The sequence below is a fragment of the Bacillus atrophaeus genome (genome assembly GCF_001584335.1).
In the GTDB taxonomy this organism is placed as follows: Bacteria; Bacillota; Bacilli; order Bacillales; family Bacillaceae; genus Bacillus; species Bacillus atrophaeus.
Map to the genome: position 1 here is coordinate 170,910 of NZ_LSBB01000018.1, position 57,671 is coordinate 228,580.

Here is a 57,671-nt window from a genome sequence, read left to right on the forward strand (position 1 = left end):
CGAATCTATTTGAGGAAACTGATTGATGATATATTGCTTGAAGTTTTCAGTGACAGGTGATAGATACTTCCCTTCAATCCAGGAAATACCAACTATGCGCTCGAACCTTGGCCAACTAATGCGAACCTTTGCGATATTTGTTTGGTCTAAGCCTTTAAAATCAGGAAGAATTGAAACCCCAAGACCCGCTGCAACAAAACCTGCGATTGTAGCAGCTTCTTCGCCTTCAAATACAATGTTTGGGGTAATATTAACCTGTTCAAATATATGATCTATGGTTACTCGAAGAGCAAAACCTTCTTTCATTAAAACAAAAGGCTCAGTAGCAATTTCGTTTAAGGTAATATCCTTACGAGTAGCTAACACATGTTTTTTGGGCAAAAATAAAAAGAGCTCCTCCTTCCATAAGGGCTTCCACATTATATTTGATTCGACTGGAAAAGAAGCAAGCAGGCAGAGATCTAGTTCACCTGATTTTAGTTTATCTAAAAGCTGATTAGAGTGAGACTGGTTTAATTGGAAATGAACATTTGGGTATTGATCTTTAAATGCTCCAATTAAATTTGGAACGATCGTTGTACCCAGAGTGTGTAAAAAGCCTAAAGACACTTCACCTTGATCTGGTTGTAAAAGGGATTGAATTTCTTCCTTTCCTTCAGTAAATTCTTTAATGATGGAATCGACCCTCTCGAGGAATCTTTCCCCATATTTATTTAATGTAATGGATCGGCCTTGTCTATCAAAAAGCGGAACCCCTAAGTAATTTTCTAATCTAACAATAGACCGAGAAAGTGCTGGCTGTGTTATTGATAACGTTTCAGCAGCTTTAGTTACATGCTGTATACGAGCAAGAGTTTGAAAGTACTCTAATTGTTCCCATTCCATTAAAACATCCACCTTTTTATAAATCATTACATAAATGAATTAAAATCATATTTATTATGCATTATACATCATAATTTATTAGTGTTATGATAAATTTATCGAAAAAATATATGAATTTTTATATGAATTTTAAACTAATTGTGTATTCAGAAGGAGGATTATTTTAATGAACTATCGAATTGAAAAAGATACTTTTGGAGAAATAAAGGTGCCTGCTGATAAGTTTTGGGGAGCGCAAACACAACGTAGTAAAGAGAACTTCAAGATAGGTTCTGAAAAAATGCCTATCCGTATTGTTAAAGCTTTTGCTATATTGAAGCGCAGTACAGCTATTGCTAATAATCGTCTAGGTAATTTGGATAACGAAAAAACAGAGGTTATTACAGCAGTTTGTGATGAGATTCTTGAAGGCAAATATGATGACAATTTTCCACTCGTTGTTTGGCAGACGGGAAGCGGTACACAAAGCAATATGAATGTTAACGAAGTGATAGCAAACCTTTCAACAGCTTTATTTAAAGAAAAAGGCTCTATACAAACCATACATCCAAATGATGATGTCAACCGCAGTCAAAGTTCGAATGACACTTTCCCAACAGCGATGCATGTTGCAGGTGTATTAGCCATCTATGAACAATTAGTTCCTGCACTTGATCAACTTCGGAACACATTAGATGAAAAAGCAAAAAAATTCAAAGACATTGTAAAAATAGGTCGTACACATCTTCAAGATGCTACACCTTTAACCCTTGGACAAGAAATTAGCGGTTGGGTGTATATGATTGATCGTTCGAAAGAAATGATATTGGAAGCAACTGAAAAAATGCGTGAACTTGCTATCGGGGGTACGGCAGTAGGGACAGGTATTAATGCACATCCACAGTTTGGAGAAGTTGTCTCAGAGGAAATCTCGAAGTTTACAGGCCAACAGTTTAAAAGTTCACCTAATAAGTTTCATGCCTTAACCAGTCATGATGAAATAACGTATGTACATGGTGCTATGAAGGCATTAGCTGCTGACTTAATGAAAATTGCGAACGATGTTAGATGGCTTGCAAGCGGTCCTCGCTGTGGTATCGGGGAAATTTCAATCCCGGAAAATGAGCCTGGCAGCTCCATTATGCCCGGTAAAGTTAACCCTACTCAATGTGAAGCCCTTACCATGATTGCGGCTCAAATTATGGGGAATGACGCAACTATTGGATTTGCTTCAAGTCAAGGCAACTTTGAACTAAATGTATTTAAACCAGTTATTATCTATAACTTCCTCCAATCCGTGCAATTACTGAGTGATGGAATAAAATCTTTCCATGATCATTGTGCGGTTGGTATTGAACCTAATAAAAAAACCATTAAGGAAAATCTCTCCGGATCTTTAATGCTTGTCACAGCATTGAATCCTTATATCGGATATGAAAAAGCTGCGAAAATTGCTAAGTTTGCTCATAAAGAAGGCTTAACGTTAAAAGAGGCTGCTGTGCAACTCGAATTATTAACGGAAGAGCAATTTGATGAAATGGTTAAGCCAGAAGATATGGTGAAACCAAACATTTAAAACGTTTTAAGAAAAAAACTAGTTATTAACCAGTAACTAGTTTTTTCTTTCAATTTTGATGAAACCATGAAGGGTTCTTACTTCACATAAGGTTTTAATCAATGAAAAGAAGCTTGTATGTTACTATGATCGTTAAATAAATTATTTCTTTATTGAGGGCCTAGTGTGAGGGAAAACCGAGGGTATATACTATCGGTTTTTTTACTGCTTTTTTATACTCATTGAAAATCATCTCATTAGGACAAACAGTTACCCAAGGGGTGATGCATTTTATGAAGGGATAATCTTCGAGGGACCGCAAGCTGGCAAATGCATTAACGATTGCTATCATTATTTAATAAAATTTTATTAGGAAGGAGATCCAGGGTGATAGCAATATGTGTAAGGGTCTTAACCGAGGAACAATCGATCAAAGGATCGAGCATTGACAGCCAGATCGAGGCCTGCATAATAAAGCAGGGACTAAGGATGTGCTGAGGTATGAAGGATTTTCTGACGAACTTTTAGAATGTCCGACCTTGAATCGCTTGAGGGAGAATGCAAGTAAAGAACTCATTGGTAAAGTTTGCTAAGGTCCTGGCCGTCTTACTCGTAAATGATCATTGAGCTTATCAGTGCTGACGAGTTGAGAGAGTGAGACATTTTCCATTCTGTCTGCATTAGTTTCAAAAAGTTTTAAAAGAAGCAATGAATGAGAGAAAGCCGGAATATTAGATCCGGCTTCTTCTACATTATTTCCCCTTTGCTTTCTTCCGCTTCTCCTTCTCCGCCCTGTAAAACTCATGAAACATCTTCATCAGCGCCCGTTTCTCAATCCGTGACACATAACTGCGGGAAATCCCCAGCTCCTTCGCGATTTCCCGCTGCGTCTTTTCTTTTTTTAAATCCAGACCGAATCGGCCGACGATGACTTCTTTTTCACGATCATCTAAAATGTCGATGTATTTTTTTACTTTCTCAAGTTCCATATTAAGCTGAATCGTATCAATCACATCTTCGCTTTCTGATTTGAGGACGTCTATCAGGCTTATTTCATTCCCTTCTTTATCCTGGCCGATTGGATCATGAAGAGAAACATCTTTTTTCGTTTTTTTCAATGCTCGCAGGTGCATGAGGATTTCATTTTCGATACATCGCGCGGCATATGTTGCAAGCTTTGTGCCTTTTCCGGCGGAATAGCTTTCAATCCCTTTAATGAGCCCGATCGTTCCGATGGAAATGAGATCCTCAGCGTCTTCTCCTGTATTTTCGAACTTTTTCACAATATGGGCCACCAAGCGAAGATTATGCTCAATCAGCATGTTCCTTGCGTGTTCATCCCCTTTGGCCATCAGTTCTAAGTATTTTTTCTCCTCACTGCTTGAGAGCGGTTGTGGAAAGGCATTGTTTTTCACGTAAGATACTAAAAAGACAAGCTCTTTAACGACAAAACCGAGCGCTGTAAAAACACCTGTCACCATCGACACCTCCACAAAAGTATGTAGGCAAAAGCCTATATGTAAATGTATGTGGGGGGCGGGTTGTTTGTGTCTGTACAGGGAAATTTATAAGCGGACCGCAAAAAACAGTATTCTGGGAGGCGGCAAGTATCATTTATTTTTTTGACATTTTCAAAAGATGAGGGAACTTTTTATAAATGATGAACATAAGAATCAGAATGTACGCCCCGTAAATGCCGAAAGACATGAATTTGTTGCTGGTGAAATTGGCACCGGCTATAGTGACAACGAGAATGTTCGGGATTTTTCCTAGTAATGAAGCGGTGAAAAAGACGCCCCATCGCACTTCACTCAGCCCGCAGACAATGTTCATGACAAGAGAAGGGATAACAGGAATGAGCCTTCCTAATAACACGGCGGTAAAGGCATTTTTATTAAAGGAAGCTTCATATCCTTGAATTGCCGGATAGGCATTTACTTTTTTTCTTGCCCAATCTCTAAAGCTGTATCTGGCCAGAAAAAACAACATCACGGTGCCTAGCATCGATCCTGACAGTGTGATCCATACGCCATTTGCTATTCCGAACACAGCGCCATTTAAAGCGGCAATCAATGCAAACGGCACGATAGGGAAAAAAACATCCGCCGCAATAAGCATCACACTAAATAGAATGGAAACCATTCCGCCTTCTTTTATGACATCCAACCAAGCTTCTTTTTGAAAAAAGCCGATCGCAATTATTCCGATAATCACTAAAATGCTAAAAGTCTTTTTGAACATATCAATATTCACTCCTACCACTTATGCTGATGTCAGGAGCAAGGAATCTCCGCCATCTATAGCATCTAGGATAGTATAACTTGACTGCTTTTTGCCGTCCAACGTAAACCAAAGAATAATAGGAAGCGGTGAAACAATGGAAATAAAATTAAACCCTATAGCGTATGTCCAAAACAGTATTCATAATGTAACCGATGACCATTGGGGTTCCGTTATATCAGTAATAGAGCTAATTAATGGAACTGAGACAGCGTGGCAGGGAATAGAAGAGTTTTCACATGTGGATATTATCTTTTATTTCCATGGTGTATCAGATGAAAAAATTACATATAAAGCGAGGCATCCGAGAAACAACAAAGCCTTCCCGGAGATCGGGATATTTGCACAAAGAGGGAAAAACAGACCGAATAAATTAGGAGTTACAACTGTCGAACTGGTGGAGCTTAGCGGAAATACTATTACAGTAAAGGGGCTGGACGCGATAAATGGAACGCCGGTTCTTGACGTGAAGCCTGTGATGAAGGAATTTCTCCCCAGAGGTGAAGTAAAGCAGCCGGAGTGGTCTGTCTCTTTAATGAAACATTATTGGGAGTAAGCACAATACTCCCTATGACAGATGGAGTCAGTTTCTTAAGTGAATAAGGCTTTTTACTCTGGATATAACCGAATGTTTTTTGAAAAAGGGGACAGGTTAACAATAGAGTTTTTGTGGAGGTGGGAATTTGAAACGATTACACCTGTTCGCTCTATTATGTTGCGTGTTTTTCCTTTTGGCACCTGATTCAAGTGAAGCAAAAATGCTGAAGAGACTTGACATTGAAAAGAGCGGAAATGCTTTTTGGGATATGAGATCAGAAAAAAAGAAGCTTTCATTAACATTTGACGACGGGCCTCATCCTGTATATACAGAGGCAATCTTAGATGTATTAGAAGAGAACGGAGTAAAGGCGACGTTTTTTTGTATCGGAAGCCGGTTAGACAAATACCCCTCGATCGCTAAACGGATCATACAACAAGGGCATGAAATCGGCAGTCATACAATGAATCATGTGTTTTTTGACCATTTAGATAAAGAGGAAGTAAAAAATGAGTTGGACAGTGCATCGGCAGAAATTGAGGCGCTGCAGCCGAATCAGCATAAACTATTTCGCCCGCCAGGAGGATCACTTAATGAAACCGCGTTTCAAACTCTTTTAGAAGAAGGCTATCAAGTTGTTATGTGGTCTTGGAACCAAGATCCCAAGGATTGGGCTAAACCCGGAAAAACGAAAATTGTAAACCATGTCGTCAGCAACGCCAAGGGAGGCGATATCATCCTTCTCCATGATGGCGGCGGCAACAGGCGCCAGACGGTTAAAGCTATTAAAGAAATCATACCCCAGCTCAAAAATAAGGGGTATGAATTTGTGAAAGTGTCCGACTTGTTAGGGAAGAGTTTTAACCCGGTACATATCCAATAACAGCATAAAGAGTTCTTGCGTTGAAAGCAGAATGAGAGAGGTGTACCATATGAAGTGTGGCTTTTGGGGGTGAAGATATGAAGCAAATTTGCATCCTTTTCCTTTTGGTCCTAGTAACAGCGGGATGTGAAGGAAGAGGGTACGAAGATGTTGTGGCATTTGGAGATAGTAATACACGCGGCTCTAATTGGAATTATCGTGATTATCCAAAAGCGCAGCAATGGGTGGACATACTGAAAACAGCTGAACGGGGAAACCTTGACATTCTGAATGCGGGAATAGGCGGACAAACGACCGAAGATGCGCGTTTGCGATTTGAAAGTGACGTGTTAGATCAAAAGCCCGAATATGTATTTATTATGTTCGGCACTAACGATGCTGCGATTTTGGCACAGGGAAAGCCAAGAGTATCAAAAACACGCTTTAAAGAAAACCTGACTTATTTTATAGAGGAAAGCAGAAAGCATAAAATAAAACCTATTTTGATGACGTGTATACCGATTATTGAAGGCAACGGAAAACATCATCTCTTTTATTATTCCCGTTATAAATCTTCTGTGTTTCAATCCAAAGGCGGTGCGCGAAAATGGCACAACTCATACAATGATATCACAAGAGAAGTCGCTGAAAATCTGAATGTGCCGCTGGTAGACAACTGGAAAAACTTCATAAAGGCCGAGGGCGGTAATGAGACGGATGAGGCGCTTATTCAATCAGGCTTGATCGATCCTTCCGGGAATCATATGACGCCTAAAGGTGCAAGAATCATATTTGAAGGCATAAAAGATGGGCGGGTATTGCAGCAGTAAGACGGACAGCTGCCTAAACCAATCTGATTCTCTTTCATAGGCTGTTATTGAATCTCTTGAAGGAGGCGGTTCAAATGTGCTGCGGTTTTCCGTATCCTGTTTACGGTCCGCCGCATAACGTAAGTGGGGGATACGGTTATGCTTTTTTCGTTGTTTTGCTTGTCGTACTTTTGGTGCTGGGCAGCCGGTATTGGATAACAATATGACTGTGAGCCCGCTTAAACACCTCTTCATTAGGGGTGTTTTTTGCTGAAAGTAGTAGTAAAGCGCGTAAATGTAGTGATATAATATCAGTCATCTGAGTAAAAAAAGGAAACACGCCCGGATTAAATAGAAGAATTTCCATTAAGAAGATACGGAAATAATATGTCCGAGCGATCTTCTTTTTATTTCGTTTTCAATTAACTCGATAAAGTCACGGTTTAAATTCATTTCATTTGCTTTGAAATAGGATTCTATTAATAATTCATCAGACAGCTTTCTCATGCTTGGCACCCAATTAATGGGATCGGCACCTCCTTAAAAGTTGGAATTATTTATTTGCAAGGAGCATAAAATAGCAGGTTGCGTTCATCTTAGGTTGAGGTTATCTTTAATCTACCATGAAATATAAATAAGAACAATCGTTCTGTTATCCACACCAAAAAGTGGATAACTTGTGAGTATCATGTTTATAATCTGTCTAAAGAGTGATGTTACAAGAGTGGATAGTGTGTGTAATTTTATCCACACCTGGTGAAGAAACCCAATTTTTGTCGAAATTTTTTTGCTCAGCTTGTCTTTACATACAAGTTTCGATCATTTTTGACAACGATGATGGAGATAGAAAGAAAAGGAAGGGTGCGGGTTTTGTTAAAAAAGTTTTTTTTACCTGACGAATTTGTGAAAAATATTTTTCATATTACGCCTGAAAAATTAAAAGAACGCAATGTTAAAGGAATTATCACGGACCTTGATAATACGCTCGTTGAATGGGACAGACCCAATGCGACGCCGCGCTTGATAGAATGGTTTGAGGAAATGAAGGAGCACGGCATTAAAGTGACGATTGTCTCCAATAATAATGAGAGAAGAGTAAAACTTTTCTCGGAACCGCTTGGAATTCCATTTATCTATAAGGCGAGAAAACCCATGGGAAAAGCTTTTAACAGAGCCGTCCGCAACATGGAGCTTAAAAAAGAGGATTGTGTCGTTATCGGCGATCAGCTGCTTACGGATGTGCTCGGCGGAAACAGAAACGGCTATCATACGATTCTGGTTGTGCCTGTCGCCTCTTCTGACGGAATGGTTACGCGCTTTAACCGCCAGGTCGAACGCAGAATACTGAGTGCCTTAAAACGAAAAGGGCACATTCAGTGGGAGGAGTAAGGAATGGAAAAGGTTGTTTGCATCGGCTGCGGAGTAACGATCCAAACCGAGGACAATAATGGTCTGGGCTACGCGCCGCCGGCATCGCTCACTAAAGAAAATGTGATCTGCCAGCGCTGCTTCAGACTGAAAAATTATAACGAAATTCAAGATGTTTCATTAACGGATGATGATTTTTTAAACATCCTGCACGGAATAGGAGAAACCGACTCTCTCATTGTGAAGATTGTCGATATCTTTGATTTTAACGGCAGTTGGATTAACGGATTGAACCGGCTCGTCGGAGGAAACCCGATTTTATTAGTCGGAAACAAAGCTGATATTCTCCCTAAATCATTAAAAAGAGAACGGCTGATTCAGTGGATGAAACGGGAAGCGAAGGAATACGGCCTGAAACCGCTGGATGTTTTTTTGGTCAGCGCAAGCCGCGGCCAAGGCATCAAAGAAGTCATTGATGCTATTGAGCATTACCGCCAAGGAAGAGACGTTTATGTTGTCGGCTGTACAAATGTGGGGAAATCAACGTTTATCAACCGTATCATTAAAGAAGTTTCTGGAGAAGAGAATATTATCACCACATCTCAATTCCCTGGCACAACGCTTGACGCCATTGAGATTCCGCTTGATGACGGCTCAGCGCTTTATGATACGCCGGGAATTATCAACCGCCATCAAATGGCGCATTACGTGAATAAACGGGACTTAAAAGTGCTTACGCCCAAAAAAGAATTGAAGCCGCGGACCTTCCAGCTAAATGATCAGCAAACGCTGTATTTCGGCGGACTTGCCAGATTCGATTATGTGTCAGGCGCAAGGTCTGCATTTGTCTGCTACATGCCGAATGATCTACTGATTCACAGAACAAAGCTGGAGAATGCGGATGCTCTTTATGAAAAGCACGCCGGGGAATTACTTACCCCGCCCGGAAAGGATGATATGGACGAGTTTCCGGAATTAACGGCCCATACATTTACGATCAAGGAACCGAAAACCGATATCGTTTTCTCGGGATTAGGCTGGGTAACGGTGCAGGAAGCAGAGAAAAAAATTACGGCTTACGCGCCAAAAGGCGTTCACGTATTTGTTCGCCGCTCGTTAATTTAATAAAAAGGGGAGAGGGAGAATGAAGCAGCTATACGGAGTAATCGGAAATCCAATCGGACATTCCATGTCGCCTGATATTCATAACGCAGCGTTGAAGGACCTGGGATTAGACGGACATTATCACGCATTCCAGGTGGAAAACGACAATCTGAAAGACGCGGTCAAAGGAATAAAGGCGCTTGGCATGATCGGAATAAACGTGACAGTCCCTCATAAGGTTGCAATCATGGAGCATCTGGATCATATTGATGAGAGCGCAAAGGTGCTTGGAGCCGTGAACACCGTCAGAACAGAAGGTGACATGCTTGTCGGTTATAATACTGACGGAGAAGGCTTTGTTAAGTCTTTGAGGAAAATATTAGACAAGCCTGTCCAAGATCTCTCTATATTGATGATCGGTGCCGGCGGAGCGGCGAGAGCGATTTTTACCACCATTGTCCGTGAGAATCCGAAACGGTTCGACATCTGCAACCGGACATTGGAGAAAGCGGAACAGCTTATCCAATCCAGTCCCTCTTTTCAAAATAAGCAAGTGCTGACAATAAAGGAAGCAGAAGAGAATCTTGAGCGATATGATGTCATAATCCATACCACATCTATTGGCATGTATCCGGACATAGATGCAGTGCCGATTTCTTTACAGCGTGCCGCAAACAGCGCTATTGTATGTGATATCGTCTACAATCCGATCCGGACGGCTCTCTTAAAACAAGCAGAGCAAAAAGGTCTGAGAACGCTGGATGGTGTCGGAATGTTTGTTGAACAGGCTGCCCTCTCATTCCAGTTATGGACGGGACAAGAACCGGATATCGATAAAATGAGAGCGATAGTAGAAGCAAAATTAGGAGGAAAAGAATGTTAACAGGAAAACAAAAACGAGTATTGCGCTCTAAAGCGCACCATTTAACGCCAATCTTTCAAGTAGGAAAAGGCGGAGTTAATGACAACATGATTAAACAAATTTCTGAAGCGCTTGAAGCGAGAGAGCTAATTAAAGTCAGTGTGCTTCAAAATTGCGAGCAAGATAAAGACGAGGTAGCAAAAGCGCTTGTTAAAGGAAGCCGCGCGCATTTGGTTCAAACGATCGGCAATACCATTGTTTTATATAAAGAATCAAAGGAAAATAAACAAATCGAGCTTCCGTAAAGGTGGTTGAGATGAAGAAAATTGGAATCTTCGGAGGAACGTTCGACCCTCCGCATAACGGTCATCTATTGATGGCAAACGAGGTACTGCATCAGGCGGGACTGGACGAAATATGGTTCATGCCGAATCAAATTCCGCCCCACAAACAGGATGCAGACTATACAGCCAGCATCCATCGGGTTGAAATGCTGAAGCTCGCAATCCGGTCAAATCCCTGCTTTAAACTGCAGCTGGCTGAAATGGAAAGGGAAGGCCCTTCTTATACCTTCGATACCGTTCGCTTATTAAAAGACCGTTATCCGAATGAGCAGCTCTACTTCATTATTGGCGCCGACATGATAGAGTTTTTGCCAAAATGGTATAAGCTGGACGAGCTGCTGAAGCTCATTCAATTTATCGGAGTGAAGCGTCCCGGTTTTCATATCGAAACCCCATATCCGCTTCTCTTTGCAGACGTTCCGGAATTTGAGGTATCATCAACTATGATTAGGGAACGGTTTAAAAGCAAGAAGCCCACTGACTACTTAATCCCTGATGAAGTGAAGAAGTATGTAGAGGAGAATGGTTTATATGAATCGTGAGGAGGCGCTTGCCTGCGTCAAGCAGCAGTTGACCGAACACAGATATATACACACGATAGGCGTCATGAATACAGCGATTGAACTTGCTGAGCGCTTCGGGGCGGACAGCAAAAAGGCAGAGACGGCGGCTATCTTTCATGATTATGCGAAATTTCGCCCAAAAGAAGAAATGAAGCAGATCATCATAAGAGAAAATATGCCTGAGCACCTGTTATCATATAATCCTGAGCTATGGCATGCTCCGGTCGGGGCTTATTTGGCGGAGAAAGAAGCCGGTATCACAGACGGGGAAGTTCTTGATGCGATCAGGTTTCATACATCAGGCCGTCCAGACATGACGCTTCTGGACAAAGTCATCTATGTAGCAGATTATATAGAACCCGGACGGAAATTTCCCGGCGTCGATGACGTCAGGGAGCTTGCCGAAACAGATTTGAATCAGGCGCTGATTCAGTCTCTCAAAAATACAATGATATTTCTTATGAAAAAAAATCAACCGGTTTTCCCAGACACGTTTGCGACGTATAACTCGCTGGTGTCTGCAAATTGATAGGAGGAATGTGTGGATGAATCAAGCTTCCATTTTAAAAATTGCAGCAACTGCCTGTGATGATAAACGAGCAGAAGATATTTTAGCATTAGATATGGAGGGAATCTCGCTTGTAGCGGATTATTTCCTTATCTGCCACGGTAATTCAGATAAACAGGTTCAGGCTATTGCACGCGAAATCAAAGACCAGGCCGAAGAAAACGGAATAGACGTGAAAAAAATGGAAGGGTTCGACGAGGCAAGATGGATTTTAGTTGACCTTGGAGATGTCATTGTCCATGTCTTCCATAAAGAAGAAAGAGGCTATTACAATTTAGAAAAGCTCTGGGGAGACGCGCCTCTTGCAGACCTTGAGTTCGGAATGAACTCATGATTTATCAAGGCTTCGCCAGCGTGTATGACGAATTAATGTCACACGCGCCGTACGATGAGTGGACAGACTGGATTGAAGCTTCTCTCCCTCAAAAAGGGCGGGTCCTTGATCTTGCGTGCGGCACCGGAGAAATCTCAATCCGGCTTGCTGAAAAAGGCTGGGAAGTCACTGGAATTGATATCAGTGAAGAAATGCTGTCATATGCCCAGCAAAAAGCGGCAGGCAAACAGCCGATTCTTTTTCTTCAGCAAGACATGAGAGAGCTTGAGGGATATGACGGGCAGTTTGATGCTGTTGTGATCTGCTGTGATTCCCTGAATTATTTAAAAAACAAAAATGATGTCATAAAAACGTTTAAAAGCGTTTTTCGAGTATTGAAGCCTGACGGCATTTTGCTGTTTGATGTTCATTCGCCTTATAAAATGGCTGAAATCTTCCCGGACAGCACATATGCGGATCAAGACGAAGAAATCAGCTGTATCTGGCAAAGCTTTGCCGGCGGCGAAGAGCTGTCTGTCGTGCATGACATGTCGTTTTTTGTGTGGAACGGAGAGGCTTATGACCGGTTTGATGAGACTCATGAGCAAAGAACCTTCCACATCAATGAATATGAGCAAATGTTAGAGGATACAGGCTTCAAACTGGAAAAGGTGACGGCTGATTTTTCAAACCTGCCGCCTTCATCGCAGTCTGAACGGTTATTCTTCTCCGCGCAGAAACTAAAAACCATCGTTTAATCAAAACGATGGTTTTTAAAATACCTTTTTCTGAAGTTGCGGACTTCTGCATGCTATGGCATACTCCCATTACACGAGAAATTGATCCTTCACCGCAGAAATATCCTCTTCATACTTAATATGTGTATTTTGAAACACTCGGTTGAACATATCCTGCACACCGCTTTCCAGCGCTTTGATCCCTTCTCCCGTAACGCCGCCTTTTACGCAAACTTTTTCCTGTAATGCAGGAAGAGTATACAATTCGCTTTCCAGCAGCTTTCCGAGTCCCACCAGCATTTCTTTCGACATAAGAATAGCGTCCTGTTTAGAAACGGACGTCTCTGAGACTGCCGCTTCAATAAATTGCTGTATAAGATAACTCATAAATGCAGGCCCGCAGCTTACGATATCAGACGCCACCCTTGTAATGTCACTTTCAATTTCCAGCGGCTTAGAAATACATCTCATAAGCCCGTTGATTTTTGTTTTCGCATCTTCCTGGCAGCTTTTTCCGAAAGTGACCAGTGAAACGCCCGCTAAAGCCCTGTTTGTAATACTCGGAATAACCCGCGCCACTTGACATGATACCACCTGCTCAAGCTGTTCGGTTTGAACCGGACTCGTAATCGAAATCAGAATCTGGTCTTTTCTTATATAAGGAGCAAGCCGGGCAAGTAAAGGGTATATATCCAGCGGTTTTACACAAATGAAAATCATTTCATTTTCCGTCACAATCTTTTCAAGACTTTCAGTTACCTGGATATTGCTGTAGCGGTTTTTTATCTTTAACGCTTTTTCAATCGTTCTGTTTGTAATTGTAATAGTTGAGGGATTGGCAGCTTTTGATTCGATGAACGACTCGATAAGGATTGTGCCCATATTTCCGGTGCCGATAAAGCCAATTTTCAATATTCTCCCCTCCTTCAGCCTTTATCCTCTAAACGATATTCAGTGAGAAATAAAAATATGACGAAAGCGGTGACCTTGAAAAAATGAATTGGTTTTACCAGCACAAAAAAATAATCTTAACGGCAGGTGGTGCTGTCATCTTCATCGTCATCCTGCTTATTTTTCCCGGCGCAAAGAAGCAGGAGCCTGTTCAGCAAATCACATCGTCGCCTGACACGGCGGGCACACAAGTTCAGCAGCAAGAATCGAAAGGTGATGCTGACGGAGAAAAAATTATCATTGATATTAAAGGCGCTGTCAAACATCCGGGTGTTTACGAATTGAAAACGGGAGACAGAGTTTCGCAGGCTATCGAAAAAGCGGGAGGCATTAATTCAGAGGCTGATGAAAAACAAGTAAATTTAGCTGAACTCCTGCAGGACGGCACTGTCGTGTACATTCCAAGTGAGGGGGAAGAGCCAACACAAAGCGCTGCCGCAAATGCTTCTGTGCAAAACGGAGCAGGAAAAGAGGCTTTGGTTAATATCAATACAGCGTCATTAGAGGAACTGCAGGCTATTTCCGGGGTCGGTCCGTCAAAAGCAGAAGCTATAATAGCTTATCGTGAAGAAAACGGAAAATTTCAAGCCGTTGAAGACATTACAAATGTCTCGGGAATCGGCGAAAAATCATTTGAGAAAATAAAATCAGCAATCACAGTTAAGTGAATTGACGGCTGGAAGCAATCATATGTAAACTAAAGGACAGGCAACACAACTTTTGGAGGGAACCAACGTGGAACGAATATCATGGAATCAATATTTTATGGCGCAAAGCCACTTGCTCGCGCTTCGCAGCACATGTCCGAGGCTATCTGTAGGGGCTACGATCGTGAGAGATAAAAGAATGATCGCGGGAGGATACAACGGATCAATAGCAGGCGGCGTACATTGCGCGGATGAAGGATGTTTCCTTATAGATGATCATTGTGCAAGAACAATCCATGCAGAGATGAATGCCATACTGCAATGCTCTAAATTTGGGGTGCCTACCGAAGGGGCCGAGATTTATGTTACTCATTACCCTTGCATCCAGTGCTGCAAATCCATCATACAAGCCGGAATTAAAACGGTTTATTTTGCAGAGGATTATAAAACACACCCTTATGCGAAGGAGTTATTTGAACAAGCCGGCGTGAAGGTTGAGCAGGTTGAGTTAGAAGAGATGATCATTGATCTGAAAAACCGCGAAAAGCTCTCATTTGTAGCGGGGCTTCTCCAGCAGCTGGCTGATTCAGGCCTTGAAGAGGACGAGCTGAAAAAAATACATGAACATGCCAACCAGCTGTTCACAAGCTACGTGTGATAATGAATGAAGAACACACGCCTTCTTTTGCCTCTGGCGGCAGCATCAGCAACGGCTGGCATAGCTGCTGCCTCCTTTTTCTCCGCACTTCTCATATTCGTTTTATCACTCTTCTTTGTTTATATCAAAACAAAACAGCTCTCACTCGTTTTTGTTAGTTTATCGGCTTTTACGATCTATTTTTTCTTAACCTCTGTTATCGATTCTCATAATGTATCGTCCTATGACATCGGCACTTATAAGCTTCGGGCAGTGATTCAGGAAATTCCAAAGATTGACGGAGACCGTATGTCCATGGTAGTTCGAACGCCGGATGGGGAAAAGTGGGCTTCATCATATAAAATGGAGTCGCTTGCTGAAAAGGAAAAACTTTCACAGATAGAGCCAGGGACGGCTTGTACGTTTACCGGTTCTTTAGAAAAGCCGAAAAACGCAACGGTTCCCGGCACTTTCGATTATAAACAGTATCTGTACAGCCAGCATATTCACTGGAATTACTCGATAACAGCAATCCAAAATTGCAGCACGGCAGATGGAATACAGTATAGGCTTTTAAGCGTGAGAAAGTCTCTTATTTCATTTGTGAATGACCATGTTCCGGAATCCTCAGCAGGCATCGTGCAGGCGCTCATCCTGGGTGACAGATTTTATCTTATGGACGATGTGCTGGAAGCGTATCAAAAGCTCGGAGTTGTCCATCTGCTTGCGATTTCAGGGCTTCATGTAGGTATTGTGACAGCTGGTATATTCTATGTGCTCATTCGAATTGGGATAACGAGAGAGAAGGCTGCCATTCTGCTGCTGTTGTTTTTGCCTGTTTATACGATTTTAACCGGAGCGGCTCCGTCTGTGATGCGCGCAGCTCTTATGTCAGGGCTTTATTTTATCGGCAGTTTGTGGGGAAAGCGTATGAACCCTTCAATAGTGATCTGTCTTTCTTGTTTAATTCTCCTTTTGTTTAATCCGTATCATCTTTTTCAAATAGGGTTTCAGCTCTCATTTGCCGTAAGTTTCTCTTTAATACTTTCTTCCTCTATTTTCAAGAAACTTCAAAGCGGGGGACTCGTGCAGCTCGCCATGGTGTCACTCATCGCTCAGCTTGGATCGCTTCCCATCCTTATCTATTATTTTCAGCAGTTTTCTCTTATCAGTATACCGATGAATATCATTATGGTGCCTTTTTATACGATGTTTGTCATGCCGTTTTCTATGATAGGTTTTCTTTTGTTAAGTTTGTCTGAGCCGGTCGGTGAGTACCTGTTTTATTGGTTTGATTACATCATGTGCTGGAGTGACAAGCTGATAAAGTATGCTGCAGACATTGAGCAATTTACAGTGATTGCAGCCCGTCCAAATGCGCTTGTCTTGTTTGGGCTGATTGGATCTATCGTTGTTTTGCTGACAGCCATGGAGAAATCCGCCCTTTACCAAAGACTTCTGTCTGTGCTGCTCTTTATCGCAATGCTTTTTCTGGTGGTTATTTTTCCTCGCCTGGACCCCGAGGGAGAAGTGGATATGCTTGATATCGGTCAGGGAGACAGCATGTTTATCAGCGCTCCGTATCAGCGCGGCCATGTGATGATAGACACTGGAGGAATCCTTTCATACTTAACAGAGCCATGGAGGGAAAAACGGCATCCTTTTTCGCTTAGCGAAAAGGTGCTCATTCCTTTCTTAACAGCAAAAGGCATTAAACAGCTTGATGCCTTAATTTTGACTCATGCGGACCAAGACCATATAGGGGAAGCAAAGGTTCTGATCAAGCGGCATAAAGTCAAACAGCTCATTGTGCCGAAAGGATTTGTTTCTGAACCGAATGATGAAAAAGTGCTGCGGACCGCACAGCAAGAGGGAATTCGCATTACAGAGGTTAAACGAGGCGACACCTTTCAGATAAAGGATTTACAGTTTCGCGTACTGTCGCCTGAGACTCCCGACCTGAACAGCAAAAATAACTCTTCTCTCGTGCTATGGATGAAAACAGGTCATCTCAGCTGGGTGCTGACAGGCGATCTCGAAAAGGAAGGGGAACAGGAGATCATGAAAGCTTTTCCGGATCTAAAAGCGGATATTTTAAAGGTGGGGCATCATGGCAGTAAAGGATCTACCGGAGAAGAGTTTGTCCGCCACCTGAAACCAAAGGCGGCAATTATTTCTGCCGGTGAGGATAATCGGTATCACCATCCCCATCAGGAAGTCCTTGATATACTGAAAGCTCATTCTGTCCGCATTTTCCGCACTGATCAAAGCGGGACGATCCAATACAGATTTAAAAGCGGGTTTGGAACCTTTTCTGTCTATCCTCCATATGATACAACAGGTATGACGGAGACGAACTAAAAAAGACTGCCGATAATATCAGCAGCCCGGGCAATCGCTGTTAGGAACCGACAAGGTGAATAACTGTTGCCATAACAAACAAGAAGGCGAAAAATCCAAAGGACACAACAAAACCAACAGCTGAGTCTACAGCATCATTTCGTTTGCTTTGAACGTTTTTTTCAAAATCATTCAATTTTACCCCTCCTGACTAACTTAAGTATAATGGAATCATTTTGAAAAATCTAGAAGTGAAGGTAACGTTTTCTGTTCTTGTGATTATCGCCTTTTTACAAGTTGACCCGGGGGCTTGCGATCAGGCGTTTACTATAAATGAGGAAGCTGTTCTTTGGCTTCCTCTTTACTATTTGCCGATCACAATTTAGGATAGAAGGGGATGAAGAAAGAGAGGAAGTCGTACAACAATGGTATTTGATGTGTGGAAAAGCCTGCAAAAAGGAGATGTCCATCCTGTTTATTGTTTATATGGAAAAGAGACATACTTGCTCCAAGAGACCATCGGCCGGATCAGACAGGCTGTGATTGATCAGGAGACAAAGGATTTTAACCTGTCTGTTTTTGATCTTGAAGAGGATCCCCTGGACCTTGCTGTAGCGGACGCTGAAACATTTCCGTTTATGGGAGAGCGCCGTCTTGTGATCGTGAAAAATCCGTACTTTCTGACAGGGGAAAAAAAGAAAGAAAAAGTTGAGCACAACGTCAGTGCGCTGGAGGCATACATACAAGAACCGGCCCCTTACACAGTTTTTGTGCTGCTGGCGCCTTATGAGAAGCTCGATGAACGGAAAAAGCTGACGAAAGCGCTGAAAAAGAAGGCGTTTATGGTGGAAGCAAAAGAGTTGAATGCGAAGGAAACGACGGATTTTACAATGAATCTGGCGAAAACAGAACATAAAATAATCCGTGAGGAAGCGGCGGAGCATTTGGTGCTGCTCGTTAACGGGCATCTGTCATCCATCTATCAAGAAATTCAAAAGCTCTGCACTTATATCGGCGAGCGTGAAGAAATTATGCTTGATGATGTCAAGGCGCTTGTGGCGAGGAGCTTAGAGCAGAATATTTTTGAGCTGATCAATAAAATCGTAAATCGAAAACGGACGGAAAGCCTGCAGATTTTCTATGATTTGCTTAAGCAAAATGAAGAGCCCATTAAGATTATGGCTCTTATCTCAAATCAATTCCGGCTGATTTTACAGACAAAGTATTTTGCCGAACAAGGCTACGGACAAAAACAGATTGCTGCTAATTTAAAAGTCCATCCCTTCCGGGTGAAACTTGCAATGGACCAAGCAAGGCTTTTTTCAGAAGCGGAGCTGAGGCATATCATTGAAAGCCTCGCCGTAATGGACTATGAAATGAAAACGGGAAAAAAGGACAAGCAGCTGCTGCTTGAATTATTTCTTTTGCAGCTTTTAAAGGTAAACGAAAAAAACGATCCTCAATATTGAGGATCGTTGCTTTTTTATGCAGAAAGTCCGTTCACTTTTTTAGCTAAGCTTGATTTGTATCGAGCTGCGGCATTTTTGTGTACAAGACCTGTTTTCACTGCTTTATCAATACGTTTAGCTGCTTCAGAAAGAGCAGTTTTCGCTTTGTCAGCTTCGTTGTTAGCAACTGAAGCTTCCACTTGTTTGATTGCAGTACGCATAGCAGATTTGATTGTCGCGTTATGAGCGCGGCGTTCGTTATTAGTTTTTGTACGTTTAATCGCTGATTTAATGTTTGGCATGTGTTTCACCTCCTAAGATACAACCTGTAGCACAGTGTCTTAAGGTTAAATCTTCTTCACAATAGAACAAATTGTATTCTATCAAACACACCTTTAGATTGCAATATAAATGTAAAGTATTTTTCGTTGAAGGCCCTCCGGCCGAATGTTTTGTTTTACAAATGGCAACAATACTTGTAATGAAAATTGGAGGAGGTCCTGACAGTGAAAAAGAGTGAGCTGGATGTGAATCAGTTTTTGATACGTACGGATTTGGCAGTGGAAACAAAGGAAGCCATGGCCGGCCAGGCTGCTCCGAAAAAAGAGATTCAAGGTTTCATCGAAAAGGAACGCGATAAAGGCGGCATCAAAATCAGAACCGTTGATATTACAGAGGAAGGCGCGAAGCTTTCTGGGAAAAAACAGGGACGGTATTTAACCATTGAAGCCCAAGGAATCAGAGAGCACGATTCGGAAATGCAGGAGAAGGTGGTAGAGGTATTTGCGGAAGAATTCTCCTCATTCCTGAAAAATTTAAAGATCCCTAAGGATGCGAGCTGTTTAATCGTCGGCCTTGGAAACTGGAACGTTACCCCTGATGCTCTCGGTCCGAATGTCGTTGAAAATCTGTTAGTGACAAGGCATCTGTTTAAGCTTCAGCCGGAAAACGTGCAGGAAGGGTACAGGCCTGTCAGCGCGCTTGCACCCGGTGTAATGGGTTTAACGGGCATTGAAACAAGCGATATTATTCAAGGTGTCATCGAGCAGTCCAAGCCTGATTTTGTTATTGCCATTGATGCGCTTGCGGCTCGGGCGGTCGAAAGAGTCAATACGACGATTCAAATATCGGACACAGGCATCCATCCGGGCTCCGGAGTCGGCAATAAACGCAAGGAATTGAGTAATGACACACTCGGGATTCCGGTTATCGCGATCGGCGTTCCGACAGTGGTAGACGCGGTAACGATTGCGAGTGATACGGTAGATTACATATTGAAGCATTTTGGCAGAGAAATGAAAGATGACAGTCCGTCAAGATCTCTTGTGCCGGCAGGGATGAGTTTTGGGAAAAAGAAAGTCCTCACTGAAGAGGACCTGCCCGATCCGGAACAGCGAAAATCGTTCCTCGGCATTGTCGGATCACTTGAAGAACAGGAGAAACGCCAGCTGATTCAAGAAGTCCTTTCGCCTCTAGGCCATAACTTAATGGTGACGCCAAAAGAAGTGGATACCTTTATTGATGATATGGCGAATGTTTTGGCAAACGGTTTAAACACCGCGCTCCATGAAAAAATTTCTCAAGATAATAAGGGGTCCTACAATCACTAAATTGTTCTACTTCCTCTAGCTTGTTCATAGAGTAATTACTAGACAAGCGTTGGAGGGATTCGAACAATGAGAAAAAAACGCAGAAACCGTCAAATTGTTGTAGCGGTGAACGGTGCGAATGCGGTTAAAGGCATTTTTTTGTTTATCGCAAGTCTATTAGTGATATTTATTTTATCTGGTGTGCTGACGTCTCTCCGTCCGGAACTCAGGCCCTCATCCAATTCCCTCTACGGATTTGCGGATGAATTGCCGGGAGACGTATTTGCACACTTGCTTCGGATGGAGAACCATTACTTCGCATCTGATCTTTCTGATACAGAGAGCAGCTCATTCCATCTTTCACGGCTTTCTTTAAAATTGGCCACAAGCATCAATCTCGAAGATCCGCGGAGTTTTCTTGGCCGCGAGCTGCCCGGTTTTTCTCAATTCGATACAGAAATCCTCGTTGCAGGACAAGGGACAGACTATACAAACATGCCGTCAGAATCTCCTCCGCCATCCGAAGTCATGCAGGAAGAGAAGGAAGCTAATCTTGCAGAGATTGAAAACCAGCAAACGAAAAAAGAAAATACAGAACAAGAACCGCCGAAACAGACAACGGGTGATCGAAAGGTTGTTTATATTTACCACACTCATAATACGGAATCCTATCTCCCTCTGCTGAAAGGAGAAACAAATCCCGACATGGCGCGTCATTCTAAAGCCAATGTGACGCTTGTCGGAGGGATGTTCGGCAAAGCGCTGGAAGCACAAGGGGTCGGCGCAACTGTTGATAAAACCGATATTCAGGCCAAGCTGAATAAAAAGGGCTTAAATTACGCGAGATCCTATGATGAATCAAGACCGGTCGTCAAAGAAGCGCTGACGAAAAATAAGAACCTGCAGTATATCATTGATATCCATAGAGACTCCAAACGCAAGAAAAATACTACGACAACGATCAAAGGGAAGAGCTATGCCCGATTGGCGTTTGTCGTCGGCAGAAAAACCGCAAATTTTGAACAAAACTACAAGCTTGCAAGTGAACTTCATAAACTGATGGAGAAAAAATATCCCGGCCTTAGCACGGGCGTTTTCTCAAAAGGCTCACCTGGCGATAATGGCGTATACAACCAAGACCTGAACGACAGAGCCCTGCTGCTCGAATTTGGCGGCGTTGATAATAATTTAGAAGAGCTGCAGCATACGGCGGATGCAACAGCTGATGTCTTCAGCGAACTATTCTGGGATGCGGAGAAAGTAAATGCTGATTCTGGCGACAAGAAAAAACAATAAGAAATCAGGTGGTTCAAATTGATTGGATATGCCGGCAAGTGTCTGCTGATTGTCATCGTTATGTTTTTAGGCGTTTTGTTTGGCATGCAGCAGGCCAATAACGGAATGCTTGATATGAAAGGTTATCATGACCCCTCTTTAAAAGGCGCATTTACGCTTACAGACGGAGAAAACAATGAAAAAGAAGCATCCATTCTCGGCCAAACAGTGACAACGAAAGATTTGGAAGAGAAGCAAAAAGAACTGGAGCAGGTGGAATCGTTTAATGTTTTCTCAAAGACGGGAAAAGCACTTTCAGATACAGTGACAAACACAGCGCAAGCCGTTTATAACTGGATGCTTGAGTTAAGAGAGTAGAGTGAGAAAAAGAGAAAAGCGGCCCGGATAGGCAGGGAGCTTTTCTCTTTCTCGTTTTACATTGAATCTTTACAATCCTATTGATATAATCTAAGCTAGTGTATTTTGCGTTTAATAGTAGGAGTGATAGATTGTGACAGATAAAGAAAAGCGTTTAGAGAGGCAGTCGAGAATTCGGAATTTCTCCATTATCGCCCATATTGACCACGGTAAATCCACCTTAGCGGATCGGATTTTAGAAAAAACGTCGGCAATCACTCAACGAGAAATGAAAGAACAATTGCTTGATTCCATGGATCTTGAACGTGAACGGGGCATTACCATTAAATTAAACTCCGTTCAGCTGAAATACAAAGCAAAAGACGGTGAAGAATATATTTTTCACCTGATTGATACGCCGGGGCACGTCGATTTCACATATGAAGTGTCGCGAAGCCTTGCAGCCTGTGAGGGAGCGATACTTGTCGTTGACGCGGCTCAGGGAATCGAAGCCCAGACGCTGGCTAACGTCTACTTGGCGCTTGATAACGATCTTGAAATCCTTCCGGTCATCAATAAAATCGACCTTCCGAGCGCAGAGCCGGAACGTGTGCGGCAAGAAGTGGAAGATGTTATCGGGCTTGACGCCTCAGAAGCTGTTCTCGCTTCTGCGAAAGCCGGAATCGGCATAGAGGAAATTTTAGAGCAGATCGTTGAAAAAGTGCCTGCTCCGACAGGCGATCCGGAAGCGCCGCTTAAAGCTCTTATTTTCGACTCTCTTTATGACGCTTACCGCGGTGTCGTGGCTTATATCAGAGTCGTTGAAGGAACGGTAAAGCCAGGGCAAAAAATTAGAATGATGGCAACGGGAAAAGAATTTGAAGTAACAGAAGTCGGCGTGTTCACCCCGAAAGCGACTCCGACCGATGAACTGACAGTCGGTGACGTAGGCTTTTTGACTGCGGCTATTAAAAACGTCGGAGACACCCGCGTCGGTGACACGATAACAAGCGCGGCCAATCAAGCTGCCGAAGCATTGCCTGGATATCGCAAGCTTAACCCGATGGTGTATTGCGGTTTGTATCCGATCGATACGGCCAAATACAACGATTTAAGGGAAGCTCTTGAAAAGCTTGAGCTGAATGACTCATCGCTTCAATATGAAGCAGAGACATCCCAAGCGCTCGGATTCGGTTTCCGCTGCGGATTTTTAGGTATGCTTCACATGGAAATCATTCAGGAGCGGATTGAGCGTGAGTTTAAAATCGACCTGATCACAACAGCACCGAGTGTTATATATGATGTGTATATGACAGACGGCGAAAAAGTGGTGGTTGATAATCCGTCAAATATGCCTGATCCTCAAAAGATAGAACGGATAGAAGAGCCGTATGTAAAAGCGACAATGATGGTGCCGAACGATTATGTCGGTGCAGTGATGGAGCTTTGCCAAGGAAAACGCGGCAATTTTATCGACATGCAATATTTAGACGCAAATCGCGTCAGCATTGTCTATGACATGCCATTAGCGGAAATCGTCTATGAGTTTTTTGACCAGCTTAAATCAAGCACAAAAGGCTACGCGTCCTTTGACTATGAACTGATCGGCTACAAACCGTCTCAACTTGTCAAAATGGACATTATGCTGAACGGAGAAAAAATCGACGCCCTTTCATTTATCGTGCATCGCGATTACGCGTACGAACGCGGAAAAGTAATTGTAGAAAAACTGAAAGAGCTCATTCCGCGCCAGCACTTTGAAGTACCGATTCAAGCGGCGATCGGCCAGAAAATCGTGGCACGCTCCACCATTAAAGCCATGCGTAAGAACGTATTGGCTAAATGTTACGGCGGAGACATCTCGCGAAAACGGAAACTTCTTGAAAAGCAAAAAGAAGGAAAACGCCGAATGAAGCAGGTCGGCTCTGTCGAAGTGCCGCAAGAAGCATTTATGGCGGTCCTCAAAATGGACGACAGTCCGAAAAAATAATAGAAGCCGCCGCAGTCCAGCACTGCGGCTTCTTTCTTTAAAAGAAGGTGGAACCATTGAAATCAGCGTATATTCATATCCCGTTTTGTGAGCATATTTGCCACTACTGTGATTTCAATAAATATTTTATTCAAAGTCAGCCTGTCGACGAGTACTTAAACTCGCTCGAGAAGGAAATGATAAATACAGTTGCGAAAACAGGACAGCCGAAGCTGGATACCATTTTTATAGGAGGCGGCACGCCGACCTCCCTGTCTGAAGCGCAGCTCGAAAAATTGATGGACATCGTTCATCGCGTGCTTAAGCCTTCAAGCCCTCTTCCGGAATTCGCAGTTGAAGCAAACCCGGATGATCTCTCAGCTGAGAAATTAAAGGTGTTGAAAGGCGCGGGAGTCAACCGGCTGAGCTTTGGCGTCCAAACCTTTGAAGACGACCTGCTGAAAAAAATCGGAAGGGTGCACAAAAAGAAGGATGTTTTCACATCGTTTGAACGGGCGAGAGCGCTCGGTTTTGAGAACATTAGTCTTGATTTGATGTTCGGCCTGCCGGGGCAAACATTGGAGCATCTTGATCAATCCCTGCAAACCGCTTTATCTTTGAATGCAGAGCATTATTCCGTATATTCGCTTATTGTAGAACCCAAAACCGTTTTTTATAACCTGATGCAAAAAGGGCGGCTGCATTTGCCGGCTCAAGATCAGGAAGCAGAAATGTATGAACTTGTGATGCGGCAAATGAGCGATGCAAATATCCATCAATATGAGATTAGCAACTTTGCAAAACCGGGGCTGGAATCAAAGCATAATCTGACGTATTGGAGCAATGAAGATTACTTCGGATTCGGAGCGGGTGCACACGGGTATATCAACGGGGTGCGGACAGTAAACGCCGGCCCGGTCAAACACTATATTGACCTTATCAACGAGAAAGGATTTCCTTACAGAGACACACATGAGGTGACGAAAGAGGAACAAATCGAAGAAGAGCTTTTTCTCGGCCTCAGAAAAACAGCCGGTGTCAGCAAAAAAAGATTCTTTGAGAAATACGGGTGTTCACTGGACGAACTGTTCGCCCATGTCCTGCGCGGCCTTTCAGATAAGGGTCTGATTCATAACACAGAAAGTTCCGTATCCCTGACCCATAATGGCAAATTGCTGGGGAATGAAGTTTTTGGCGCATTTTTGGGTGAGTTATAATTGACATTTTTCTAATGGTTTGTTACTTTTGATATACAATTAGCACTCGTTCATTGAGAGTGCTAACAGAGGTGATGATGATGTTAACCAATCGTCAGCTGCTGATCCTGCAGGTTATTATTAATGATTTTATCCAATCTGCACAGCCTGTAGGATCAAGAACTCTTTCGAAAAAAGATGAAATCACATTTAGCTCCGCAACAATCAGAAACGAGATGGCTGACTTGGAGGAACTGGGTTTTATCGAAAAAACTCATTCTTCCTCAGGGCGTGTTCCGTCAGAAAAAGGGTATCGGTATTATGTTGATCATTTACTGTCACCTGTCAAACTGACAAAGACAGACCTAAGCTTAATCCACTCGATTTTTAAAGAGAAAATTTTCGAGCTGGAGAAAACCGTTCAAAAATCGGCGCAAATTCTATCCGAGCTCACGAACTATACATCCATCGTACTCGGGCCAAAGCTGAGCGAGAATTATCTTAAACAGATTCAAATCGTTCCGATCCAGCCTGACAAGGCTGTAGCGATCCTTGTCACAAACACCGGGCATGTGGAAAACAAAACGATTAATTTCCCTGCCAAAATGGATCTGTCTGATATTGAAAAGCTGGTCAATATATTGAACGACCGATTAACCGGCGTTCCGATGGATGAGCTGAACGAGCGTATTTTTAAAGAAGTTGTCATGTATCTCAGACAGCATATCACCAATTATGACAATATACTTGATGCGCTGCGTTCTACATTTCATTCCACAAGCCACGTCGAAAAGTTGTTTTTCGGCGGCAAGATTAACATGCTGAACCAGCCGGAGTTTCATGACATTGCCAGAGTCAGATCGCTGCTTTCTTTAATTGAAAAAGAGCAGGACGTCTTGAGGCTGTTTCAATCAGCTGAAACAGGCATTTCCATTAAAATCGGGAAAGAAAACGATTATGAAGAGATGGAAAATTGCAGCCTGATTACTGCAACCTATACTGTAGATACAAAGCAAATAGGATCAATCGCAATCATCGGCCCGACCCGCATGGACTATTCCCGGGTTGTCAGCCTGCTGCAGCATGTGACTTCAGACTTGTCAAAAGCATTAACAACTTTGTATGATGAATAAGGGAATTTTGGCAAATTTTATCGAAGGGTGTATATAACCCTTCTCCTTTACACTTTGAGGGAGGTGAACACAATGTCAGAAGAAAAACAAACCACAGAACAAAATGAAGCAGAAGAACAAGAAGTGATGGAAGAACAAGCCGCAGCAGAAGAGCAGCAAGAAGAAACAAACGAAGGCGAACTTCTTCAAAATCAAATTAACGAACTGCAAGGTTTGCTGGATGAAAAGGAAAATAAAATTTTGCGTGTTCAAGCAGACTTTGAAAATTATAAACGACGCAGCCGTTTAGAAATGGAAGCGTCCCAGAAGTACCGTTCTCAAAACATCGTGACTGATTTGCTGCCGGCTCTTGACAGCTTTGAAAGAGCGCTTCAGGTTGAAGCCGACAATGAACAGACGAAAAGTTTGCTCCAAGGAATGGAAATGGTCCACCGCCAGCTTTTAGACGCGCTGAAAAACGAAGGCGTGGAAGCAATCGAAGCTGTCGGACAAGAGTTTGACCCGAACCTTCACCAGGCCGTTATGCAGGTTGAAGATGAAAACTACGGCTCAAACATCGTTGTAGAAGAAATGCAAAAAGGCTACAAGCTGAAGGATCGCGTTATCCGTCCTTCCATGGTAAAAGTAAATCAATAATTACATAGCAGGAGGTAATTCAAGTGAGTAAAGTAATCGGAATCGACTTAGGTACAACAAACTCATGTGTTGCAGTGCTTGAAGGCGGCGAGCCAAAAGTAATTGCAAACGCTGAAGGAAACCGCACAACTCCATCAGTTGTCGCGTTTAAAAACGGCGAACGCCAAGTAGGGGAAGTGGCAAAACGCCAATCTATCACAAACCCAAACACAATCATGTCTATCAAACGCCATATCGGGACTGATTATAAAGTAGATGTAGAAGGAAAAGACTACACACCTCAAGAGGTGTCAGCTATCATCCTTCAGCACCTTAAATCATACGCTGAAAGCTACCTTGGCGAAACGGTGTCAAAAGCCGTTATCACAGTACCGGCTTACTTCAATGACGCAGAACGCCAAGCAACAAAAGATGCTGGTAAAATTGCAGGACTTGAAGTAGAACGTATTATCAACGAGCCGACTGCTGCAGCACTTGCTTACGGCCTTGACAAAACAGATGAAGATCAGACAATCCTTGTATACGACCTTGGCGGCGGTACATTCGACGTGTCAATCCTTGAATTGGGCGACGGCGTTTTCGAAGTACGCTCAACTGCAGGTGACAACCGTCTTGGCGGAGACGATTTTGACCAAGTCATCATCGACCACCTTGTAGCTGAATTTAAAAAAGAAAACGGAATCGACCTTTCAAAAGACAAAATGGCGCTTCAGCGTTTAAAAGATGCTGCTGAAAAAGCGAAGAAAGATCTTTCAGGCGTTTCGTCTACTCAAATTTCTTTACCGTTTATCACAGCTGGAGAAGCAGGACCGCTTCACTTGGAGCTTACGCTTTCCCGCGCTAAATTCGAAGAGCTTTCTGCTCATTTAGTGGAACGCACAATGGGACCTGTACGTCAGTCGCTTCAAGATGCAGGCCTGTCTGCAAGCGAAATTGACAAAGTTATTCTTGTCGGCGGATCAACTCGTATCCCGGCTGTACAAGAAGCAATCAAGAAAGAAACAGGCAAAGAAGCTCATAAAGGCGTAAACCCTGATGAAGTGGTTGCTCTTGGCGCTGCCATTCAAGGCGGAGTTATCACTGGCGATGTAAAAGACGTTGTGCTTCTTGACGTTACACCGCTTTCTCTCGGTATTGAAACAATGGGCGGCGTGTTCACGAAACTGATCGACCGCAACACAACAATTCCGACAAGTAAGTCACAAGTGTTCTCAACTGCCGCTGACAACCAAACGGCTGTTGATATCCACGTTCTTCAAGGTGAGCGTCCAATGTCTGCGGACAACAAAACACTAGGCCGCTTCCAGCTTTCTGACATTCCGCCGGCACCGCGCGGCGTACCGCAAATCGAAGTTTCTTTCGATATTGACAAAAACGGTATCGTAAATGTAAGAGCGAAAGATTTAGGAACAGGAAAAGAGCAAAACATCACAATCAAATCTTCTTCAGGTCTTTCTGATGATGAGATCGAACGCATGGTAAAAGAAGCGGAAGAAAATGCTGACGCTGATGCCAAGAAAAAAGAAGAAATCGAAGTCCGCAACGAAGCCGATCAGCTTGTTTTCCAAACAGAGAAAACATTAAAAGATCTTGAAGGCAAAGTGGACGAAGAGCAAGTGAAAAAAGCGAACGATGCTAAAGAAGCATTGCAAGCTGCGATTGAGAAAAACGAATTTGAAGACATCAAAGCGAAAAAAGATGAGCTTCAAGCAATCGTTCAAGAGCTTTCCATGAAGCTTTATGAAGAGGCTGCAAAACAAGCGCAGCAAGCTGAAGGCGCAGGAAAAGCGGATGACAATGTTGTAGATGCTGAGTACGAAGAAGTAAACGACGACGATCAAAACAAAAAATAAGTTTTTTTCGGAAGCCCGTCCATCCGGCGGGCATCCAAAAGAACTGCTTTTCACAAACTGATTCAATGGTTAGAAAGTCAAAGTCAGGCATCTCTTGGCTTTGACTTTTTTTCTTGCCCGGGATAAAAGGAATTGAAAAAACACAATTCAAAGTGATACAATCTAATTTATGTGAGAAAATCGGGAGAGTGAACGAGATGAGTAAGCGTGATTACTATGAAGTGCTGGGAGTAAGTAAGAGCGCTTCAAAGGATGAAATCAAAAAGGCCTATCGAAAGCTTTCTAAAAAGTATCATCCTGATATTAATAAAGAAGCAGGATCAGATGAAAAGTTCAAAGAGGTTAAAGAAGCGTATGAAGCGCTGTCTGATGACCAGAAACGCGCGCAATACGACCAATTTGGGCATACTGACCCTAACCATGGCTTTGGCGGCGGCGGTTTTGGCGGCGGCGGAGATTTCGGAGGCTTTGGCTTCGACGATATTTTCTCCAGTATTTTCGGCGGCGGAACGAGACGGAGAGACCCGAATGCACCGCGTCAGGGAGCGGATTTACAGTATACAATGACATTGTCATTTGAAGATGCGGTCTTTGGAAAAGAAACAATCATTGAGATCCCGCGCGAGGAAACTTGTGAAACGTGTAAAGGGTCAGGCGCAAAGCCGGGCACGAAGCCTGACACATGTTCACAGTGCGGCGGCTCCGGCCAATTAAATGTTGAGCAGAATACGCCGTTTGGAAAAGTTGTAAACAGACGAGTCTGCCATCATTGTGAAGGCACGGGAAAAATCATTAAGCATAAATGTGCGGACTGCGGCGGCGGCGGAAAAGTCAAAAAACGCAAGAAAATTAACATTACAATTCCGGCGGGTGTTGACGACGGCCAGCAGCTTCGGGTGCCGGGTCAAGGTGAACCGGGTGTAAACGGTGGACCGGCGGGAGATTTATTTGTCGTATTCCATGTGCGCGCGCATGAATTTTTCGAGCGTGACGGAGACGATATTTACTGCGAAATGCCATTAACTTTCGCGCAAGTCGCTCTTGGAGATGAAGTGGAAGTGCCGACGCTTCACGGGAAAGTGAAGTTGAAAATCCCGGCAGGAACACAAACCGGAACGAAATTCAGACTAAGAGGCAAAGGCGTACAAAATGTCAGAGGCTACGGTCAAGGCGACCAGCATATCGTCGTGCGTGTCGTGACACCGACCAATTTGACAGATAAACAAAAAGAGATTATCCGCGATTTTGCAGAAGTCAGCGGAAATCTGCCTGATGAGCAAGAAATGAGTTTTTTTGATAAAGTAAAGCGCGCATTTAAAGGCGAGTAAGATTGAATAGAGGAGTTGGTAGTTTTGAAATGGTCCGAAATCAGCATTCACACAACACATGAAGCGGTCGAACCTGTCTCAAATATATTGCATGAAGCTGGTGCAAGTGGAGTTGTGATAGAGGACCCGCTTGATTTAATCAAGGAACGTGAGAATGTGTACGGGGAAATCTACCAGCTCGACCCCAATGATTATCCCGACGAGGGTGTCATTGTTAAAGCATATTTGCCGATTAACAGCTTTCTTGGTGAAACCGTAGATGGAATCAAAGAAACGATTAACAACCTGCTGATTTATAATATTGATCTGGGCAGAAACACAATTACCATTTCCGAAGTGAATGAAGAGGAATGGGCGACAGCCTGGAAAAAGTATTATCATCCTGTGAAAATATCTGAAAAGTTCACAATTGTACCGACGTGGGAGGAATATACACCGGTCCATACAGATGAGCTGATAATTGAAATGGACCCCGGAATGGCTTTTGGAACGGGGACACATCCGACGACCGTGCTTTGCATTCAGGCGCTCGAACGATTTGTGAAAAAAGGCGACCGTGTTATTGATGTAGGCACAGGGTCGGGGATTTTAAGTATTGGCGCTGCGATGCTTGGCGCTGAATCAGTGCATGCCTATGATCTCGATCCGGTGGCTGTTGAAAGCGCAAGGCTGAATCTTAAGTTGAATAAAGTCAGCGGGACGGCTGAAGTGAAGCAAAATAATTTGTTGGACGGAATTACAGGGGAGCATGATGTCATCGTCGCCAATATTTTGGCGGAGGTAATTCTCCGCTTTACTTCTGAAGCTTACGACCTTCTGAAAAACGGCGGACATTTCATCACATCGGGTATTATCGGCCAAAAAAAGCAGGAAGTAAAAGATGCTTTAGAAAAAGCGGGATTTACAATCGTAGAAATTCTGTCAATGGAAGATTGGGTCAGCATTATTGCGAAAAAATAAGAGTTAGTAGGTGTCACAACGTATGCAACGATATTTTATCGAGCTCACAAAACAGCAAATGGAAGCAGGCCCGGCGTTCATGATAACCGGTGAAGACGTTCATCATATCACCAATGTGATGAGAATGAGTGCCGGGGACGAGATCATTTGCTGCTCTTTGGACGGCCATGAAGCGAAATGTGAACTGCAATCTGTTTCAAAGGAAAAGGTTGCCTGTCTTGTGTCGGAGTGGACGGGGGCAAACAGGGAGCTTCCAATAAAGGTCCATATCGCCAGCGGCCTCCCGAAAGGGGATAAGCTCGAGTGGATTATACAAAAAGGAACAGAGCTGGGTTCAAGTATGTTTCTTCCTTTTCAAGCTGCCCGCTCCGTTGTGAAACTTGATGACAAAAAGGCAAAAAAGAAGCGGGAAAGATGGACGAAAATCGCAAAGGAAGCGGCAGAGCAATCCTATCGCAATGAAATTCCGGATGTCGCTCCCGTTCATACCTTTCAGCAGCTGCTAAGTAAGGTGCAGGACTTCGATAAATGTGTCGTTGCATACGAGGAGTCATCAAAGCAAGGAGAAACAAGCGCCCTCACTTCAGTCTTAAGCAGCCTGCCGGATCAATCATCGCTATTGATCATATTCGGACCTGAAGGCGGTTTAACTGAATCAGAGGTGGAACAGCTCAAAGGAAAAGGCGCGGTTCCGTGCGGACTCGGCCCGAGGATATTAAGAACAGAGACTGCCCCGCTTTACGCTTTAGGCGCGGTGTCCTATCATACAGAGTTATTAAGAGGTGAACAATAATGGCAACTGTTGCGTTCCATACGCTTGGCTGTAAAGTCAACCATTATGAAACAGAAGCTATCTGGCAGCTCTTTAAAGAAGCCGGATACGAAAGAAAAGAGTTTGAACAAGCTGCTGACGTATATGTCATTAATACATGTACGGTAACAAATACAGGCGACAAAAAAAGCCGTCAGGTGATCAGACGCGCCATTCGTCATAATCCGGACGGCGTGATCTGTGTTACAGGATGCTATGCGCAGACCTCACCGGCAGAAATTATGGCCATTCCCGGAGTCGATATCGTGGTTGGAACGCAGGACCGTGAAAAAATGCTCGGCTATATTGAGCAGTACCGGCAAGAACGCCAGCCGATCAATGGAGTCGGCAACATCATGAAAGCAAGAGTCTTCGAAGAGCTGGATGTACCAGCTTTCACTGACCGGACAAGAGCTTCATTGAAAATTCAGGAGGGGTGCAATAATTTCTGCACATTCTGTATCATTCCTTGGGCACGCGGCCTTCTGCGCTCTCGTGATCCTGAGGAAGTCATCAAGCAGGCTCAGCAGCTTGTGGACGCGGGATACAAAGAGATTGTCCTTACCGGTATTCATACTGGCGGATACGGAGAGGATATGAAAGATTATAATTTCGCTAAGCTCTTAAGAGAACTGGATGCCCGCGTTGACGGGTTAAAACGAATCAGAATTTCTTCCATTGAAGCAAGCCAAATTACAGATGAAGTCATTGAAGTGCTGGACCGCTCTGATAAGATTGTCCGTCATTTGCACATTCCGATTCAATCAGGGTCCAATACTGTATTAAAACGGATGAGACGGAAATATACGATGGAATTTTTCGCTGACCGTTTAAATAAATTGAAAAAAGCACTTCCAGGCCTGGCTGTCACTTCCGATGTCATCGTCGGTTTCCCGGGTGAAACAGAAGAAGAGTTCATGGAAACGTATGACTTCATTAAAGAAAACAGATTCTCAGAATTGCACGTTTTCCCATACAGCAAACGGACCGGAACTCCTGCTGCAAGAATGGAAGACCAAGTGGATGAAAACGTGAAAAACGAACGTGTTCATCAGCTTATCGCGCTTTCAGACCAGCTTGCAAAGGAATATGCTTCTGATTACGAAGGCGAAGTTCTTGAAATTATTCCTGAGGAAGCCTATAAAGAAACAAACGAAAGCAATTTGTTTGTAGGCTACACAGATAACTATATGAAGGTTGTCTTTAAGGGGACGGAAGACTTGATCGGAAAGCTTGTCAAAGTCAAAATTGAAAAAGCGGGATATCCTTACAACGAAGGGCAGTTTGTCCGCGTCATTGAGGAAGAAACGACTGATCACATTCGTTTGTCATCTTAATATGGAAAACCGGCGCATTCAGTGTGCCGGTTTTTTTAATTTTGCATAAGGGTTCAATTCTTTGCGGGAATCAGCATGTTGATAAAGCGATAAAATACATTCGCGAGCGGTAAAAATAAAAGAGCCGTCACAACATTAAACAAGAGGCTGAAGTGGGCAATCTGCTGAGCCGGTTCAGGAGAAAGCTGTGCAACATAACCGGTGATTCCGGGAAGTATGGGAAAAACAATCATAACGCCAAGAACATTAAACAAAACGTGAGCATAGGCTGTTTGTTTCGCGGCATACCCGCCAGACACTGCGGCCATAACAGCCGTAATGCACGTCCCGATATTTGAGCCCAGCACAACGCTCATGGCCTGTTCGAGCCCGATCACCCCTTCATTCATAAAACTCATTAAAATCCCGACACAGACAGAGCTGGAATGAATAATCGCCGTTAATATCATGCCGATCAAGAGGGCAGACCAGCTCGAATCGTGAAGATGCTGAAGCACGCCCGCTCCTGCTTTAAGCTGAGTGAGCGGAACGGCAAGCCGGCTGAATCCGCTGATGCAAAAAAAGATGATCCCAAGTCCGAGAAAGCTGGTCCCGATTTGCTTCAAAGGGTATTTCCTAGTGACGGTGAACAGTAAACCGCAAATCAAAAGGACCCAAATAAAAACATCCATTTTCACAGCGAGAAATTCAGTTGTAAATGTGGAGCCGATGTTTGTTCCGAGAATCATCGGGATCGTCCGTTTAAATGGCAGCACACCGGCACTCACAAAACCGATTACAATGACCATGAAGGCTGAGCTGCTTTGAAGAAACCCCGTAAAAACAATGCTGATAAGAAATGCTTTTAAAGGATGGTCAGTAAACATAAGCAGACGCTCTTCAATTTTCGAATACGTCAGCGAAATCAGCCCTTTGCGAAGCATGTTCATCCCGGCGAGAAAGAATAATATGAGTGCAGTAAAGCTAATCAGCACCAACATGAGAATGCACCAACTCCTTTATACTATTATATAGACAGGCTGGGCTGCTCATGACGGAAAAGTGAATTCACTTAGTTGACCTGACCGAAGGCTTATATTATAATGTCAAAGTACATGTTTATATGTGTATCTTTTTAAAGGTAGTCGATTGGTGTATTCGGAGGGAGGGAAAGAGAATGTCAAAAACGGTCGTTAGAAAAAACGAATCGCTTGAAGATGCTCTTCGTCGCTTCAAACGCAGTGTATCAAAGACAGGTACTTTGCAAGAAGCAAGAAAGCGCGAATTTTATGAAAAACCTAGCGTAAAGCGCAAGAAAAAGTCTGAAGCTGCTAGAAAACGCAAATTCTAAAAGAGGGTGGATTTATGAGTCTTCTTGAGCGACTTAACCAGGATATGAAGCTGTATATGAAAAGCCGTGAGAAAGACAAACTGGCTGTCGTTCGAATGGTGAAGGCTTCACTTCAAAACGAAGCAATTAAGCTTAAGAAAGACAGTTTGACCGAGGATGAGGAACTTACTGTCCTATCTCGTGAACTTAAGCAACGTAAAGACTCCCTCCATGAATTTTCAAACGCTAATCGTTTAGATTTAGTAGATAAAGTTCAAAAAGAGCTGGACATTTTAGAAGTTTATTTACCTGAGCAGCTTACTGAAGACGAGTTGCGTACAATCGTAAATGAAACCATTGCTGAGGTCGGTGCGAGCTCTAAAGCGGACATGGGCAAGGTAATGGGTGCTATTATGCCTAAAGTAAAAGGTAAAGCTGACGGAAGCTTAATTAACAAGCTTGTCAGCAGTCAACTGTCTTAATTGACGAAGAAAAAGACATCTTTCCAAGAAAGATGTCTTTTTATGTACATAAAAAAATGAAACCTTTGATACATTGTTTACGTATGTAAACAAGATACTTATTTCAAAATAGAAAGGAGGGTGCCGTCGCCTTTGTTCCAAAAAAAGATTGGAATCATGGTTGCTCTTATCAGTCTATTTGTTTTATTCTTAATAGGGGTTCAGCCGACCATAAAATCGAGTAAGCAAAATGTTTGGGTGATCCCTGTTGAGAAAACGGTGGAAAAAGGCCTTGCAACATTTTTAGCACGTGCTTTTCAAGAGGCAGAAGACAATCACGCCAAGCATATTATCCTCAACATCAATACGCCGGGCGGAGCCGTTGAGTCCGCGCTTGAAATAGCTGACACCATCAATCATGCCGATATTCCTGTTACCGCTTACGTAAATAAGCGAGCATTGTCAGCAGGCGCTTATATTGCTTTACAAGCGGATGATTTGTATATGGCACCCGGCGGAAAAATGGGAGCAGCCGCAATCATAGATATGAATGGCAATGCGGCTGATAAAAAAGCCGAGTCGCTTTGGCTTGCCGAACTGGAAGATGCAGCCGTCAAGAACGGGCGTGATCCAAAGTACGCACGCGCGATGGCTGACGCGGACGTAGATGCGAAAGAGGTGGGTGCACCAAAGGGGGACCTTCTGACATTAAACCCTGAAAAGGCGTCTTTTGCAGGATATTCAGAAGGGACCGCTGCAAGCCTTGACGCGCTGCTCAAATCTCTTCATCTGAAAGATGCGGATGTTCATTATGCTGAAGCAAGCGTAGCTGAAAAGGCAGCCGGATGGCTGACCAACCCGTTTGTTGTTCCTGTTTTGTTAACAATCGCTTGCCTTGGGCTGGTCGTGGAGCTATTCACCCCTGGTTTTGGAATCCCTGGTGCCGCAGGGCTGACGGCCTTGCTGCTGTTTTTTTACGGACATTTAGTGGCGGGGCTTGCCGGTTATGAAACAATATTGTTGTTTTTAGCAGGATTGATTTTAATCATCATGGAGATATTCCTGCCTGGAGGCATTATCGGATTATTGGGAGCGGCGGCGGTGGTAACGAGCTTATTCATGGCTGCCGGGAGTTTTACGGTGATGGCCGTTTCTCTTTTAATCGCCATCACGGTATCTATCATAGCTTTCATTCTACTGACAAGGGTGTTGGGGAAACGTATGAAATTCTTTAAAAAGTTTATATTGAATGACTCGACGAGTACTGAGAGCGGTTATATATCAAATGAAAACCGCACTGACCTCATCGGAAAAACTGGAGTAACCTTCACTGCTCTCAGACCGTCAGGAACAGTCATCATAGAGGATGAGCGGCTTGATGTCGTATCTGAAGGCTCATTCACCGCAAAGGATAAAAAAGTAAAAGTGGTTAAAGTGGAAGGCTCACGCATTGTTGTGAGAGAAATATAAAAAAGGAAACCGAGGAGGAATGACATGGAAATGTCAAGTTTAATGGTCTTAGCTCTCATCGCAGTCGGGATCATCGTATTAGCCGTATTTTTCACATTTGTGCCGGTTATGCTCTGGATCTCAGCATTGGCGGCGGGAGTAAAAATCAGTATCTTTACCTTAGTGGGGATGAGGCTTCGCCGGGTTATCCCAAGCCGCGTTGTTAATCCATTAATCAAAGCGCATAAAGCGGGAATTGATGTGTCAACAAATCAGCTGGAAAGCCATTACCTCGCAGGAGGAAATGTTGACAGGGTAATCAATGCTTTAATCGCTGCCCAGCGTGCCAACATTGAGTTGTCCTTTGCCCGCTGTGCGGCAATTGATCTTGCCGGGCGTGACGTGCTTGAAGCCGTTCAAATGAGTGTAAACCCTAAGGTGATTGAAACACCATTTATTGCGGGTGTGGCCATGAACGGAATTGAAGTGAAAGCAAAAGCAAGAATTACGGTACGTGCGAATATTGACCGTTTAGTAGGGGGCGCGGGAGAAGAAACGATCATCGCCCGGGTCGGAGAAGGAATTGTCTCAACAATCGGTTCTTCCCAGCATCATACAAAAGTGCTTGAAAATCCGGATATGATTTCACAGACAGTTTTAGGAAAAGGATTGGATTCAGGTACAGCGTTTGAAATCCTTTCGATTGATATTGCGGACGTCGATATCGGTAAAAATATAGGTGCTATTTTGCAGACAGACCAAGCAGAGGCTGATAAAAATATCGCTCAGGCGAAAGCGGAAGAACGTCGTGCCATGGCCGTTGCCCAAGAGCAGGAAATGCGTGCCCGCGTTGAAGAAATGCGTGCAAAAGTGGTTGAGGCCGAAGCTGAAGTGCCGCTTGCGATGGCTGAAGCCTTACGTGAAGGCAATATCGGCGTAATGGATTATATGAACATAAAAAATATTGACGCAGATACAGGCATGCGCGACTCTTTCGGGAAATTAACGAAAGATCCGGCAGATGACGACCACACCTCTTAATCTCTCTAAAAAGGAGGGAGCGCAATTATGAAAGATATACTGACTAATCCGCTGGTAATCGCGGCAGTGATTGGAATTATTTCAGCAATTTTCGGTAAAAAAAATAAAGACCAGAAAGAAGAGTCACCTGTAAAGAGACCACAACAGCCGCAGCCGGTTAAAGCGCAGACTGTTTCGGAAGAGAAGCAGCCAGTCCAGGCTCAAATTCCGGATCAATCGGCGGAGAACAAATTTCAAACGATGAGGACTCAGGCTGAGCAAAGGCGCCGGGAAACCGAACAGACGCTTAAAGGACTTGAACAGGAACTCCAAGTCAAAAAAAGAAATACCTCATATACGAAGCAAAAAGTGCTTCAAATGAACAAAGATACTGTCGTGCAAGGAATCGTTCTAGGGGAAGTTTTCGGACCGCCGCGCGCGAAAAAACCGCATCATACAATGCGGGCAACCCATAAAAAATAAAGTATTAGAACCTCTTTTCAAATCATACATATGAGATGAAAGGGGGTTCTTTTTTTATGGGGCAAAGAAAGAATCGTGTAAAGGCTTGGCTGACAAGAGCATTGGAAATTCCCCCGGATGTCATGATGGATTTGCCGCGCATTACGATGGTTGGCAGGCTCCATATCTACATAGAAAACCATAGAGGCCTTCTGCTTTTCAGCGAGGATGAAGTCAGGCTGATGCTGAAACAGGGGCAGTGTATCATTTCAGGAAAAAACATGGTGATTAAAGCAATTCTTCCGGAAGAAATTCTGCTGGAAGGCACAATTGATGTCGTTCGATATGTTGATTCATAAAGCCGAGGGGGGAAACAAGTGAAAAACAAATGGCTGTCTTTTTTTTCAGGTAAGGTTCAGCTTGAAGTGAAGGGAACAGGCGTTGAACGCCTTTTAAATGAGTGTATCAGAAGAGGAATACCGATATTTCACGTGAAAAAAAAGAAGGATACCGTATGGTTATCTATCCAGCTCCAGGATGTACATGCCTTTCGCAGAGTCATCCGGCATTTTGACTGTAAAGCCCGGTTCACAAAACGGAAAGGCCTTCCCTTCCTGCTGCTGAAGTCAAAGCTGAACTTAGGCTTTACAGTAGGTTTTATTCTGTTTTTCATTATATTATTTCTTCTTTCTAACATGGTCTGGAGAATAGATATTACAGGAGCCAAACCTGAAACAGAACATCAAATGATGAAGCATCTGGAAGAAATCGGCGTTGAAAAGGGACGATTGCAATTTTTAATTTTATCTCCGGAAAAAATCCAAAAGTCATTAACAAACGGTATTGAGAACATTACATGGGTCGGCGTCGAACTGAAAGGAACGACATTTCACATGAAAGTCGTTGAAAAAAATGAGCCGAATAAAGACAAGTATGTCAGTCCGCAGCACATTGTAGCCAAAAAGAAAGCAATCATTACGCGAATGTTTGTTCAAAAAGGGCAGCCGCTCGTGATGATTCATGACCATGTGGAAAAAGGGCAAATGCTTGTTTCGGGTTTGATCGGAAATGAAGACAATGAGCAAAAAGTGGCCTCGAAAGCTGAAATCTACGGGGAAACCTGGTACAAATCTAAAGTAACGGTGCCGCTTGAAACATCTTTTACAGTATATACGGGTAAAGTAAGGACAAAGCACAAGCTCTCCTTTGGATCGTGGGCTGTGCCTTTCTGGGGATTTTCTTTTCAAAAAGAAGAAATCAAACACCCAAAAACAGAACAAGAAACACACTCACTGCAATTTCTGGGGTTTAAACTGCCTGTGTCTTATGTTAAAGAGCAGACGAGAGAAAGCGAAGAAGCCTTGCGAAAATACACGAGAAAAGAAGCGGTTCAAGAAGGCATTGAAATGGGTAAACAGGATGTAGAAGATAAATTAGGAGGAGACGGGCAGGTGAAAAGTGAAAAAGTTTTGCACCAATCCGTTGAGAATGGTAAAGTAAAGTTGATTATTCTCTACCAAGTTATAGAAGATATCGTTCAAACCACACCTATTGTTCAGGGAGACTAAAGAATGGCAGAACATTTACTTGCGATTAATCAAAAACTGAAAAGCACGGACGAAGCGCTTTCTTTGTTCGGAAATCAAGATGCTTATTTAAAGCTGATGGAGAAAGATCTGAATGTAAATATCGTCACGCGCGGTGAAACAGTTTATGTGTCAGGCGATGAAGAAACTTTTCAGATTGCCGACAGGCTGCTGGGATCGCTCCTCGCATTAATCCGCAAGGGGATAGAGATCTCGGAACGTGATGTGATTTACGCCATCAAAATGGCAAAAAAAGATGAACTTGACTACTTTGAAAGCATTTATGAAGAAGAGATTACGAAAAATGCAAAAGGAAAACCGATTCGCGTAAAAACCATCGGCCAGCGGGAATATGTCGCCGCCATGAAACACAATGACCTTGTTTTCGGAATCGGGCCTGCAGGAACCGGCAAAACGTACTTGGCGGTTGTGAAAGCGGTCCATGCGCTGAAAAACGGACATATTAAAAAGATTATTTTGACAAGGCCTGCCGTGGAAGCCGGCGAAAGCTTAGGATTTTTGCCCGGTGATTTGAAGGAAAAGGTGGATCCTTATTTGCGCCCGCTGTATGATGCTCTCCACGATGTGCTGGGGACTGATCATACGGAGCGCCTTCTTGAAAGAGGGGTTATCGAAATCGCCCCGCTTGCTTATATGAGAGGGCGAACCCTTGACGATGCCTATGTTATACTTGATGAAGCACAGAATACCACGCCTGCTCAAATGAAAATGTTTTTGACGAGACTGGGTTTTGGCTCTAAAATGGTCATTACAGGCGACGTAAGCCAAATTGACCTGCCGAAAGGCGTCAAATCGGGACTTGCGGTCGCAAGGGACATGCTGAATCGTATAAGCGGCATATCCGTGATTGAATTGGATCAGACAGACGTGGTCAGACATCCGCTTGTTGCTAAAATTATTGAAGCATATGATAAGCAAAATTAATGCCAAATGACCCGATCTGCCGTTATCGGGTCATTTTTATGATTGCTTCATTTGCTTGATTTTTCAAGAGGAGGTTCTTTTTTTGAAAAAGAAGGGGAAGGGCAAGAGCAGCCCAAAAAAATTCCGCAGCCTAAAAAACGCCCGATCAATGCATGTACTATTATATCTTCTGCTCGCCGCCATTATGTTTGGATTGCTATTTGTACATGTTAAGCCGGAGTCGCTCGATTTAGACCTGTTTTCAGTAAGCGACAAAACCATATACGCTCCGGCAACAGTTGAAGATCAAAAAGCGACAAAAGTGAAAAAGCAAGCTGCCGAGGATGCGGTCGAAGACCAATATACATTAAAAAAAGAATATACAGATAATCGTCTTGACCTTGTGTCATCCATATTCGACAGCATAAGTGAAGTGAAAAAATCTGCCGATGAAGACAGTGACCCACCATCAGAAAAATCGATGGTTAAGTCCGTGAAAAACAAGCTGACTTCAGATGTGAATGACTCTATTTCAGAGGATACTATTAAGACTTTGCTGAAAGCCGACAGTGAAGATTTTTCATTTGTCAGAGATACTGTAATTACGACAGTCAATTCGGTCATGAGCAATGAAATTCCGTCTGATAAATTATCTGCTGCAAAGGTTAAAGTGGCAAAAGAGCTGAAAAGCAATTCCATCCCGTCTAAGTATCTGGGAGCCGCGACCGAAATCGGGCGTTATGCCATTATCCCGAACTACGTGTTTGATCCGAGTGCAACCGAGGAAAAGCGTCAGGAAGCGTCAGATAATGTCCAGCAGGTTCAGATTAAACAAGGACAGGTGCTTGTAGAAGAGAATGATCTCATTGATCGTGAAGTGTACAGAAAGCTTGAATTGACAGGGCTATTAAACAACTCAAATCTTCTAAAACCGATCAGCGGACTATTGATTATCATCGGCCTTTTCATAGCGACACTTGTATACTATTTTGAAAAACAAAATCAGAACCTAAAGTTTAAAAACAAGTCGATTCTGTTATTTTCCATCATTACAACCCTGTTGCTTGTGATTATGGAGGTTGTTAGTCTATTTCAAAAAATGGAATATAATAATATTGGCTACCTCGTTCCTATAGCGGCGGGCGCCATATTGATCAAACTTCTGATGAACGAACGAATCGCCATTTTAGGAAGTATTATTCTTGCGATTTGCGGAAGTATGATGTTTAATCAGGGCGTGACAGGGACATTTAATTATGTCATCGGGATTTTTTATCTGATCAGCAGTATATCCGGTGTTTTATTTTTAGGGAAACACAATGCGAGATCAAAGATTTTGCAGACCGGACTGTTTGTTTCGTTCATCAATATGATCGTCGTGCTTTCCCTGTTATTGATACAGAATACCGCACTGTCAAGTCTTGAAATCGGGACTTTAATGCTGATGGGCGTTGTATCGGGATTGGCTTCATCCGTTTTGATTATCGGTCTTATGCCGTTCTTTGAGACAGGTTTTGGCATTTTGTCCACAATGAGACTGATTGAGCTGTCTAACCCGAATCATCCGCTGCTGCGAAAAATTTTAACGGAAACACCAGGTACATATCACCACAGTGTCATGGTCGCCAACTTGTCGGAAGCCGCCTGTGAAGCAGTCGGGGCACATGGCTTGCTTGCAAGAGTCGGCGCGTACTATCATGATTTAGGAAAAACAAAGCGGCCCCAATATTTTATTGAAAATCAAATGAATATTGATAACCCGCATGATAAGCTTTCTCCGCAGCTTAGCAAAAATATCATTATTGCGCACGCTGCAGACGGAGCGAACATGCTGAGAAGCTATAAGTTTCCGAAAGAGCTTGTCGATATAGCTGAGCAGCATCACGGAACGTCATTATTGAAATTCTTTTATTATAAAGCGAAAGAAAAAGGCGACCAGATTACAGAAGGAGAGTTCCGTTATCCCGGTCCGAAGCCGCAGTCGAAAGAAGCAGCTATTATTTCGGTGGCGGACAGCGTCGAAGCAGCGGTCAGGTCCATGCACAATCCTAATCCTGAACGGATTGAAAAGCTTGTGCGCGGCATTATTTCAGATAAGCTTCAGGACGGGCAATTCAGCGAATGCGACTTGACATTCAGGGAACTGGATACGATTGCAAAAACATTATGCGCAACGCTAAAAGGAATTTTCCACTCCCGGATTGAATATCCGGAGGCTAATAAACAGAAGGTGAAGTAAATGAGTTTACTTATAGACATTATTGATGAGACAGAAAGTGTTGCTGAAGAAATGCTGAAGGAAGTTGAAAAGCTCCTTCAATTTGCCGCTGAACGCGAAGGCGTCCAAGATCAGGCGGAAGTTTCAGTCACCATTGTGACCAATGATGAAATTCAACAGATTAATAAAGAATACCGTGGGAAAGATACGCCTACAGACGTCATTTCCTTTGCCCTTGAAGAGGAGGGGGAAGACGAAGTAGAGATCGTGGGTGCCGAAATGCCGCCCGTTTTAGGTGATATTATCATCAGCGCGGATCGGACGAGAGAACAGGCGGAAGAGTATGGCCACTCCTTCCTTCGGGAGCTCGGCTTCCTTGCCGTACACGGCTTTTTGCACCTGTTAGGATATGATCATATGACGAAAGAGCAAGAAGAGGAGATGTTTACTAAGCAAAAGGATTTGCTGGATAACTATGGACTCACGAGATCATAAAAATGAGTGGCATCGGCTGTTGAAAAGCTTTGTTCATGCAAGCCGGGGAATCTTGAAGACGGCGCGGTCGGAGCGGAATTTTCAAATTCACGCAGCGGCTGCCTGCGCCGTTATTCTCTGCGGCTTTCTTGTAGAGATCAACATAACAGAATGGGCAGTCGTTTTGATTCTGATCGGAGGCATGCTCTCGTTGGAATTGCTGAATACGGCGATAGAGCATACCGTAGATTTGGTGACAGATAAACAGCACCCCCTTGCAAAAGCCGCAAAGGACGCGGCTGCCGGAGCTGTTTGCGTATTTGCCGTCATTTCGTGTATCATTGGTTTACTTATCTTTTTGCCAAAGTTTTTTTGGTAGAAATTTCTTACAATTGTTTTACATTTCTAGAAATGGGCGTGAAAAAACAATCGTAATTATGTAAAATAAAAGTGTTAGCGGTATCATTTTAGGTAAGAGAGGAACATGTACACATGAACAGACAGGAACTCATTTCAGAAGCACTAAGAGCACGCGATCTCGCGTATGTGCCGTATTCAAAGTTTAAAGTCGGAGCCGCTCTTCTTACCACGGATGGGAAAGTGTACAGAGGCTGCAATATTGAGAATGCCGCATACAGCTTGTGCAACTGCGCGGAGCGTACGGCGCTGTATAAAGCCGTTTCTGAGGGAGATACGGAATTTCAAATGCTCGCAGTTGCCGCTGATACACCGGGACCGGTATCTCCGTGCGGAGCCTGCAGACAAGTGATTTCAGAGCTCTGCAAAAAGGATATGCTGGTGATATTGACGAATTTACAAGGACAAATAAAAGAAATGACTGCAGAAGAATTATTGCCAGGAGCATTTTCATCGGAGGATTTACATGACGAACGAAAGTTTTAAATCAGGATTTGTTTCCATTATTGGAAGACCAAACGTAGGAAAATCTACATTTTTGAACCGGGTCATCGGCCAAAAAATCGCCATTATGAGCGATAAGCCGCAAACGACCAGAAACAAAGTGCAAGGTGTTTTAACGACAGGCACGTCACAAACCATTTTTATTGATACACCGGGCATTCATAAGCCTAAGCATAAGCTTGGCGACTTTATGATGAAAGTGGCGCAAAATACATTAAAAGAAGTCGACTTAATTTTGTTTATGATCAATGCTGAAGAAGGATACGGCAAGGGTGACGAGTTCATTATTGAGAAGCTGCAGCATACGTCTACACCCGTATTTTTAATCGTGAACAAAATTGATCAGATCCATCCCGATAAGCTTCTTCTTTTAATAGACGAATATCGGGTGCGTTATCCTTTTAAGGAGGTTGTTCCGATCTCTGCACTTGAAGGCAACAATATTGGGACATTGCTGACGCAAGTTGAAGCCTATCTTCCGGAAGGGCCCCAGTTCTATCCGAGTGATCAGGTAACAGACCATCCTGAACGATTTATTATATCTGAATTAATCAGAGAAAAGGTTTTGCATCTGACACGGGAAGAGATTCCGCACAGCATTGCGGTCAGTATTGAATCCATAAAAGCGCGTGAGAACGGTTCTGTGCATGTAGCCGCAACTATTGTGGTGGAGCGTGACTCACAAAAAGGGATTGTTATCGGCAAACAAGGCAGTCTGCTGAAGGAAGTCGGTAAAAGGGCAAGAACGGACATTGAGGCGCTTCTTGGCTCCCGTGTTTACCTTGAATTATGGGTGAAGGTGCAAAAAGACTGGCGGAACAAGATGTCCCAGCTTCGAGATTTCGGTTTTAAAGAGGATGAATATTAATAATTGCCTGGCGAGCAGTGTGTATGATTACCTCACAGAAACAAGGCTGTATTAGCAAAAATTGTTTAACATGAAAAGGAGGACAGCTGGTCAAGATAAGGGTAAGAATTTGGAGTTTTAGATAAGCTAGTTTAACTACAGAAAGGTGGGTTTCTTGTGTTGAATTTTACCTGGAACGTATTTTCACAAACAGGAAGCGTTGATACGTATCTTCTTTTTAAAGAACTGGAAAAGGAGAACCTGGAAAGACCCGATGAACTAGAAGACGAGCTAGCCCGATTTGATTTTCCAATTTTATAAACCTCTTGGCCGCTCCTGTTTTTGGAAGGTGCGGGTATGCTGACAAAATGTGAAGGAATTGTCCTTCGTACCAATGACTACGGCGAAACAAATAAGATTGTGACCCTGCTGACAAGGGAGCACGGCAAAATCGGCGTAATGGCAAGAGGCGCCAAAAAAACCAACAGCCGTTTATCAGCCGTCAGCCAGCCTTTTCTGTATGGATCGTTTTTAATGCAAAAAACGTCAGGTCTCGGGACGCTTCAGCAGGGTGAAATGATTCTCAGTATGAGAGGCATCAGAGAAGATTTGTTTTTGACAGCTTATGCTGCTTTTATTGCAGAACTTGTTGATAAGGGGACGGAGGAAAAGAAGCCGAACCCATATTTGTTTGAATTGATTCTTGAGTCTTTGAAAAGGCTTAATGAAGGAACCGACCCCGATGTCATTACCTTCATCGTTCAAATGAAAATGCTGGGTGTAATAGGATTGTATCCTGAACTCAACCACTGTGTGCATTGTCAAAGTCAGGATGGAACGTTTCATTTTTCTGTCACGGATAACGGATTTATCTGTCATCGCTGCTTTGGCAAGGACCCTTACAAAGTGCCGATTACGCCGCAAACGGCCAGGCTTTTGAGACTGTTTTATTACTTTGATCTTTCTAGACTCGGCAATGTATCCATAAAGCAGGAAACAAAAGATGAGCTAAAACGGGTCATTGACTTGTATTACGAAGAATATTCCGGAATTTATCTTAAATCAAAACGTTTTTTAGACCAAATGGAGAGTATGAAAAATCTAATGGGTGAAAACAAAAGTTGACATTCAGCCCATCTTTTTATATGATCATTTATTATAAAATATGTTGCGGTGACAGAAAGAAGTACTTGCGTCTATCTCATATCAAGCGACCTTAGGCCGGTGAAAGCTAAGGATGAGCACGTAAGGAAAGGCATTCTTGAGCAATTTTTAAAAAGAGGCTGGGGGTTAAATCCCGGCAACTAGGGTGGAACCGCGGGAGAACTCTCGTCCCTATGTTTGCGGCTGGCAAGCATAGAGACGGGAGTTTTTTGGTTGCAGCCGCAGTGAACGTTGAATGTACTAAATGGAGGTGCTTGAAATGAATATTCAAGACATGATTCTTACCCTGCAAAAGCATTGGTCCAGTGAGGGCTGTGTACTGATGCAGGCCTATGATGTAGAAAAAGGAGCCGGAACGATGAGCCCGTATACGTTTTTGCGGAGCATCGGACCTGAGCCGTGGAAGGTGGCTTACGTAGAGCCGTCAAGACGGCCCGCAGACGGCCGTTACGGAGAAAATCCGAACAGACTTTATCAGCATCATCAATTCCAGGTGATTATTAAACCGTCGCCAGATAATATTCAAGAGCTTTATCTTGATTCGTTGCGCGCGCTGGGAATTGATCCGCTCAAGCATGACATCCGTTTCGTAGAGGATAACTGGGAGAACCCGTCCTTAGGCTGTGCGGGCCTTGGCTGGGAAGTGTGGCTTGACGGCATGGAAATTACGCAATTCACGTATTTCCAGCAGGTCGGCGGTTTAGAATGTAAACCTGTTTCAGTTGAAATCACTTATGGAATAGAACGTCTCGCATCCTATATTCAAGACAAAGAGAATGTATTTGACCTTGAATGGACATCAGGCTTTACCGTCAAAGATTTGTTTATGATGGCTGAGTACGAGCATTCCGTCTATACCTTTGAAACCTCTGATGTTGAGATGCTGTTCCAATTGTTCAGCACGTATGAAAAAGAAGCAAATAAACAAATGGATAACGGCCTTGTTCATCCGGCGTATGATTATGTATTGAAATGCTCGCATACTTTTAACCTGCTGGACGCAAAAGGCGCCATCTCTGTTACAGAGCGGACGGGCTATATCGGAAGAGTCCGAAATTTAGCAAGAAAAGTAGCGAGAACATATTATGAGGAACGAGAAAAACTAGGGTTCCCAATGCTTAAAGGGGAGGGTTCTTCTCATGAGTAAACAAGATTTACTTTTAGAGATCGGATTAGAAGAAATGCCGGCGCGCTTTATGCATGAGAGCATGGTGCAGCTTGGAGAAAAACTGGGAAACTGGCTGACTGAAAGAAATATCGCTCATGGTGAAGTGAAGCTTTTCAATACGCCGAGACGTCTTGCGGTTTTAGTGAAAGATGTAGCAGAAAAACAGGCTGATATAAAAGAGGAAGCAAAAGGCCCCGCGAAAAAAATCGCCCTAGATTCAGACGGCAATTGGACAAAAGCAGCCATCGGTTTTTCCAAAGGCCAAGGTGCCGGTGTAGAGGATTTATATATCAAAGATGTAAAAGGCACTGAATATGTTTTTGTGCAAAAATTCCAAGCCGGACAAGACACGAAGACACTTCTTCCAGAAATAGAAGGTCTGATTACAAGCCTTCATTTTCCGAAAAACATGCGCTGGGGAAATGAAGACCTGCGTTATATCCGTCCGATAAAATGGATTGTAGCGTTATTTGGCCAAGACGTTATTCCATTTTCAATCACAAATGTGCAGTCAGGCCATATGACAAAGGGACATCGGTTCCTCGGTCATGAAGTGTCAATTGAAGCGCCTTCTGCATATGAGGAAAAACTGAAAGAGCAGCATGTCATTGCAGATCCGGATATTCGCAAAAGCATGATACAACATCAGCTTGAATCCATTGCTGCTGAAAAGAACTGGAACATTCCGGTCGACGAGGATCTGCTGAATGAGGTCAATCATTTAGTGGAATACCCGACTGCGCTTTATGGCTCTTTTGAACCTGAGTTTCTTTCTATTCCGGAGGAAGTGCTGGTTACCACAATGAAGGAGCATCAGCGTTATTTCCCTGTAAAAGACCAAAATGGCGATTTACTCCCATACTTTGTGACGGTCCGAAACGGAAACAGCCATGCCATTGAAAATGTGGCCCGAGGAAATGAAAAGGTACTCAGAGCCAGATTATCCGACGCTTCTTTCTTCTATAAGGAAGACCAGAAGCTTAATATAAATGAAAATGTGAAAAAACTTGAAAATATTGTTTTCCATGAAGAACTTGGATCTCTCGCTGATAAAGTGAGAAGAGTGACAACTATTGCTGAAAAACTGGCTGATCAGCTAAAAGCTGATGAAGAGACGAAAAAGCTGATTACACGTGCGGCTGAAATCTCTAAATTTGACCTTGTCACACATATGATATATGAATTCCCTGAGCTTCAAGGCATTATGGGTGAGAAGTATGCGAGAATGCTCGGTGAAGAAGAAGCCGTGGCCATCGCTGTGAATGAACACTATATGCCGAGAGCTGCAGGCGGAGAAACACCATCTACTTTCACAGGTGCTGTTGTTGCCTTGGCTGATAAACTTGATACGATTACTTCATTCTTTTCGATCGGCGTGATTCCGACAGGTTCTCAAGACCCTTACGGATTACGGCGCCAAGCAAGCGGAATCGTTTCCATCCTGCTTGACCAAAACTGGGGCATTTCGTTTGAACAGCTGCTGACATTTGTGAAAACAGACAAAAACAGCGAACTTTTGGATTTCTTCACTCAGCGCCTTAAATATGTCATGAACGCGGAACAAATCCGCCATGATGTGATTGACGCGGTGCTTGACAGCTCGGAACTGGAGCCTTACTCGGCGCTGCACAAAGCCCATGTATTAGAGAAAAAGCTGGGAGCGCCAGGTTTTAAAGAAACAGCTGAAGCGTTAGGACGAGTGATATCCATCAGCAAAAAAGGCGAGCACGGAAATATTCAGCCTGACCTGTTTGAAAATGAACAAGAAGCAAAGCTGTATGATGCCTATAAAGAAGCAAAGCGCGATTTGCATGACAGCTTCAATAAAAAGGATTATGAAGCTGCACTGACTGCGCTGGCCGCATTAAAAGAGCCGATCGAAGAATACTTTAACCACACAATGGTTCATTCGGATAATGAAACATTAAAGGCGAACCGCTTAGCCCAAATGATAAATTTGGCAGACGAAATCAAGTCTTTTGCTAATATGAACGCGCTTATTGTAAAATAAAGAAAGGAAAGACGGTTGCTGTGAGATGATCGGCAATCGTCTTTTTACCCGTTTGTAAGAGTTTTTGTTTGATAACGCCCAATTTGCGTTATAATATGAATTATTATTCGATACATAGATATGAAGAATGCTTTATCTTAAAAGGTGGTGAGTACGATCGAACTCAATAAACGGCAAGAACAAATTTTGCAGATTGTAAAAGAAAACGGGCCGATTACCGGGGAACATATAGCAGACCAGCTGAATTTGACCAGAGCGACGCTGCGACCCGATTTAGCCATACTCACCATGTCAGGCTTCCTTGAGGCACGCCCGAGAGTCGGTTATTTTTATACAGGTAAAACGGGCACACAGCTTTTAGCGGATAAATTAAAAAAACTTCAAGTGAAAGACTTTCAATCTATTCCTGTTGTTATCCATGAAAACGTATCTGTCTATGATGCGATATGCACCATGTTTTTAGAGGATGTAGGTACTCTGTTTGTCGTAGACCGTGACGCTGTGTTAGTCGGAGTGCTGTCACGTAAGGACTTGCTCAGAGCCAGCATCGGTCAGCAGGAGCTTGCTTCTATACCTGTGCACATTATTATGACGAGGATGCCGAACATTACGGTTTGCAGGCGTGAAGATTATGTAATGGATATAGGGAGGCACCTGATCGAAAAACAAATTGATGCGCTTCCTGTCATTAAAGAAACGGATAAAGGTTTCGAAGTGATCGGCAGAATTACAAAAACGAATATGACGAAAATACTCGTCAGTTTATCAGAAAATGAAATTATCTAAGGATGAAAACTAACGGGGGGATAATATGAACAATCGCATCATATATGTTGTATCGGATTCAGTCGGAGAAACGGCTGAATTGGTCGTAAAAGCTTCACTCAGCCAATTCAATGGCTCTGCGGACGATACAAATATAAGAAGAATTCCTTATGTTGAAGATATCGGCACCATTAATGAAGTCATTTCTCTCGCACAGGCAGACGGCGGCATTATCTGTTTTACACTCGTTGTTCCTGAAATACGCGAATACTTAATTGCTGAAGCTAAAAAAGCCAATGTCTTATATTATGATATTATCGGCCCGTTAATAGATAAAATGGAAACAGTTTACGGTCTGACGGCTAAATATGAACCTGGCCGCGTCCGCCAGCTTGATGAAGATTATTTCAAGAAAGTGGAAGCGATTGAATTTGCGGTAAAATATGATGACGGACGGGACCCCAGAGGCATTTTAAAAGCCGATATCATCCTAATCGGCGTGTCCCGCACATCTAAGACTCCTTTATCTCAATATCTCGCCCACAAGCGGCTCAAGGTTGCCAATGTTCCGATTGTTCCTGAGGTTGACCCGCCGGAGGAACTGTTTGCTGTTGATCCGAAAAAATGCATCGGCTTGAAAATAAGTCCGGATAAGCTGAACCATATTCGAAAAGAACGGTTAAAATCCCTTGGCTTGAATGACAAAGCCATCTATGCGAATATTAACAGAATTAAAGAAGAGCTTGAATATTTCGAAAAGATAGTGGATCGGATCGGATGCCAGGTTGTAGATGTTTCCAACAAAGCGGTTGAAGAAACGGCGAATATCATCCACCATTTAAAAACGAAGAACAAATAACTCAGGGACGCTCTCTCCTGGGTTTTTGATTGTAAGGAAAAAGGGAATAGTGAAAAAGAATAGCATCTTTACGAAGTTTGTATTATAATAAAAAATTGTGATAAAATGATTAATTTTAGGTTTAAGCTTAGTCTGATACGAATAAACTATTATGGGTAAGATGTCAAGAATTTCTCCCGGAAATTTTTCGACAAATTCGCATAGTCCGCAATTTTGAAGCATGAGCGATTTTGCTTGCTTTTATGCAGGAGATTAATGGAGGGATGGAGAATTACTCTTCTTGATGAAAAAGAAAAGACGATTTTTGTCGATGCTGATGCGTGTCCTGTAAAAGATGAAATTTTGCTCGTTGCATCAGATTTCAATGTTCAAGTCCTTTTTGTAGCTTCATTTGAGCACTATCAGCTTTCCAGAGGGAAGGAAGAGAAGTGGAAGTACGTTGATCCTCATAAAGAAGCAGCTGACTTATATATCGCAAATCATGTAAAGCCGGGAGATATTGTTGTGACGCAGGACATAGGGCTTGCCTCCTTATTGCTGAACAGGAAAGTCAGCGTCATGTCAGAACGAGGCCGGCTTTATAAGGAAGATACGATTGATTTCGCGCTTCAAGGCCGCCATATTTCCGGCAAACAAAGGAGAAAAGGCATATATTCCAAGGGCCCTAAAAAATTAAATAATGAAGATCGAGAACGATTTGTTACCCTGCTGCAAAAAATCCTGTCGAATCATGAAGGGATTTTAGACTAAGGCATCGAATAATGTACGACGGAGTGTTAATAAGATGGGAAATCGTATACCAGATGAAATTGTGGATCAGGTGCAAAAGTCAGCAGATATCGTAGAAGTCATAGGTGATTACGTTCAATTAAAAAAGCAAGGCCGAAATTACTTTGGACTCTGTCCATTTCATGGAGAAAACACGCCTTCATTTTCCGTATCGCCGGATAAACAGATTTTTCATTGCTTCGGATGCGGAGCAGGCGGCAATGTTTTCTCCTTTTTGAGGCAGATGGAGGGCTATTCGTTTACCGAATCAGTATCCCACCTTGCTGATAAATATCAAATTGATTTTCCCGATGATATAACGATTAATACAGCGTCCCGCCCAGATTCATCCGGCGAACAGAAGATGGCGGAGGCTCATGAGCTTCTGAAGAAATTTTACCATCATTTGCTAATGAATACAAAGGAAGGTCAAGATGCGTTAGATTACCTTCTGTCAAGAGGCTTTACGAAAGAGCTGATAGATGAGTTTGAAATTGGTTACGCTCTTGATTCTTGGGACTTCATGACGAAGTTTTTGGCAAAACGGGGATTTAAAGAAGAGCTGATGGAAAAAGCCGGGCTTTTAATCAGGCGGGAAGACGGCAGCGGTTATTTTGACCGTTTCAGAAATCGGATCATTTTTCCGATCCATGATCATCATGGTGCTGTAGCCGCTTTCTCAGGCAGAGCGCTCGGAGACCAGCAGCCTAAATATATGAACAGCCCTGAAACACCGCTGTTTCATAAAAGTAAGCTGTTATACAATTTTCATAAAGCACGCCTCCAAATCAGGAAGCAGGAAAGAGCCGTCTTGTTTGAAGGATTTGCAGATGTCATATCAGCTGTCAGCTCAGGAGTGAAAGAAAGCATAGCTACGATGGGAACCTCTCTCACAGAAGAGCATGCGAAGATCCTGAGAAGAAACGTGGAAGAGATCATCCTCTGCTATGATTCCGATTCAGCCGGTTATGAAGCCACCTTAAAAGCCGCAGATCTGCTGATGAAAAAAGATTGTAAGGTAAGAGTGGCCATCATCCCTGACGGATTGGACCCTGACGATTATGTGAAGAGATACGGCGGGGAAAAATTCAAAAATGACATCATAAACGCGAGTGTTACCGTAATGGCGTTCAAAATGCAATTCTTCCGTAAAGGAAAGAACTTATCTGATGAAGGCGACCGGTTAGCCTACATCAAATCCGTTTTGAAAGAAATCAGCGCGCTGTCAGGGTCGCTCGAACAAGAAGTTTACCTGAAACAGCTTGCTGCCGAATTTTCTCTTTCACAAGAATCGTTAGCGGAGCAGCTCGCTGTATTCTCAAAGCAAAACGGACCGAGCCAGAATAACAGGGAGACTCAGACAAGGCGGGCGCATATCACTACAAAGGCGAGGCAAAAGCGTCTGCGGCCGGCCTATGAAAATGCTGAAAGGCTTCTTCTCGCCCATATGCTACGTGACCGGGGCGTCATAAAAAAAGTGCTGGATCGGATTGGATTTGAATTCAATCTCGACGAGCACCGGGCGCTGGCTGCATATCTGTATGCTTTATATGAAGAAGGAGCTGAGCTGACACCTCAAAATGCGATGTCAAAATTTCAGGATGACACGATCAGCCAGCTGCTTTCCGATATATTGATGCTGCAAATCAATCAAGAATTGAGCGAAGCCGAGTTATCGGATTATGTAAAAAAAGTGTTGAATCATCGAAAATGGTCAATGATAAAGGAAAAAGAGCAAGAGAGAGCAGAGGCAGAAAGACAAAAGGATTTTCTCACAGCGGCATCTTTGGCTCAAGAAATTATTACATTGAACCGATCTTTAAAATAACACATGAATTTGCGGGAAGGCGCTCATTTGGCAATGATTCCTTGCGGAGGAGCAAAATAGATCGCTTTACCTCATCATGAATTGTCATTTCATTATTCGAACATTTCTTATGGCTGATCATATAGAAAACGCCTGAATGACTGAATAAGAAAAATACCGCTTTTAGAATTCGTTGCAAGCTTTGGAAGGAGGGATCCATAATGGCTGATAAACAAACCCACGAAACAGAAACAGAATTAACAATTGACCAAGTAAAAGACCAGCTGACTGAAGCCGGTAAAAAACGTGGCGTTTTGACATATGAAGAAATCGCCGAGCGTATGTCCAGCTTTGAAATTGAATCAGACCAAATGGATGAGTATTATGAATTTTTAGGAGAACAAGGTGTTGAATTAATTAGTGAAAATGAAGAAACAGAAGATCCTAATATTCAGCAGCTTGCCAAAGCCGAAGAAGAATTTGACCTCAATGACCTCAGTGTACCGCCTGGTGTGAAAATTAATGATCCAGTCCGTATGTACCTGAAGGAAATTGGCCGGGTAAATCTTCTTTCTGCTAAAGAAGAAATCACCTACGCTCAAAAAATTGAAGAGGGTGATGAAGAATCCAAGCGCAGATTGGCAGAGGCTAACTTACGATTGGTTGTCAGCATCGCCAAACGATATGTAGGACGCGGAATGCTTTTCCTTGATCTGATCCAAGAAGGCAATATGGGTCTGATGAAAGCCGTTGAAAAGTTCGACTATCGTAAAGGATATAAATTCAGTACGTATGCTACGTGGTGGATCAGGCAGGCAATTACACGCGCTATCGCCGATCAGGCAAGAACGATTCGTATCCCTGTTCATATGGTTGAAACCATCAATAAATTAATCCGTGTGCAGCGCCAGCTCCTGCAAGACTTAGGAAGAGAGCCGACACCGGAAGAAATCGCAGAAGACATGGATCTTACACCTGAAAAAGTGCGTGAAATCTTAAAAATAGCTCAAGAGCCGGTATCTTTAGAGACACCGATCGGTGAGGAAGATGACTCTCATCTTGGCGATTTCATCGAAGATCAGGAGGCGACTTCACCTTCAGATCATGCGGCGTATGAGCTTTTAAAAGAACAGCTGGAAGATGTGCTGGATACGTTAACGGATCGTGAAGAAAATGTATTGCGCCTTCGTTTCGGGCTTGATGACGGACGCACAAGAACGTTGGAAGAAGTAGGCAAGGTATTTGGAGTAACGAGAGAGCGTATTCGTCAGATTGAAGCAAAAGCGCTTCGTAAATTAAGACATCCTAGCAGAAGTAAACGTCTGAAGGATTTTCTAGAATAGAGTGGAACGGGTCTGAATGATCCGTTCTTTTTTTGCCAAAAAGATATATGGATAATATACCTTTATTTTACTGAATAATGACTCCGTTTGCAAATGAACATTTTACTAAAAATTCAAAAAGATGCCCACATTTCTTATTGTAAGCGTATACAATAAATTATACAATAGAATAAAAGGGAAATCGGACAAAACAAAAAGATTGTTGTCTTTTTTGTATAAAGTGTGAATAACGAAATTTTTGCGCCTTGATCCATTTACTTTTTGTAAAATTAAGTTAGAATTAGAATTGTTTACATAGGGGAAGATGATAAAGGGGGATGGAAAATGAAACGGAATCCGCTTATTCCATTTTTGCTGATTGCTGTCTTAGGGATAGGGCTCACTTTCTTTTTATCCGTAAAGGGGCTCGGCGACGCCAAGGAGATTGCAGGCGGAGGGGAAAACAAGTCTGCCGAGAAGGAAACTGCAAACGCTTCACCGGAAGAGATATACAAGGCCAACTGTATCTCATGCCACGGTGAAAACTATGAAGGTGTCTCAGGGCCGAGTTTGAAAGGCGTGGGAGATAAAAAAGATGTTGCTGAAATAAAAACAAAAATTGAAAAAGGCGGCAACGGAATGCCGTCAGGACTCGTACCTGCCGAGAAGCTGGATGAAATGGCAGATTGGGTGTCTAATATTAAATAACAAAAATTTAAAGCTATATCTGTCAGGCCGCCGAGATTCTCTCGTCAGCCTTTTATTTTTGCCTTCTAATAGAAAATCAGTACTTCCCTTTTGGTTTGTTGGGAACTATGATCGAAATTATGATCATTCGAAATTTCGCTATAAAGCAGAAATAGTAAAGAAAGAAAAACGTATTCATTAGTTTAAAGCAGAAACTTCCTTTGTTAAGGGTGTTCTTTTGAAAGGCATAGACTATAGCAACACAACCCATAAAAAGCACCTTTTACAATGAGAAAACACATTAGAGTAAAGAAATAAACGAAAATCATTCGCTCAGCTTGGATTCCCGGCTGTTTTTTTATATGATAGTAAAGGAAAAAATGATTGAGAAAAGTTGTGATAACAATGAATGAAATGAAATTATCAAAAAGATTGCAGACAGTAGCGGAATACATACCGGGCGGAGCAGTGATTGCGGATATCGGGTCTGACCACGCTTACCTTCCTTGTTACGCTGTGCTGAATCATATAGCAAGCCGCGCAATTGCCGGGGAAATTACCGACGGCCCTTTTCTTTCTGCAAAACAGCAGGTTGAGAAATTAAACTTAAGCTCCCATATCTCAGTGAGGCAAGGGGACGGGCTGGAAGTGATTCAAAAAGGTGAGGTTGACGCAATTACGATTGCCGGAATGGGAGGCTCTTTGATCGCTCATATTTTAGAGTCTGGCAAAGATAAGCTGACAGGAAAAGAGCGGCTTATTTTGCAGCCGAATATTCATGCCATCCATATTAGAGAGTGGCTCTATAAGGAAGGCTATGCTCTCGTGAGTGAGATGATTCTTGAGGAGGATGGGAAGTGCTATGAAGTGCTTGCCGCCGAAGCGGGAGACAAAGATGCAGCTTACGAAGGATTTTCTTTTGAAGCCGGAATGCTTGTCGGTCCTTTTTTAGCAAAAGAAAAGAATGCAGTATTTATGAAAAAATGGACTCAAGAGCTTGAACATACTGAAAAAATTCATGAGCAGATCAGCCGTGCTGCGCAGTCCGGGCACAACAAACAAAAATTAGCAGAACTCACAAAACGGATTGAATTGTTAAAGGAGGTCATCAGACATGGATAAAACAGTAAACGGTCAGCAAATCATCCAGTTGTTTGAACAATTTTCTCCGAAGGCGTTTGCGGTTGAGGGAGACAAAATCGGATTGCAGATCGGCACTTTGAATAAACCGGTGAAAAACGTGATGGTCACGCTTGATGTGTTGGAAAGTGTGGTAGACGAAGCGATTGAAAAAAATGTTGATGTGATTATTGCCCATCATCCGCCTATTTTCAGACCGCTTAAGCATATCTCGACAGATCAGCCTGGCGGTAGGCTGATTGAGAAATGTATCAAACATGATATTGCTGTGTATGCGGCCCATACGAATCTGGATGTAGCGGACGGCGGAGTGAACGATTTGCTCGCAGAGGCTTTGGAGCTGGAGAATTCCGAAGTGCTGGTGCCGACATATTCAGATCCGCTTAAAAAGCTGGTCGTATATGTGCCGAAGGAGTACGAAGAGAAGGTCAGAACCGCCCTTGGAAACGCCGGGGCAGGACACATCGGCGAATACAGCCATTGTGCGTTTTCATCGGAGGGAATCGGAAGCTTCAAGCCGCTGGACGGTGCAGAGCCGTTTATCGGTGAGGTTGGAGAGCTTGAACTGGTTCATGAGGTCCGGCTTGAGACCATTTTTCCTGCAAGTTTAGAAAAATCCGTGATAAAAGCCATGATCAAAAGCCATCCATATGAAGAGGTTGCTTATGATATTTATCATGTGGAACAGGCCGCGATAGAAAAAGGGCTTGGCCGGATCGGAAAACTGAAAGATAATATGACGCTTCAGGAATTTGCCTTGTTTGTGAAAGAGAAGCTGCAAGTAAACGGAGTCCGCATGGTAGGGGATTCTGAGAGTGTAGTGAAAAAGGTGGCTGTTCTCGGAGGAGACGGCAATAAATACATTTACGAGGCAAAACGAAAAGGCGCGGATGTTTACGTAACAGGAGATCTGTATTTTCATGTTGCGCATGATGCGATGATGATGGGGCTGAATGTTATTGATCCCGGTCACTATGCTGAAAAAATCATGAAAGAGGGCGTTGTGAAAACGCTGAATGCGATGTGCGCAGAGAAAAATTATAATGTTCATATTTTTGTGTCTGAGACAGATACA

At 43.2% G+C, this 57,671-nt stretch carries 62 protein-coding genes and 1 pseudogene (2 of these 63 cut by a window edge); 55 read left to right on the top strand and 8 right to left on the bottom strand.

Annotation, left to right across the window (positions count from 1 at the left end):
* Window positions 1-885, bottom strand: the 5' portion of a protein-coding gene (locus tag AXI57_RS09630; RefSeq protein WP_061669953.1) for a LysR family transcriptional regulator. It extends 6 nt beyond the left edge of the window; only the first 885 of its 891 coding nucleotides appear in the window; its start codon is at window positions 883-885; its stop codon lies off the left edge, out of view.
* 166 nt (window positions 886-1,051) lie between these two features.
* Here AXI57_RS09630 and fumC point away from each other — a divergent pair, with 166 nt between their 5' ends.
* On the top strand, window positions 1,052-2,440 hold the full coding sequence (gene fumC / locus AXI57_RS09635; protein WP_061669954.1) for a class II fumarate hydratase: 1,389 nt from the start codon (window positions 1,052-1,054) through the stop codon (window positions 2,438-2,440).
* A gap of 731 nt (window positions 2,441-3,171) precedes the next feature.
* On the opposite strand, the gene sigK is transcribed toward fumC, so the two are convergent.
* Entirely contained in the window at window positions 3,172-3,900 is a 729-nt protein-coding gene (sigK, locus tag AXI57_RS09640) for an RNA polymerase sporulation sigma factor SigK (RefSeq protein WP_174522092.1), read from the bottom strand.
* A 133-nt stretch (window positions 3,901-4,033) separates the two neighbouring features.
* Complete coding sequence (locus AXI57_RS09645) at window positions 4,034-4,660, bottom strand: TVP38/TMEM64 family protein (RefSeq protein ID WP_061669955.1); 627 nt, start codon at window positions 4,658-4,660, stop codon at window positions 4,034-4,036.
* Window positions 4,661-4,796: 136 nt separating this feature from the next.
* On the opposite strand from AXI57_RS09645, the gene AXI57_RS09650 reads away from it, so the two are divergent.
* The 4 genes from AXI57_RS09650 to AXI57_RS22280 all read left to right on the top strand — a co-directional run bounded on the left by AXI57_RS09650 (window position 4,797) and on the right by AXI57_RS22280 (window position 7,135).
* Window positions 4,797-5,255, top strand: coding sequence for an SAM-dependent methyltransferase (locus AXI57_RS09650; RefSeq protein ID WP_061669956.1), 459 nt, complete (start codon window positions 4,797-4,799; stop codon window positions 5,253-5,255).
* A 127-nt stretch (window positions 5,256-5,382) separates the two neighbouring features.
* Window positions 5,383-6,120, top strand: a complete 738-nt coding sequence (locus tag AXI57_RS09655) for a polysaccharide deacetylase family protein (protein WP_061669957.1) — start codon at window positions 5,383-5,385, stop codon at window positions 6,118-6,120.
* Between the two features lie 77 nt (window positions 6,121-6,197).
* Window positions 6,198-6,929 (top strand): SGNH/GDSL hydrolase family protein, encoded by a 732-nt coding sequence (locus AXI57_RS09660; protein WP_061669958.1) that lies wholly within the window; start codon window positions 6,198-6,200, stop codon window positions 6,927-6,929.
* A 74-nt stretch (window positions 6,930-7,003) separates the two neighbouring features.
* The gene (locus AXI57_RS22280) at window positions 7,004-7,135 is read left to right on the top strand and encodes a hypothetical protein (RefSeq protein ID WP_255265360.1); all 132 of its coding nucleotides are present in this window, start codon (window positions 7,004-7,006) and stop codon (window positions 7,133-7,135) included.
* A gap of 139 nt (window positions 7,136-7,274) precedes the next feature.
* Here the strand turns inward: AXI57_RS22280 and sda are convergent, their stop codons facing one another.
* Window positions 7,275-7,415, bottom strand: a complete 141-nt coding sequence (sda, locus tag AXI57_RS09665) for a sporulation histidine kinase inhibitor Sda (protein WP_003325380.1) — start codon at window positions 7,413-7,415, stop codon at window positions 7,275-7,277.
* Between the two features lie 363 nt (window positions 7,416-7,778).
* Between sda and AXI57_RS09670 the strand changes: the two genes are divergently transcribed.
* From AXI57_RS09670 to AXI57_RS09705, 8 genes are read left to right on the top strand one after another with little or no spacing between them, the layout of a single operon-like run.
* Window positions 7,779-8,297: a YqeG family HAD IIIA-type phosphatase gene (locus tag AXI57_RS09670; protein WP_003325381.1), complete on the top strand. Its 519-nt coding sequence runs from the start codon at window positions 7,779-7,781 to the stop codon at window positions 8,295-8,297.
* Window positions 8,298-8,300: 3 nt separating this feature from the next.
* Complete coding sequence (yqeH, locus tag AXI57_RS09675; RefSeq protein ID WP_003325382.1) at window positions 8,301-9,401, top strand: ribosome biogenesis GTPase YqeH; 1,101 nt, start codon at window positions 8,301-8,303, stop codon at window positions 9,399-9,401.
* 19 nt (window positions 9,402-9,420) lie between these two features.
* Window positions 9,421-10,263 (top strand): shikimate dehydrogenase, encoded by an 843-nt coding sequence (gene aroE, locus AXI57_RS09680; protein ID WP_061669959.1) that lies wholly within the window; start codon window positions 9,421-9,423, stop codon window positions 10,261-10,263.
* On the top strand, window positions 10,257-10,547 hold the full coding sequence (yhbY, locus tag AXI57_RS09685) for a ribosome assembly RNA-binding protein YhbY (protein ID WP_003325384.1): 291 nt from the start codon (window positions 10,257-10,259) through the stop codon (window positions 10,545-10,547). Before aroE ends, yhbY begins: the two co-directional genes overlap by 7 nt.
* Window positions 10,548-10,558: 11 nt before the next feature.
* Window positions 10,559-11,128 (top strand): nicotinate-nucleotide adenylyltransferase, encoded by a 570-nt coding sequence (locus tag AXI57_RS09690; protein WP_003325385.1) that lies wholly within the window; start codon window positions 10,559-10,561, stop codon window positions 11,126-11,128.
* Window positions 11,118-11,678 carry a bis(5'-nucleosyl)-tetraphosphatase (symmetrical) YqeK gene (yqeK, locus tag AXI57_RS09695; protein ID WP_010789259.1) on the top strand — a complete coding sequence of 187 codons (561 nt, stop codon included), beginning with the start codon at window positions 11,118-11,120 and terminating at the stop codon, window positions 11,676-11,678. Before AXI57_RS09690 ends, yqeK begins: the two co-directional genes overlap by 11 nt.
* Window positions 11,679-11,694: 16 nt before the next feature.
* A complete protein-coding gene (rsfS, locus tag AXI57_RS09700) occupies window positions 11,695-12,051 on the top strand; it encodes a ribosome silencing factor (RefSeq protein WP_003325387.1) in 357 nt (118 codons plus the stop codon).
* Complete coding sequence (locus AXI57_RS09705) at window positions 12,048-12,788, top strand: class I SAM-dependent methyltransferase (protein WP_003325388.1); 741 nt, start codon at window positions 12,048-12,050, stop codon at window positions 12,786-12,788. The genes rsfS and AXI57_RS09705 overlap by 4 nt, the downstream gene beginning before the upstream one ends.
* A gap of 69 nt (window positions 12,789-12,857) precedes the next feature.
* On the opposite strand, the gene comER is transcribed toward AXI57_RS09705, so the two are convergent.
* Window positions 12,858-13,679: a late competence protein ComER gene (comER, locus tag AXI57_RS09710; RefSeq protein WP_010789257.1), complete on the bottom strand. Its 822-nt coding sequence runs from the start codon at window positions 13,677-13,679 to the stop codon at window positions 12,858-12,860.
* 83 nt (window positions 13,680-13,762) lie between these two features.
* Here comER and AXI57_RS09715 point away from each other — a divergent pair, with 83 nt between their 5' ends.
* From AXI57_RS09715 to AXI57_RS09725, 3 genes are all read left to right on the top strand, one after another.
* The gene (locus AXI57_RS09715; RefSeq protein ID WP_061669960.1) at window positions 13,763-14,386 is read left to right on the top strand and encodes a helix-hairpin-helix domain-containing protein; all 624 of its coding nucleotides are present in this window, start codon (window positions 13,763-13,765) and stop codon (window positions 14,384-14,386) included.
* 67 nt (window positions 14,387-14,453) lie between these two features.
* A complete protein-coding gene (locus tag AXI57_RS09720; RefSeq protein WP_003325392.1) occupies window positions 14,454-15,023 on the top strand; it encodes a ComE operon protein 2 in 570 nt (189 codons plus the stop codon).
* 6 nt (window positions 15,024-15,029) lie between these two features.
* Complete coding sequence (locus AXI57_RS09725; protein ID WP_061669961.1) at window positions 15,030-17,363, top strand: DNA internalization-related competence protein ComEC/Rec2; 2,334 nt, start codon at window positions 15,030-15,032, stop codon at window positions 17,361-17,363.
* A gap of 40 nt (window positions 17,364-17,403) precedes the next feature.
* Here AXI57_RS09725 and AXI57_RS20835 read toward each other — a convergent pair whose 3' ends face one another.
* Window positions 17,404-17,538, bottom strand: a complete 135-nt coding sequence (locus tag AXI57_RS20835; RefSeq protein ID WP_003229983.1) for a YqzM family protein — start codon at window positions 17,536-17,538, stop codon at window positions 17,404-17,406.
* A 40-nt stretch (window positions 17,539-17,578) separates the two neighbouring features.
* On the opposite strand from AXI57_RS20835, the gene AXI57_RS21730 reads away from it, so the two are divergent.
* On the top strand, window positions 17,579-17,728 hold the full coding sequence (locus AXI57_RS21730; protein WP_010789254.1) for a hypothetical protein: 150 nt from the start codon (window positions 17,579-17,581) through the stop codon (window positions 17,726-17,728).
* 39 nt (window positions 17,729-17,767) lie between these two features.
* Window positions 17,768-18,811, top strand: coding sequence for a DNA polymerase III subunit delta (gene holA / locus AXI57_RS09730; protein ID WP_010789253.1), 1,044 nt, complete (start codon window positions 17,768-17,770; stop codon window positions 18,809-18,811).
* A 14-nt stretch (window positions 18,812-18,825) separates the two neighbouring features.
* Here the strand turns inward: holA and rpsT are convergent, their stop codons facing one another.
* On the bottom strand, window positions 18,826-19,092 hold the full coding sequence (gene rpsT / locus AXI57_RS09735; protein WP_003325396.1) for a 30S ribosomal protein S20: 267 nt from the start codon (window positions 19,090-19,092) through the stop codon (window positions 18,826-18,828).
* Window positions 19,093-19,296: 204 nt separating this feature from the next.
* On the opposite strand from rpsT, the gene gpr reads away from it, so the two are divergent.
* From gpr to mtaB, 12 genes are all read left to right on the top strand, one after another.
* Window positions 19,297-20,400, top strand: a complete 1,104-nt coding sequence (gpr, locus tag AXI57_RS09740; RefSeq protein ID WP_003325397.1) for a GPR endopeptidase — start codon at window positions 19,297-19,299, stop codon at window positions 20,398-20,400.
* Window positions 20,401-20,466: 66 nt separating this feature from the next.
* Window positions 20,467-21,675, top strand: coding sequence for a stage II sporulation protein P (gene spoIIP, locus AXI57_RS09745; protein ID WP_061669962.1), 1,209 nt, complete (start codon window positions 20,467-20,469; stop codon window positions 21,673-21,675).
* Window positions 21,676-21,693: 18 nt separating this feature from the next.
* Entirely contained in the window at window positions 21,694-22,032 is a 339-nt protein-coding gene (locus tag AXI57_RS09750; protein WP_004429433.1) for a YqxA family protein, read from the top strand.
* Window positions 22,033-22,165: 133 nt separating this feature from the next.
* On the top strand, window positions 22,166-24,001 hold the full coding sequence (lepA, locus tag AXI57_RS09755) for a translation elongation factor 4 (RefSeq protein ID WP_004429435.1): 1,836 nt from the start codon (window positions 22,166-22,168) through the stop codon (window positions 23,999-24,001).
* Window positions 24,002-24,057: 56 nt separating this feature from the next.
* Window positions 24,058-25,197, top strand: coding sequence for a radical SAM family heme chaperone HemW (hemW, locus tag AXI57_RS09760; RefSeq protein WP_061669963.1), 1,140 nt, complete (start codon window positions 24,058-24,060; stop codon window positions 25,195-25,197).
* Window positions 25,198-25,277: 80 nt separating this feature from the next.
* A complete protein-coding gene (gene hrcA / locus AXI57_RS09765) occupies window positions 25,278-26,309 on the top strand; it encodes a heat-inducible transcriptional repressor HrcA (protein ID WP_004429439.1) in 1,032 nt (343 codons plus the stop codon).
* Window positions 26,310-26,381: 72 nt separating this feature from the next.
* Window positions 26,382-26,945, top strand: a complete 564-nt coding sequence (grpE, locus tag AXI57_RS09770; RefSeq protein WP_004429442.1) for a nucleotide exchange factor GrpE — start codon at window positions 26,382-26,384, stop codon at window positions 26,943-26,945.
* A 23-nt stretch (window positions 26,946-26,968) separates the two neighbouring features.
* A complete protein-coding gene (gene dnaK / locus AXI57_RS09775) occupies window positions 26,969-28,798 on the top strand; it encodes a molecular chaperone DnaK (protein ID WP_061669964.1) in 1,830 nt (609 codons plus the stop codon).
* 197 nt (window positions 28,799-28,995) lie between these two features.
* A complete protein-coding gene (dnaJ, locus tag AXI57_RS09780) occupies window positions 28,996-30,126 on the top strand; it encodes a molecular chaperone DnaJ (RefSeq protein WP_061669965.1) in 1,131 nt (376 codons plus the stop codon).
* Window positions 30,127-30,150: 24 nt separating this feature from the next.
* On the top strand, window positions 30,151-31,086 hold the full coding sequence (prmA, locus tag AXI57_RS09785) for a 50S ribosomal protein L11 methyltransferase (protein ID WP_004429453.1): 936 nt from the start codon (window positions 30,151-30,153) through the stop codon (window positions 31,084-31,086).
* A 22-nt stretch (window positions 31,087-31,108) separates the two neighbouring features.
* Window positions 31,109-31,879 carry a 16S rRNA (uracil(1498)-N(3))-methyltransferase gene (locus tag AXI57_RS09790; RefSeq protein WP_061669966.1) on the top strand — a complete coding sequence of 257 codons (771 nt, stop codon included), beginning with the start codon at window positions 31,109-31,111 and terminating at the stop codon, window positions 31,877-31,879.
* Window positions 31,879-33,234, top strand: coding sequence for a tRNA (N(6)-L-threonylcarbamoyladenosine(37)-C(2))-methylthiotransferase MtaB (mtaB, locus tag AXI57_RS09795; protein ID WP_061669967.1), 1,356 nt, complete (start codon window positions 31,879-31,881; stop codon window positions 33,232-33,234). The genes AXI57_RS09790 and mtaB overlap by 1 nt, the downstream gene beginning before the upstream one ends.
* 53 nt (window positions 33,235-33,287) lie before the next feature.
* On the opposite strand, the gene AXI57_RS09800 is transcribed toward mtaB, so the two are convergent.
* Window positions 33,288-34,214: a Na/Pi symporter gene (locus AXI57_RS09800; protein WP_061669968.1), complete on the bottom strand. Its 927-nt coding sequence runs from the start codon at window positions 34,212-34,214 to the stop codon at window positions 33,288-33,290.
* Between the two features lie 176 nt (window positions 34,215-34,390).
* Between AXI57_RS09800 and rpsU the strand changes: the two genes are divergently transcribed.
* The 25 genes and pseudogenes from rpsU to AXI57_RS09920 all read left to right on the top strand — a co-directional run.
* Window positions 34,391-34,564, top strand: a complete 174-nt coding sequence (gene rpsU / locus AXI57_RS09805; RefSeq protein WP_003152957.1) for a 30S ribosomal protein S21 — start codon at window positions 34,391-34,393, stop codon at window positions 34,562-34,564.
* Between the two features lie 14 nt (window positions 34,565-34,578).
* Window positions 34,579-35,025 carry a GatB/YqeY domain-containing protein gene (locus AXI57_RS09810; RefSeq protein ID WP_004429460.1) on the top strand — a complete coding sequence of 149 codons (447 nt, stop codon included), beginning with the start codon at window positions 34,579-34,581 and terminating at the stop codon, window positions 35,023-35,025.
* 156 nt (window positions 35,026-35,181) lie between these two features.
* The gene (locus tag AXI57_RS09815; protein ID WP_141292151.1) at window positions 35,182-36,474 is read left to right on the top strand and encodes an NfeD family protein; all 1,293 of its coding nucleotides are present in this window, start codon (window positions 35,182-35,184) and stop codon (window positions 36,472-36,474) included.
* Window positions 36,475-36,498: 24 nt separating this feature from the next.
* Window positions 36,499-37,494 (top strand): flotillin-like protein FloA, encoded by a 996-nt coding sequence (gene floA / locus AXI57_RS09820; RefSeq protein ID WP_010789242.1) that lies wholly within the window; start codon window positions 36,499-36,501, stop codon window positions 37,492-37,494.
* Window positions 37,495-37,521: 27 nt separating this feature from the next.
* A complete protein-coding gene (locus tag AXI57_RS09825; protein ID WP_010789241.1) occupies window positions 37,522-37,956 on the top strand; it encodes a hypothetical protein in 435 nt (144 codons plus the stop codon).
* Window positions 37,957-38,012: 56 nt separating this feature from the next.
* Window positions 38,013-38,294 carry a sporulation protein YqfC gene (yqfC, locus tag AXI57_RS09830; protein WP_004429468.1) on the top strand — a complete coding sequence of 94 codons (282 nt, stop codon included), beginning with the start codon at window positions 38,013-38,015 and terminating at the stop codon, window positions 38,292-38,294.
* Window positions 38,295-38,312: 18 nt separating this feature from the next.
* Window positions 38,313-39,543: pseudogene (yqfD, locus tag AXI57_RS09835) on the top strand (sporulation protein YqfD).
* Window positions 39,507-40,466, top strand: a complete 960-nt coding sequence (locus AXI57_RS09840; RefSeq protein WP_004429475.1) for a PhoH family protein — start codon at window positions 39,507-39,509, stop codon at window positions 40,464-40,466. Before yqfD ends, AXI57_RS09840 begins: the two are co-directional and overlap by 37 nt.
* A gap of 82 nt (window positions 40,467-40,548) precedes the next feature.
* Window positions 40,549-42,684 (top strand): HD family phosphohydrolase, encoded by a 2,136-nt coding sequence (locus tag AXI57_RS09845; protein WP_061669971.1) that lies wholly within the window; start codon window positions 40,549-40,551, stop codon window positions 42,682-42,684.
* On the top strand, window positions 42,685-43,158 hold the full coding sequence (gene ybeY / locus AXI57_RS09850) for an rRNA maturation RNase YbeY (RefSeq protein ID WP_004429479.1): 474 nt from the start codon (window positions 42,685-42,687) through the stop codon (window positions 43,156-43,158).
* Window positions 43,139-43,516, top strand: a complete 378-nt coding sequence (locus AXI57_RS09855) for a diacylglycerol kinase family protein (protein ID WP_061669972.1) — start codon at window positions 43,139-43,141, stop codon at window positions 43,514-43,516. Before ybeY ends, AXI57_RS09855 begins: the two co-directional genes overlap by 20 nt.
* 113 nt (window positions 43,517-43,629) lie before the next feature.
* Entirely contained in the window at window positions 43,630-44,040 is a 411-nt protein-coding gene (locus AXI57_RS09860; protein WP_061669973.1) for a cytidine deaminase, read from the top strand.
* The gene (gene era / locus AXI57_RS09865; RefSeq protein WP_061669974.1) at window positions 44,021-44,926 is read left to right on the top strand and encodes a GTPase Era; all 906 of its coding nucleotides are present in this window, start codon (window positions 44,021-44,023) and stop codon (window positions 44,924-44,926) included. The genes AXI57_RS09860 and era overlap by 20 nt, the downstream gene beginning before the upstream one ends.
* Before the next feature lie 156 nt (window positions 44,927-45,082).
* The gene (locus tag AXI57_RS20840) at window positions 45,083-45,226 is read left to right on the top strand and encodes a YqzL family protein (RefSeq protein WP_004429487.1); all 144 of its coding nucleotides are present in this window, start codon (window positions 45,083-45,085) and stop codon (window positions 45,224-45,226) included.
* 36 nt (window positions 45,227-45,262) lie between these two features.
* Window positions 45,263-46,030: a DNA repair protein RecO gene (recO, locus tag AXI57_RS09870; RefSeq protein WP_061669975.1), complete on the top strand. Its 768-nt coding sequence runs from the start codon at window positions 45,263-45,265 to the stop codon at window positions 46,028-46,030.
* 298 nt (window positions 46,031-46,328) lie between these two features.
* Complete coding sequence (gene glyQ / locus AXI57_RS09875; RefSeq protein WP_010789234.1) at window positions 46,329-47,216, top strand: glycine--tRNA ligase subunit alpha; 888 nt, start codon at window positions 46,329-46,331, stop codon at window positions 47,214-47,216.
* The gene (gene glyS / locus AXI57_RS09880; protein WP_061669976.1) at window positions 47,209-49,248 is read left to right on the top strand and encodes a glycine--tRNA ligase subunit beta; all 2,040 of its coding nucleotides are present in this window, start codon (window positions 47,209-47,211) and stop codon (window positions 49,246-49,248) included. The genes glyQ and glyS overlap by 8 nt, the downstream gene beginning before the upstream one ends.
* Before the next feature lie 147 nt (window positions 49,249-49,395).
* Window positions 49,396-50,034: a transcriptional regulator CcpN gene (ccpN, locus tag AXI57_RS09885; protein ID WP_034718267.1), complete on the top strand. Its 639-nt coding sequence runs from the start codon at window positions 49,396-49,398 to the stop codon at window positions 50,032-50,034.
* A 25-nt stretch (window positions 50,035-50,059) separates the two neighbouring features.
* A complete protein-coding gene (locus AXI57_RS09890; protein WP_004429498.1) occupies window positions 50,060-50,872 on the top strand; it encodes a pyruvate, water dikinase regulatory protein in 813 nt (270 codons plus the stop codon).
* Window positions 50,873-51,127: 255 nt separating this feature from the next.
* Entirely contained in the window at window positions 51,128-51,622 is a 495-nt protein-coding gene (locus AXI57_RS09895) for a YaiI/YqxD family protein (RefSeq protein ID WP_004429502.1), read from the top strand.
* Between the two features lie 34 nt (window positions 51,623-51,656).
* Complete coding sequence (gene dnaG / locus AXI57_RS09900; RefSeq protein WP_061669977.1) at window positions 51,657-53,468, top strand: DNA primase; 1,812 nt, start codon at window positions 51,657-51,659, stop codon at window positions 53,466-53,468.
* Between the two features lie 200 nt (window positions 53,469-53,668).
* Window positions 53,669-54,790: an RNA polymerase sigma factor RpoD gene (gene rpoD / locus AXI57_RS09905; protein WP_004429506.1), complete on the top strand. Its 1,122-nt coding sequence runs from the start codon at window positions 53,669-53,671 to the stop codon at window positions 54,788-54,790.
* A 324-nt stretch (window positions 54,791-55,114) separates the two neighbouring features.
* Window positions 55,115-55,477 carry a cytochrome c550 gene (gene cccA, locus AXI57_RS09910; RefSeq protein WP_004429509.1) on the top strand — a complete coding sequence of 121 codons (363 nt, stop codon included), beginning with the start codon at window positions 55,115-55,117 and terminating at the stop codon, window positions 55,475-55,477.
* Window positions 55,478-55,927: 450 nt separating this feature from the next.
* Window positions 55,928-56,578 (top strand): tRNA (adenine(22)-N(1))-methyltransferase TrmK, encoded by a 651-nt coding sequence (gene trmK / locus AXI57_RS09915; protein ID WP_238380184.1) that lies wholly within the window; start codon window positions 55,928-55,930, stop codon window positions 56,576-56,578.
* Window positions 56,571-57,671, top strand: the 5' portion of a protein-coding gene (locus AXI57_RS09920; RefSeq protein ID WP_061669978.1) for a Nif3-like dinuclear metal center hexameric protein. It continues 21 nt past the right edge of the window; the window shows 1,101 of its 1,122 coding nt (coding positions 1-1,101); it begins with the start codon at window positions 56,571-56,573; its stop codon lies beyond the right edge, outside the window. The genes trmK and AXI57_RS09920 overlap by 8 nt, the downstream gene beginning before the upstream one ends.

What these genes read in the sequence shown, in the direction of transcription:
- fumC (WP_061669954.1), top strand. Translation starts at nt 1,052, where the DNA reads ATGAACTATCGAATTGAAAAAGATACTTTTGGAGAAATAAAGGTGCCT.
- sigK (WP_174522092.1), bottom strand. Translation starts at nt 3,900, where the DNA reads ATGGTGACAGGTGTTTTTACAGCGCTCGGTTTTGTCGTTAAAGAGCTT.
- AXI57_RS09645 (WP_061669955.1), bottom strand. Translation starts at nt 4,660, where the DNA reads ATGTTCAAAAAGACTTTTAGCATTTTAGTGATTATCGGAATAATTGCG.
- AXI57_RS09650 (WP_061669956.1), top strand. Translation starts at nt 4,797, where the DNA reads ATGGAAATAAAATTAAACCCTATAGCGTATGTCCAAAACAGTATTCAT.
- AXI57_RS09660 (WP_061669958.1), top strand. Translation starts at nt 6,198, where the DNA reads ATGAAGCAAATTTGCATCCTTTTCCTTTTGGTCCTAGTAACAGCGGGA.
- AXI57_RS22280 (WP_255265360.1), top strand. Translation starts at nt 7,004, where the DNA reads ATGTGCTGCGGTTTTCCGTATCCTGTTTACGGTCCGCCGCATAACGTA.
- sda (WP_003325380.1), bottom strand. Translation starts at nt 7,415, where the DNA reads ATGAGAAAGCTGTCTGATGAATTATTAATAGAATCCTATTTCAAAGCA.
- yqeH (WP_003325382.1), top strand. Translation starts at nt 8,301, where the DNA reads ATGGAAAAGGTTGTTTGCATCGGCTGCGGAGTAACGATCCAAACCGAG.
- aroE (WP_061669959.1), top strand. Translation starts at nt 9,421, where the DNA reads ATGAAGCAGCTATACGGAGTAATCGGAAATCCAATCGGACATTCCATG.
- yhbY (WP_003325384.1), top strand. Translation starts at nt 10,257, where the DNA reads ATGTTAACAGGAAAACAAAAACGAGTATTGCGCTCTAAAGCGCACCAT.
- AXI57_RS09690 (WP_003325385.1), top strand. Translation starts at nt 10,559, where the DNA reads ATGAAGAAAATTGGAATCTTCGGAGGAACGTTCGACCCTCCGCATAAC.
- yqeK (WP_010789259.1), top strand. Translation starts at nt 11,118, where the DNA reads ATGAATCGTGAGGAGGCGCTTGCCTGCGTCAAGCAGCAGTTGACCGAA.
- rsfS (WP_003325387.1), top strand. Translation starts at nt 11,695, where the DNA reads ATGAATCAAGCTTCCATTTTAAAAATTGCAGCAACTGCCTGTGATGAT.
- AXI57_RS09705 (WP_003325388.1), top strand. Translation starts at nt 12,048, where the DNA reads ATGATTTATCAAGGCTTCGCCAGCGTGTATGACGAATTAATGTCACAC.
- AXI57_RS09715 (WP_061669960.1), top strand. Translation starts at nt 13,763, where the DNA reads ATGAATTGGTTTTACCAGCACAAAAAAATAATCTTAACGGCAGGTGGT.
- AXI57_RS09725 (WP_061669961.1), top strand. Translation starts at nt 15,030, where the DNA reads ATGAAGAACACACGCCTTCTTTTGCCTCTGGCGGCAGCATCAGCAACG.
- holA (WP_010789253.1), top strand. Translation starts at nt 17,768, where the DNA reads ATGGTATTTGATGTGTGGAAAAGCCTGCAAAAAGGAGATGTCCATCCT.
- rpsT (WP_003325396.1), bottom strand. Translation starts at nt 19,092, where the DNA reads ATGCCAAACATTAAATCAGCGATTAAACGTACAAAAACTAATAACGAA.
- spoIIP (WP_061669962.1), top strand. Translation starts at nt 20,467, where the DNA reads ATGAGAAAAAAACGCAGAAACCGTCAAATTGTTGTAGCGGTGAACGGT.
- hrcA (WP_004429439.1), top strand. Translation starts at nt 25,278, where the DNA reads ATGTTAACCAATCGTCAGCTGCTGATCCTGCAGGTTATTATTAATGAT.
- grpE (WP_004429442.1), top strand. Translation starts at nt 26,382, where the DNA reads ATGTCAGAAGAAAAACAAACCACAGAACAAAATGAAGCAGAAGAACAA.
- dnaJ (WP_061669965.1), top strand. Translation starts at nt 28,996, where the DNA reads ATGAGTAAGCGTGATTACTATGAAGTGCTGGGAGTAAGTAAGAGCGCT.
- AXI57_RS09790 (WP_061669966.1), top strand. Translation starts at nt 31,109, where the DNA reads ATGCAACGATATTTTATCGAGCTCACAAAACAGCAAATGGAAGCAGGC.
- mtaB (WP_061669967.1), top strand. Translation starts at nt 31,879, where the DNA reads ATGGCAACTGTTGCGTTCCATACGCTTGGCTGTAAAGTCAACCATTAT.
- AXI57_RS09800 (WP_061669968.1), bottom strand. Translation starts at nt 34,214, where the DNA reads ATGTTGGTGCTGATTAGCTTTACTGCACTCATATTATTCTTTCTCGCC.
- rpsU (WP_003152957.1), top strand. Translation starts at nt 34,391, where the DNA reads ATGTCAAAAACGGTCGTTAGAAAAAACGAATCGCTTGAAGATGCTCTT.
- AXI57_RS09810 (WP_004429460.1), top strand. Translation starts at nt 34,579, where the DNA reads ATGAGTCTTCTTGAGCGACTTAACCAGGATATGAAGCTGTATATGAAA.
- AXI57_RS09815 (WP_141292151.1), top strand. Translation starts at nt 35,182, where the DNA reads ATGGTTGCTCTTATCAGTCTATTTGTTTTATTCTTAATAGGGGTTCAG.
- floA (WP_010789242.1), top strand. Translation starts at nt 36,499, where the DNA reads ATGGAAATGTCAAGTTTAATGGTCTTAGCTCTCATCGCAGTCGGGATC.
- AXI57_RS09825 (WP_010789241.1), top strand. Translation starts at nt 37,522, where the DNA reads ATGAAAGATATACTGACTAATCCGCTGGTAATCGCGGCAGTGATTGGA.
- yqfC (WP_004429468.1), top strand. Translation starts at nt 38,013, where the DNA reads ATGGGGCAAAGAAAGAATCGTGTAAAGGCTTGGCTGACAAGAGCATTG.
- AXI57_RS09840 (WP_004429475.1), top strand. Translation starts at nt 39,507, where the DNA reads ATGGCAGAACATTTACTTGCGATTAATCAAAAACTGAAAAGCACGGAC.
- ybeY (WP_004429479.1), top strand. Translation starts at nt 42,685, where the DNA reads ATGAGTTTACTTATAGACATTATTGATGAGACAGAAAGTGTTGCTGAA.
- AXI57_RS09855 (WP_061669972.1), top strand. Translation starts at nt 43,139, where the DNA reads ATGGACTCACGAGATCATAAAAATGAGTGGCATCGGCTGTTGAAAAGC.
- AXI57_RS09860 (WP_061669973.1), top strand. Translation starts at nt 43,630, where the DNA reads ATGAACAGACAGGAACTCATTTCAGAAGCACTAAGAGCACGCGATCTC.
- era (WP_061669974.1), top strand. Translation starts at nt 44,021, where the DNA reads ATGACGAACGAAAGTTTTAAATCAGGATTTGTTTCCATTATTGGAAGA.
- recO (WP_061669975.1), top strand. Translation starts at nt 45,263, where the DNA reads ATGCTGACAAAATGTGAAGGAATTGTCCTTCGTACCAATGACTACGGC.
- glyQ (WP_010789234.1), top strand. Translation starts at nt 46,329, where the DNA reads ATGAATATTCAAGACATGATTCTTACCCTGCAAAAGCATTGGTCCAGT.
- glyS (WP_061669976.1), top strand. Translation starts at nt 47,209, where the DNA reads ATGAGTAAACAAGATTTACTTTTAGAGATCGGATTAGAAGAAATGCCG.
- AXI57_RS09890 (WP_004429498.1), top strand. Translation starts at nt 50,060, where the DNA reads ATGAACAATCGCATCATATATGTTGTATCGGATTCAGTCGGAGAAACG.
- AXI57_RS09895 (WP_004429502.1), top strand. Translation starts at nt 51,128, where the DNA reads ATGGAGGGATGGAGAATTACTCTTCTTGATGAAAAAGAAAAGACGATT.
- dnaG (WP_061669977.1), top strand. Translation starts at nt 51,657, where the DNA reads ATGGGAAATCGTATACCAGATGAAATTGTGGATCAGGTGCAAAAGTCA.
- rpoD (WP_004429506.1), top strand. Translation starts at nt 53,669, where the DNA reads ATGGCTGATAAACAAACCCACGAAACAGAAACAGAATTAACAATTGAC.
- cccA (WP_004429509.1), top strand. Translation starts at nt 55,115, where the DNA reads ATGAAACGGAATCCGCTTATTCCATTTTTGCTGATTGCTGTCTTAGGG.